45 protein-coding genes and 27 tRNA genes are annotated in these 56,833 nt (G+C 63.0%); 59 read left to right on the top strand and 13 right to left on the bottom strand.

The window, feature by feature from the left end; genetic code table 11:
• The first annotated feature begins 627 nt into the window (after nt 1-627).
• The gene (gene xerD, locus HNQ40_RS08375; RefSeq protein WP_184677426.1) at nt 628-1,725 is read left to right on the top strand and encodes a site-specific tyrosine recombinase XerD; all 1,098 of its coding nucleotides are present in this window, start codon (nt 628-630) and stop codon (nt 1,723-1,725) included.
• Between the two features lie 743 nt (nt 1,726-2,468).
• Here xerD and HNQ40_RS08380 read toward each other — a convergent pair.
• Together HNQ40_RS08380 and HNQ40_RS08385 are read right to left on the bottom strand one after the other, a co-directional pair.
• Nucleotides 2,469-4,397: a hypothetical protein gene (locus HNQ40_RS08380; RefSeq protein WP_184677427.1), complete on the bottom strand. Its 1,929-nt coding sequence runs from the start codon at nt 4,395-4,397 to the stop codon at nt 2,469-2,471.
• 258 nt (nt 4,398-4,655) lie between these two features.
• Nucleotides 4,656-5,414: a diguanylate cyclase gene (locus HNQ40_RS08385; RefSeq protein WP_184677428.1), complete on the bottom strand. Its 759-nt coding sequence runs from the start codon at nt 5,412-5,414 to the stop codon at nt 4,656-4,658.
• A 472-nt stretch (nt 5,415-5,886) separates the two neighbouring features.
• On the opposite strand from HNQ40_RS08385, the gene HNQ40_RS08390 reads away from it, so the two are divergent.
• Genes HNQ40_RS08390 through HNQ40_RS08410 form a run of 5 tightly spaced genes read left to right on the top strand, consistent with a single transcriptional unit; the run spans nt 5,887 to nt 12,974 of the window.
• Nucleotides 5,887-7,239 carry an ABC transporter substrate-binding protein gene (locus HNQ40_RS08390; protein ID WP_184677429.1) on the top strand — a complete coding sequence of 451 codons (1,353 nt, stop codon included), beginning with the start codon at nt 5,887-5,889 and terminating at the stop codon, nt 7,237-7,239.
• A complete protein-coding gene (locus HNQ40_RS08395; protein WP_184677430.1) occupies nt 7,236-8,162 on the top strand; it encodes a carbohydrate ABC transporter permease in 927 nt (308 codons plus the stop codon). The genes HNQ40_RS08390 and HNQ40_RS08395 overlap by 4 nt, the downstream gene beginning before the upstream one ends.
• Entirely contained in the window at nt 8,162-9,034 is an 873-nt protein-coding gene (locus HNQ40_RS08400) for a carbohydrate ABC transporter permease (RefSeq protein ID WP_184677431.1), read from the top strand. Before HNQ40_RS08395 ends, HNQ40_RS08400 begins: the two co-directional genes overlap by 1 nt.
• Before the next feature lie 4 nt (nt 9,035-9,038).
• Nucleotides 9,039-12,545: a hypothetical protein gene (locus HNQ40_RS08405; RefSeq protein WP_184677432.1), complete on the top strand. Its 3,507-nt coding sequence runs from the start codon at nt 9,039-9,041 to the stop codon at nt 12,543-12,545.
• Nucleotides 12,546-12,575: 30 nt separating this feature from the next.
• Nucleotides 12,576-12,974 (top strand): DUF423 domain-containing protein, encoded by a 399-nt coding sequence (locus HNQ40_RS08410; RefSeq protein ID WP_221435432.1) that lies wholly within the window; start codon nt 12,576-12,578, stop codon nt 12,972-12,974.
• Nucleotides 12,975-13,017: 43 nt separating this feature from the next.
• Here the strand turns inward: HNQ40_RS08410 and HNQ40_RS08415 are convergent, their stop codons facing one another.
• From HNQ40_RS08415 to HNQ40_RS18610, 7 genes are all read right to left on the bottom strand, one after another.
• Nucleotides 13,018-13,392, bottom strand: a complete 375-nt coding sequence (locus HNQ40_RS08415; protein ID WP_184677433.1) for an iron-sulfur cluster assembly protein — start codon at nt 13,390-13,392, stop codon at nt 13,018-13,020.
• A gap of 146 nt (nt 13,393-13,538) precedes the next feature.
• Nucleotides 13,539-13,964 carry a SufE family protein gene (locus HNQ40_RS08420; RefSeq protein ID WP_184677434.1) on the bottom strand — a complete coding sequence of 142 codons (426 nt, stop codon included), beginning with the start codon at nt 13,962-13,964 and terminating at the stop codon, nt 13,539-13,541.
• Nucleotides 13,961-15,223, bottom strand: a complete 1,263-nt coding sequence (locus HNQ40_RS08425) for an aminotransferase class V-fold PLP-dependent enzyme (RefSeq protein WP_184677435.1) — start codon at nt 15,221-15,223, stop codon at nt 13,961-13,963. Before HNQ40_RS08425 ends, HNQ40_RS08420 begins: the two co-directional genes overlap by 4 nt.
• A 19-nt stretch (nt 15,224-15,242) precedes the next feature.
• Nucleotides 15,243-16,562 (bottom strand): Fe-S cluster assembly protein SufD, encoded by a 1,320-nt coding sequence (gene sufD / locus HNQ40_RS08430; protein WP_184677436.1) that lies wholly within the window; start codon nt 16,560-16,562, stop codon nt 15,243-15,245.
• Between the two features lie 82 nt (nt 16,563-16,644).
• Entirely contained in the window at nt 16,645-17,415 is a 771-nt protein-coding gene (gene sufC, locus HNQ40_RS08435) for a Fe-S cluster assembly ATPase SufC (protein ID WP_184679208.1), read from the bottom strand.
• Nucleotides 17,416-17,481: 66 nt separating this feature from the next.
• The gene (sufB, locus tag HNQ40_RS08440) at nt 17,482-18,990 is read right to left on the bottom strand and encodes a Fe-S cluster assembly protein SufB (RefSeq protein ID WP_184677437.1); all 1,509 of its coding nucleotides are present in this window, start codon (nt 18,988-18,990) and stop codon (nt 17,482-17,484) included.
• 298 nt (nt 18,991-19,288) lie between these two features.
• Nucleotides 19,289-20,302, bottom strand: a complete 1,014-nt coding sequence (locus HNQ40_RS18610) for a 3'-5' exoribonuclease YhaM family protein (protein WP_184677438.1) — start codon at nt 20,300-20,302, stop codon at nt 19,289-19,291.
• 137 nt (nt 20,303-20,439) lie between these two features.
• Between HNQ40_RS18610 and HNQ40_RS08450 the strand changes: the two genes are divergently transcribed.
• The 3 genes from HNQ40_RS08450 to HNQ40_RS08460 are packed head-to-tail and all read left to right on the top strand — an operon-like array spanning nt 20,440 to nt 25,143.
• A complete protein-coding gene (locus HNQ40_RS08450; protein WP_184677439.1) occupies nt 20,440-21,828 on the top strand; it encodes a sulfatase-like hydrolase/transferase in 1,389 nt (462 codons plus the stop codon).
• Between the two features lie 20 nt (nt 21,829-21,848).
• Nucleotides 21,849-23,708 carry a beta-agarase gene (locus tag HNQ40_RS08455; protein ID WP_184677440.1) on the top strand — a complete coding sequence of 620 codons (1,860 nt, stop codon included), beginning with the start codon at nt 21,849-21,851 and terminating at the stop codon, nt 23,706-23,708.
• 31 nt (nt 23,709-23,739) lie between these two features.
• Nucleotides 23,740-25,143, top strand: coding sequence for a sulfatase-like hydrolase/transferase (locus HNQ40_RS08460; RefSeq protein ID WP_184677441.1), 1,404 nt, complete (start codon nt 23,740-23,742; stop codon nt 25,141-25,143).
• A 116-nt stretch (nt 25,144-25,259) separates the two neighbouring features.
• On the opposite strand, the gene HNQ40_RS08465 is transcribed toward HNQ40_RS08460, so the two are convergent.
• Both HNQ40_RS08465 and HNQ40_RS08470 read right to left on the bottom strand, forming a co-directional pair.
• Entirely contained in the window at nt 25,260-25,850 is a 591-nt protein-coding gene (locus tag HNQ40_RS08465) for a paraquat-inducible protein A (RefSeq protein ID WP_184677442.1), read from the bottom strand.
• Entirely contained in the window at nt 25,847-26,593 is a 747-nt protein-coding gene (locus HNQ40_RS08470) for a hypothetical protein (protein ID WP_184677443.1), read from the bottom strand. Before HNQ40_RS08470 ends, HNQ40_RS08465 begins: the two co-directional genes overlap by 4 nt.
• Nucleotides 26,594-26,737: 144 nt before the next feature.
• Between HNQ40_RS08470 and HNQ40_RS08475 the strand changes: the two genes are divergently transcribed.
• From HNQ40_RS08475 to HNQ40_RS08700, 46 genes are all read left to right on the top strand, one after another.
• Complete coding sequence (locus HNQ40_RS08475; RefSeq protein ID WP_184677444.1) at nt 26,738-27,124, top strand: Fur family transcriptional regulator; 387 nt, start codon at nt 26,738-26,740, stop codon at nt 27,122-27,124.
• Between the two features lie 42 nt (nt 27,125-27,166).
• A complete protein-coding gene (locus HNQ40_RS18300) occupies nt 27,167-27,943 on the top strand; it encodes a type II secretion system protein (protein WP_315852769.1) in 777 nt (258 codons plus the stop codon).
• 41 nt (nt 27,944-27,984) lie between these two features.
• Entirely contained in the window at nt 27,985-28,782 is a 798-nt protein-coding gene (locus tag HNQ40_RS08485) for a PEP-CTERM sorting domain-containing protein (protein WP_184677445.1), read from the top strand.
• 82 nt (nt 28,783-28,864) lie between these two features.
• Nucleotides 28,865-29,899 (top strand): PEP-CTERM sorting domain-containing protein, encoded by a 1,035-nt coding sequence (locus HNQ40_RS08490; protein WP_184677446.1) that lies wholly within the window; start codon nt 28,865-28,867, stop codon nt 29,897-29,899.
• A 139-nt stretch (nt 29,900-30,038) separates the two neighbouring features.
• On the top strand, nt 30,039-30,644 hold the full coding sequence (locus HNQ40_RS08495; RefSeq protein WP_184677447.1) for a hypothetical protein: 606 nt from the start codon (nt 30,039-30,041) through the stop codon (nt 30,642-30,644).
• Nucleotides 30,645-30,677: 33 nt separating this feature from the next.
• The gene (locus tag HNQ40_RS08500; RefSeq protein ID WP_184677448.1) at nt 30,678-31,058 is read left to right on the top strand and encodes a Fur family transcriptional regulator; all 381 of its coding nucleotides are present in this window, start codon (nt 30,678-30,680) and stop codon (nt 31,056-31,058) included.
• Between the two features lie 250 nt (nt 31,059-31,308).
• On the top strand, nt 31,309-32,979 hold the full coding sequence (locus HNQ40_RS08505) for a GspE/PulE family protein (protein ID WP_246402818.1): 1,671 nt from the start codon (nt 31,309-31,311) through the stop codon (nt 32,977-32,979).
• A gap of 28 nt (nt 32,980-33,007) precedes the next feature.
• On the top strand, nt 33,008-34,270 hold the full coding sequence (locus HNQ40_RS08510) for a type II secretion system F family protein (protein WP_184677449.1): 1,263 nt from the start codon (nt 33,008-33,010) through the stop codon (nt 34,268-34,270).
• A 64-nt stretch (nt 34,271-34,334) separates the two neighbouring features.
• Entirely contained in the window at nt 34,335-34,742 is a 408-nt protein-coding gene (gene gspG, locus HNQ40_RS08515; RefSeq protein WP_184677450.1) for a type II secretion system major pseudopilin GspG, read from the top strand.
• A 69-nt stretch (nt 34,743-34,811) separates the two neighbouring features.
• Nucleotides 34,812-35,369 (top strand): pilus assembly FimT family protein, encoded by a 558-nt coding sequence (locus HNQ40_RS08520; protein ID WP_184677451.1) that lies wholly within the window; start codon nt 34,812-34,814, stop codon nt 35,367-35,369.
• Nucleotides 35,362-35,784: a prepilin-type N-terminal cleavage/methylation domain-containing protein gene (locus HNQ40_RS08525; RefSeq protein WP_184677452.1), complete on the top strand. Its 423-nt coding sequence runs from the start codon at nt 35,362-35,364 to the stop codon at nt 35,782-35,784. Before HNQ40_RS08520 ends, HNQ40_RS08525 begins: the two co-directional genes overlap by 8 nt.
• Nucleotides 35,784-36,494, top strand: coding sequence for a prepilin-type N-terminal cleavage/methylation domain-containing protein (locus tag HNQ40_RS08530; protein ID WP_184677453.1), 711 nt, complete (start codon nt 35,784-35,786; stop codon nt 36,492-36,494). The genes HNQ40_RS08525 and HNQ40_RS08530 overlap by 1 nt, the downstream gene beginning before the upstream one ends.
• On the top strand, nt 36,491-37,804 hold the full coding sequence (locus tag HNQ40_RS08535; protein WP_184677454.1) for a type II secretion system minor pseudopilin: 1,314 nt from the start codon (nt 36,491-36,493) through the stop codon (nt 37,802-37,804). Before HNQ40_RS08530 ends, HNQ40_RS08535 begins: the two co-directional genes overlap by 4 nt.
• A complete protein-coding gene (locus tag HNQ40_RS08540; RefSeq protein WP_221435434.1) occupies nt 37,801-39,210 on the top strand; it encodes a hypothetical protein in 1,410 nt (469 codons plus the stop codon). The genes HNQ40_RS08535 and HNQ40_RS08540 overlap by 4 nt, the downstream gene beginning before the upstream one ends.
• Nucleotides 39,207-39,758, top strand: coding sequence for a type II secretion system protein GspM (gene gspM / locus HNQ40_RS08545; RefSeq protein WP_184677456.1), 552 nt, complete (start codon nt 39,207-39,209; stop codon nt 39,756-39,758). Before HNQ40_RS08540 ends, gspM begins: the two co-directional genes overlap by 4 nt.
• A complete protein-coding gene (locus HNQ40_RS08550) occupies nt 39,755-40,438 on the top strand; it encodes a hypothetical protein (RefSeq protein ID WP_184677457.1) in 684 nt (227 codons plus the stop codon). The genes gspM and HNQ40_RS08550 overlap by 4 nt, the downstream gene beginning before the upstream one ends.
• 115 nt (nt 40,439-40,553) lie before the next feature.
• Nucleotides 40,554-43,766, top strand: a complete 3,213-nt coding sequence (locus tag HNQ40_RS08555) for a secretin N-terminal domain-containing protein (RefSeq protein WP_184677458.1) — start codon at nt 40,554-40,556, stop codon at nt 43,764-43,766.
• Between the two features lie 23 nt (nt 43,767-43,789).
• Nucleotides 43,790-45,022 (top strand): PD40 domain-containing protein, encoded by a 1,233-nt coding sequence (locus tag HNQ40_RS08560; protein ID WP_184677459.1) that lies wholly within the window; start codon nt 43,790-43,792, stop codon nt 45,020-45,022.
• 582 nt (nt 45,023-45,604) lie between these two features.
• Nucleotides 45,605-45,676: transfer RNA gene (locus HNQ40_RS08565), tRNA-Ile, on the top strand.
• Nucleotides 45,677-45,685: 9 nt separating this feature from the next.
• Nucleotides 45,686-45,758, top strand: a tRNA-Met gene (locus HNQ40_RS08570).
• A 78-nt stretch (nt 45,759-45,836) separates the two neighbouring features.
• Nucleotides 45,837-45,909: transfer RNA gene (locus HNQ40_RS08575), tRNA-Val, on the top strand.
• Nucleotides 45,910-45,989: 80 nt separating this feature from the next.
• Nucleotides 45,990-46,061, top strand: a tRNA-Phe gene (locus HNQ40_RS08580).
• A 145-nt stretch (nt 46,062-46,206) separates the two neighbouring features.
• Nucleotides 46,207-46,278 (top strand) — tRNA-Ile (locus HNQ40_RS08585).
• A 94-nt stretch (nt 46,279-46,372) separates the two neighbouring features.
• Nucleotides 46,373-46,446, top strand: a tRNA-Asp gene (locus HNQ40_RS08590).
• Between the two features lie 91 nt (nt 46,447-46,537).
• A tRNA-Thr gene (locus tag HNQ40_RS08595) sits at nt 46,538-46,610 on the top strand.
• 10 nt (nt 46,611-46,620) lie between these two features.
• Nucleotides 46,621-46,693 (top strand) — tRNA-Arg (locus HNQ40_RS08600).
• A gap of 91 nt (nt 46,694-46,784) precedes the next feature.
• A tRNA-Gln gene (locus tag HNQ40_RS08605) sits at nt 46,785-46,857 on the top strand.
• A gap of 18 nt (nt 46,858-46,875) precedes the next feature.
• A tRNA-Arg gene (locus tag HNQ40_RS08610) sits at nt 46,876-46,947 on the top strand.
• Nucleotides 46,948-47,041: 94 nt separating this feature from the next.
• Nucleotides 47,042-47,115: transfer RNA gene (locus HNQ40_RS08615), tRNA-Leu, on the top strand.
• 81 nt (nt 47,116-47,196) lie between these two features.
• Nucleotides 47,197-47,271 (top strand) — tRNA-Leu (locus HNQ40_RS08620).
• Between the two features lie 10 nt (nt 47,272-47,281).
• Nucleotides 47,282-47,355 (top strand) — tRNA-Leu (locus HNQ40_RS08625).
• A 77-nt stretch (nt 47,356-47,432) separates the two neighbouring features.
• Nucleotides 47,433-47,504 (top strand) — tRNA-Ala (locus HNQ40_RS08630).
• Nucleotides 47,505-47,627: 123 nt separating this feature from the next.
• The gene (locus tag HNQ40_RS08635) at nt 47,628-48,239 is read left to right on the top strand and encodes an HNH endonuclease (RefSeq protein ID WP_184677460.1); all 612 of its coding nucleotides are present in this window, start codon (nt 47,628-47,630) and stop codon (nt 48,237-48,239) included.
• A gap of 60 nt (nt 48,240-48,299) precedes the next feature.
• Nucleotides 48,300-48,373: transfer RNA gene (locus HNQ40_RS08640), tRNA-Pro, on the top strand.
• 82 nt (nt 48,374-48,455) lie between these two features.
• A tRNA-His gene (locus HNQ40_RS08645) sits at nt 48,456-48,529 on the top strand.
• A gap of 33 nt (nt 48,530-48,562) precedes the next feature.
• On the top strand, nt 48,563-48,793 hold the full coding sequence (locus HNQ40_RS08650) for a hypothetical protein (protein WP_184677461.1): 231 nt from the start codon (nt 48,563-48,565) through the stop codon (nt 48,791-48,793).
• A 10-nt stretch (nt 48,794-48,803) separates the two neighbouring features.
• Nucleotides 48,804-48,877, top strand: a tRNA-Pro gene (locus HNQ40_RS08655).
• Between the two features lie 13 nt (nt 48,878-48,890).
• Nucleotides 48,891-48,964, top strand: a tRNA-Gly gene (locus tag HNQ40_RS08660).
• 19 nt (nt 48,965-48,983) lie between these two features.
• Nucleotides 48,984-50,258, top strand: a complete 1,275-nt coding sequence (locus HNQ40_RS08665) for an RtcB family protein (RefSeq protein WP_221435435.1) — start codon at nt 48,984-48,986, stop codon at nt 50,256-50,258.
• A 76-nt stretch (nt 50,259-50,334) separates the two neighbouring features.
• Nucleotides 50,335-50,407, top strand: a tRNA-Lys gene (locus HNQ40_RS08670).
• A 72-nt stretch (nt 50,408-50,479) separates the two neighbouring features.
• Complete coding sequence (locus tag HNQ40_RS08675) at nt 50,480-52,921, top strand: hypothetical protein (protein ID WP_184677462.1); 2,442 nt, start codon at nt 50,480-50,482, stop codon at nt 52,919-52,921.
• Nucleotides 52,922-53,040: 119 nt separating this feature from the next.
• Nucleotides 53,041-53,112, top strand: a tRNA-Arg gene (locus HNQ40_RS08680).
• Nucleotides 53,113-53,132: 20 nt separating this feature from the next.
• Nucleotides 53,133-53,204, top strand: a tRNA-Asn gene (locus tag HNQ40_RS08685).
• Between the two features lie 9 nt (nt 53,205-53,213).
• Nucleotides 53,214-53,286: transfer RNA gene (locus HNQ40_RS08690), tRNA-Trp, on the top strand.
• 4 nt (nt 53,287-53,290) lie between these two features.
• A tRNA-Gly gene (locus HNQ40_RS08695) sits at nt 53,291-53,361 on the top strand.
• A 32-nt stretch (nt 53,362-53,393) separates the two neighbouring features.
• Nucleotides 53,394-53,468, top strand: a tRNA-Cys gene (locus tag HNQ40_RS08700).
• Between the two features lie 239 nt (nt 53,469-53,707).
• Here HNQ40_RS08700 and HNQ40_RS08705 read toward each other — a convergent pair.
• Nucleotides 53,708-53,935, bottom strand: a complete 228-nt coding sequence (locus tag HNQ40_RS08705; protein WP_184677463.1) for a hypothetical protein — start codon at nt 53,933-53,935, stop codon at nt 53,708-53,710.
• Here HNQ40_RS08705 and HNQ40_RS08710 point away from each other — a divergent pair.
• The 4 genes from HNQ40_RS08710 to HNQ40_RS08725 all read left to right on the top strand — a co-directional run bounded on the left by HNQ40_RS08710 (nt 53,921) and on the right by HNQ40_RS08725 (nt 54,473).
• Nucleotides 53,921-54,002: transfer RNA gene (locus HNQ40_RS08710), tRNA-Tyr, on the top strand. The two genes, HNQ40_RS08705 and HNQ40_RS08710, sit on opposite strands and share 15 nt — an antisense overlap.
• Before the next feature lie 14 nt (nt 54,003-54,016).
• Nucleotides 54,017-54,089, top strand: a tRNA-Glu gene (locus HNQ40_RS08715).
• A 28-nt stretch (nt 54,090-54,117) separates the two neighbouring features.
• A tRNA-Gln gene (locus HNQ40_RS08720) sits at nt 54,118-54,188 on the top strand.
• A 45-nt stretch (nt 54,189-54,233) separates the two neighbouring features.
• Nucleotides 54,234-54,473 carry a helix-turn-helix domain-containing protein gene (locus HNQ40_RS08725; RefSeq protein WP_221435436.1) on the top strand — a complete coding sequence of 80 codons (240 nt, stop codon included), beginning with the start codon at nt 54,234-54,236 and terminating at the stop codon, nt 54,471-54,473.
• A gap of 84 nt (nt 54,474-54,557) precedes the next feature.
• Here HNQ40_RS08725 and HNQ40_RS08730 read toward each other — a convergent pair whose 3' ends face one another.
• On the bottom strand, nt 54,558-56,411 hold the full coding sequence (locus tag HNQ40_RS08730) for a carbon starvation CstA family protein (RefSeq protein WP_184677464.1): 1,854 nt from the start codon (nt 56,409-56,411) through the stop codon (nt 54,558-54,560).
• Nucleotides 56,412-56,833: the final 422 nt, after the last annotated feature.

Here is a 56,833-nt window from a genome sequence, read left to right on the forward strand (position 1 = left end):
ACATTGCACCGTGAAAAACAGCTTCGCAGCCAGCAATCAATGACTATGTTCCACGTGAAACATAAAAAGTTTAACATTGCAAAATATTGTTAAATATATAAATATAAAAATAATGCAAGTTCACGAACGTGCACGCGAACCTCTTGGAACAGCCAGCGTATTAACAATGACGTTGGGCCTCCTCCTCCCAATTGATCATGTTTTCTCCTCCACCCCGCCCGCTGGATAGGATCCAACGGGCGGGGTTTTTTAATCCGATCGAATTAAACAGCCTGTCATTCTGACGGTTCTTGTCACGTCGTTACCGGACTTTGGGTGAGAGGCGTTCAATGTGGTTGGGTGTCGATCGATGGGGCCTGGCGGGGCGGTAGCGGCCGTTGCCTCCGGTGAACCGCGTATTGAACCCAGGTCACCCCGTCATTTCTTCACGATCCGTCTTTTCGCTGGTCGATGTCGTGAAGGCTGCAGGGACGCGGCATTGATCCGGCTGGCATTCGCCGGCGGTCAGGTTGGTGAGGAGCACCGAGGGTTCACGCGATCCAGCGTGGGCCGAGCGCTACACGAACGCCCCATGGGGCGGCCACTATCGCCTGCCGGTTTCACCCTCGGCGTGGGAGCAGCAACACCTTGAACCCCTCCACCCTTTCTTCCGATCAGTCCCCCAAGCCCCGAGCCAAAGCCAAGGCCCGCAACCGCGCCGCCGGCAGCACGCCCAATGTGGCCGCCGTCAAAACCTCGGCCACGCCGTTGCAGGTCGCCGCGTCATCCGCTCCCGACATGCGCCGGAGAAAGGCCGTGACCACGCCCGCCACTGAATCATCGAAGAAGCAGTCGCGTTTCGAGCCGCCGGTCACCGCGTTCCTCGCCTACATCCGCATCGAGTGCGGCTTCTCGCCCGCCACCCTCGCCGCCTACGGCGGTGACCTGCGCGACCTCTGGGTGTGGATGGTCAAGCAGAAACAACACAGCTGGAATGACCTGACCCCCGAACGGATTGCCGAGCACCTCAAGTCGCTCGAAGCCAAGGGCCACGCGGTCTCCACCATCGCGCGTCACGTCGCGACGATCCGCGTGTTCTGCCGTTTCCTCAAAGCCAACGAACACACCGACGCCGACCCTGCCGAGCAGCTAACACAGCCGCAGACCTGGTCGCGCCTGCCCACCGTGCTCGGCGACGAACAGATCGAGAAGCTGCTCTCGGCCCCCGACCCCGATGCGCTTCTTTATCTGCGCGACGTGGCGTTGATGGAGATGCTCTACGCCGGCGGACTCCGCGCCAGCGAGATCGCCGACCTGTTGACCACCGGCATCCACTACGACTTGGGTGTGATCCGCGTGATGGGCAAGGGATCGAAAGAACGTGTGGTCCCGCTCGGTCAGCCGGCACTCAAGGCGCTGCGCCGTTATACCGACGAGCTGCGCGAAGACCTGGTCCGCGAGAACGCGCCGACCGATCGCGTGTTCCTTTCGCGCACCGGCCAACCCATCACCCGCATCGTCGTTTGGCAGATCGTCAAGCGTCACGCCGAGAAGGCGGGCTTGTCGCACGTCCACCCGCACACGCTGCGTCACTCGTTCGCAACGCACCTGCTCGCCGGCGGGGCGGACCTGCGTGTGGTGCAGGAACTACTCGGCCACTCCAACATTAAGACGACGCAGATCTACACCCACGTCGATCGCTCGCGCTTGAAAGAAGTGCTGACCAAGTTCCATCCCCGGCCGTGACGTCGTTCGACATTTGATGTGTACCCAAAGCCCGGGAGTAGCCACCCCCGGGCTTTACTGTGCGCTGAAGGTTTTGGCTTGCCCCCTCTCCCTCCGGGAGAGGGCCGGGGTGAGGGTGGGTTGAAGTTCTTGTGCGTTGGGTCTGGCACGGATTCATGGTGAGCGCCCTCACCCCAACCCTCTCCCGGGGGGAGAGGGGGCCAAGGCAGCGTCATTCGCATGCGCACGGTGGGGCGCGCCCGAACGCAGAAAAACATCAACGCAGAAAAATTCTTACTCCTTGTCAGTACTCACTTCCGTGAAACGGGCGACTTTCTCGTGCGCACGTCTGATCCGTCCCACCCCCTAATGTCGGACCACGGTGGCATTCCAGGCGTGAAGGCCGTACAGGCAAGGCACCAAGCACGCCCATATCCGTGGAACCGAGCTAGCGCACACGACGGGTGCGTGGCGACACTTGAGCTCACCACCTTGCCGGGATCGCTCAAGGTCGGAACCCGTCGTCGTTGGTCGAGGGTCCGTGTTCGAGGGGACTCGTTTCGGGCCGATCGCGGAGCTTTGGAGACGCAAAGGCGCGGAGAAGAAAAACGGAAATTGGTTTTAAATCCAATGCTTCCTGCCTTGCTCCGCGTCTCCGCGCCTCTGAAGCTCCGCGATCGGATCGAAACGACAACCCAACCCACTCACCCCAAGCCGGCCACGGCAGCGGGTGTGGCGGGGAACACGGGTTCGCTCTTTGGAAACTAGTCCACCTGTGGCGGTTCAACGGGTTCGAAAGCGGTTTGGGGATCGCTTTGGAAGCCGAGGAAGGTTGCGCCAACCAGGGGCAGCAGGCCGGAGGAGGTGCCGAGTGCCGAGCTCTGCGGCGCTAACAGGGTGGCGCCCGGGAACGGCATGCGGCTCTCGTAGTGCCAGCCGGTGTCGTCCACCCAACCGATCGCGTGTGCCGGCTCGAGCAGGGGCTTGAGCCGCCCCAAGGGCGGCAGCACCATCGGCATGGGCTGGCCGGTTAGCATCGATCCACTGCCGGTCAATAGTGACTCGATGTAGATAAAAGTTTGGTAGCTGCCGGGCGCGGTGCGGCGGAGGTCAACCCAAGTCAGTGATGTCAGTCGGCGGGTGCCGACGGCTTCACGCAAGGCGGCGAAATCGTCTTGCTGGTTGAGCGAATTGGGCTGGTCGATGTTGTCGATCGCAGCGAGCACGGTGTGGGGCGACAGCCCGGCGATGAGCTTGCCGTCGACGATCGCCCAGGTCGGCGAAAGCAGGGGGGTGCCAAGCGTGTGCAGGTCGTGGCCGTCGTAGGTCTGGGTGTGGACCTGGACCTTGATGTCTTCGCCGGCCATGCCCTGGAGCATCGCCAGGTTCGCAAACATCTGCAGCGAGCGCAGCCCGCGTTCGACTCCTTCCGGGTCCGCGAGTTGGTTGACCAGGGTCAGGCTGAGCATCGATGTGCCCACCGCATCGCCGTCGAGGTAGAGCGACCACGTCGGGCCCAGCCCGCGGATGAGCTGGTTCTCGACATCGACCCCGATGAGGCTCGAGGCGTCGACCAGGCCTTGCTCGAAAGAGTCGGCGGCGTCGGGTCCCATCGCGGCGGCGGTGTTGCGGAGCAGGTCCATGAGCAGGCCGGTGTCGAAGGCCATGGAAGTGATCCAGGGCGCATCGATCGGCGCCCATCCAAAACCATCAGCGGTCAGCGCGGGGGCGTCGAGCAGAGACGCAATGCCCTTGCGGGGCGAAGGCGCCGCGAGATACATCTGGGTGCGCCATTGCCGGCCATCGAAGCCCGCGGTGATGACGGCGGGGCCGAGCGTGTCCAGACCGAGCGGTTCGATGAGCGCAATGGCGGGGTGGCCAGATCCGACGCTCGTGGTGGAGCCGTCGTGCTCGAGTACCGTGCTGGTGTTGGACAGGTTGGCTTGAGCCTCGGCGAAGAGCGCGGGGAGGTCCACGTAGCCAACGAGGGGGCCGGGCTCTTCGAGTTGCTCCATGGCCTGGGTGAAGCGGGGGATCTCGGCCAGGCTGGCCAGCGCGTCGGGGTCGATCAAAGCCTCGGCGTCGAGTGCGGCGGGCGCGTGATTGATCCGCAGCGACACGACCGGGCCGTCGACCACGAGTTCGGAGTCACGGCTCGATTTGGATTGGTAGTACTTGAGTCCTTCGAGCAGGTCCTTGCGGTCGTCGCCGGTGACAGGCTGCCAGAGCAAGACGATGCCCGGCGTGTTGTCGGGCAAATCGAGGGGCAGGTCGCCGAGCAGCTCGTCGATTGGGTTGTCGTCAATCAGCGGCGCTGCTTCCGCGGCAGCGTGAGCGGGTGGGGCGGTGACATACACCGCCATCGCGCCGCGGGCGCTCGCGCCCCAGAGGTTGGTCAGGTGTTTGAACTCGTCCTGGAACGCGGGGTCGTCCACGGCTTGGCGGAGCGTGGGCATGGCGCTGCGCCAAGCGGCCTTGAGCTTGTCGGTTTCGATGAGTTCGACCACGTCTTGCAGGGCCGATTGAGCGTATTGGTCGGTGATGGAGTCCGTACCCGCCCAACCGAAGTAGGCGATCGCATCGGCGGGGACATGCTCGGCCAGCGGCTGCGAGAGCGCGGGCGCGGCCCACCACGCGGCCAACAGCGGGGCGGCGCATCGAGCGAGGCGTGGAAGTGGACGGATACAACGCATAACGAACTCCCGAATCAGAGGGCGGCGGAGGCTGTGATGGGCTGAATCCAAGCATAGCCACCTACTGCGTATCAACGGCGAATTCCGGTGGTCGCATCAATGGAATTATCGGATGAGAGGGAGGAACCTCTGGAGGCGTGTCGGCTGAGTCGGCTGGATAAGACAGGCAAGGCGTGGGTGGTGAAACGCGATCGGGCGATCACCTTAAGGCCACGCGCGGCGTGTCTTTGGCGGGGATCGGGATGAGATGGAATGGGGTCAGGCGGCGATGACGCGGTCGCGTCCAGCGCTCTTGGCCTGATACAGCATGCGGTCGGCGGCGAGCACAACGGACGAGCCGTTCTCGTTGGAACAGCCTTCCTGCCCGGCGGTGGCCAGGCCGAGGCTGATGGTGACGACCGGGGCCACGCCGCTGGCGGGGTGGTCGATGTTGAGGTTGCGGACCGCTTGGCGGAGGCGCTCGGCCAGGTTGGCGGCGGCGGCGGTGTCGAGCCCGGGGCAGAGCACGATGAGTTCTTCGCCGCCGTAACGCCCAACGAAATCGGTGCGACGGACGGCGGCCTGCACCGCTTGGGCGACGGCGACCAGGCATCGATCGCCCTCGGGGTGGCCCTTGGCGTCGTTGAAGGACTTGAAGTGATCGACATCGATCATGATCACGCTGTAGGGCCGAACCTGTCCCATGGCCAGGGCGGACGCGGTCATCGCGTGTTCCTGGGCGAGGCAGGCCTCGAAGGCGGCGCGGTTGAGCAGTCCGGTCATCGGGTCGAGCCGGCTGACCTGCGAGAGGTCGAGGTTGAAACGCATGAGCTCGGCCGAGAGGCGTTCAACCGCTTCGTTGCGTTCCGCCAGGGCGAGATTGTCGGTGCTCAGTTGGTGGAGTTGGCGACGCAGCTGGTGCACTTCCTGGTGCAGCTTTCGTCGGCGATTCAGTCCCGAAAAATAGCGTCGCCAAAGCCCGCGGAGCCGAATAGCCGGTCCCGAATGGTGGCGGTGTGTGGACAAACCTTTGGACATCGTAGAGCGCAACCCCTCGTGAACCCCGTTCTTTCGTACAACTACGCGTTACATCGACGCGATCCGGCTTGCACCTTAGTTTGGCTTCCTGCCGCCCCTGCGAGACATGTTTGGAACAATCTGGAACATGTTCCATAAAATTTTGATCCAAATTAATGTGATTATATCTAGACAAAAGCGTTTTGATCGTCATAATTGAACTTCGGTCGATTCTAATTTGTTACACATTGTTTCACTTTTGTGTCATTACTTGCGGCAGCCCATCCGCCGACATCGCTGAGAAGGCATTTCTAAATCTGGGTTCATCACCAGAAGCCCGGTCGCTGCCGATCCGTTTCACATCCCTGTGCAGGAATCCTTGGTTTTGTCTCAGAGTCCTCCTCCACATCAGCAATCTTCGCCCCCGCCCGGCTCGGGTTGGAACCCCCTGGACACACTCTCTCTGGGGAGTTGGATCATCCTGGGGATAGCGGTGATTTCGAGTGTGGTGGTGCTGGCGTTGCCCATCCAGGAGCGTGAGGGGCTCGAGTTCTGGACGTTCGCTCGGCCGCACCAGCTCATGTACGAGCCGGTGTCGGACCGCTGGACTCAGGAGGGTCAGGACCTGCCGGACGTGAATATCTTTCTGTTGGACGGGATGGCGCTCGAGCGGCGGACGATCAATGGGTTTTGGGCGGGGACGCCGTTGGCGGACCTGATCGAGATCGAAGGGGGGACGTTTTACAAATACGTCACCGGGCCGATCGAGGACGTGGGGTTTGTGGACCTGACCGATCGGCTGCACGACGAGGGCATCTACGACATCATCAACCCGCCTTCGTTCTCGCCGTGGACCAGCCGGGGGCGGATCTTCGGGATCCCCCACGATGTGCACCCGGTGCTGCTGGCCTACCGGGCGGACATCGTCGAGGACGAGCTGGGGATCGATGTCAGCGACATCGAGACGTGGGACGACTTCGCCCGCATCATGGGCAAGGCGATCAAGGACCTTGACGGCGACGGCAAGCCCGACCGCTATCCGATTAACTTCTGGTTCAACGACGGCGACGCGTTGGAGGTCCTGATGCTCCAGGCCGGCGGGGGCACGTTCGACAGCGAGGACAACATCATCATTAGCTCCGAAGCCAACGCGAAGGTGCTGGCCACCGCGGTACACTGGTGCTTCGGCGAAGGGCGGATCGCGATCGACGCGCCCGACTTCGACGCGGGGGGCAACCAGCTCAAGATCGAGGGCAAGGTCGTGTGTGCGATCATGCCCGACTGGCTGGCAGGCATCTGGAAGAGCGACCTGCCCCAGCTCTCGGGCAAGGTCAAGCTGATGCCGCTGCCCGCGTGGGAGCCGGGCGGGCGACGCACCAGCGTCCGCGGCGGGACGATGCTGGGCTTCCCCAAGGCCGCGGTCGAGAAGGGCACGTTCGACGACGCGTGGGAGTACGGCAAGTACCTGTACCTCTCCGAAGAGGTGGCGCGCAAGCTCTTCGAGGCCAGCACGATCATCTCCCCGGTGACCAAGTACTGGGACCGGCCGTTCTACCACCAACCCGACCCGTTCTTCATGGGCCAGCCCAGCGGCTCGCTGTTCATCGAGCAGGCCCCGCACGTGCCGCTGCGTCCGAGCCACCCGTTCCGCGTGATCGCCCGTTCGGAGATCGGCCAGGTGGCCAACGAGCTGCGTGACTACGCCGACCGGAACAACGACTACACGGTCGAGGGCCTGCTGCCCGAGGCCCGCCGCCTGCTCGCCGAGGCCCAGCAGCGTCTGATCAAGCAGATGCAGCGCAACGTCTTCCTGCGGCCCGCCGAAGAAGCGGAGGTAACGCCATGAGCAAGAAGTTCCGCTCCACGGCGTTGATGCCGTACCTGTTCGTCGCGCCGTTCGTGGTCTCGTTCGTGGTGTTCGTGGTGTACCCGCTGGGCCAGTCGGTGGTGCTGGCGTTCATGCAGACCAACGGCCCGAAGACGCGTCAGTTCGTGGGCCTGGACAACTTCAGCTGGCTGTTCACCCAGGACCCGGACTTCTGGAAGTCGGTGCTGAACATCATCCTCTACACCGCGGGGTCGATGCTGATCCAGCTGCCCGCGTCGCTGGGGCTGGCGCTCCTGCTCAACCGCAAGGACATCAAGGCCCGGGGCTTCTGGCGGATGATCTTCTTCGCGCCGATCCTGGTGGGGCTGGTGTTCGTGGCGATCATCTTCGGGCTGCTGTTCGCGCCCAACAACGGGCTGATCAACGACGCGTTGTATCAGGCCACGCTGATGTTCGACCGGGTGATCCCGTTCTACCCCGACGGGTGGGTGTTCGACCGCGAGTTCCGCTGGACGGCGGAGTACGCGATGCCGGCGATGATCATCGCGTCGTTCTGGATGTACGTGGGGTTCAACATGATCTACTTCCTGGCGGCGTTGCAGAACGTGAGCAAGGACCTGATGGAGGCGGCCGAGGTCGACGGGGCGGGGCCGTGGCAGCGGTTCCTGAACGTGACGGTGCCGGCGATCCGTCCGGTGGGAACGTTCGTGGTGCTGCTGTCGTTCATCGGCAGCGTGCAGCTGTTCGAGCTGCCGTACCTGCTGGTGGGCCCCGACGGCGGGCCGGGCAAGAAGGGGCTGACGCCGGTGATGCACCTGTTCAGCAAGGGCTTCGACGCGGGGGACCTGGGGTACGCCAGCGCGATCGGTTGGCTGATCGCGGTGGTGCTGTTCGGCGTGGCGCTGCTCCAGAAGAAACTCTCTAACCCGGGGACCGACTGATGCGTAAGAAATGGTGGACCCCGGTTGCGATCTACGTCCCGCTCGCCGCGTTCGCGTTGGTGACGCTAGTGCCGTTCGCGTACCTGATGTTCTCGGCGTTCAAGACCAAGGAGGCGTTCTTCAGCGGGCCGTTCTGGCCGGTGGAAGAAGACGGCGGTTGGTGGGCGGTGGACTGGTCGGGCTTCACGTTCACGAACTTCACCCGGCTGTGGAGCGAGGTGAAGATCGGCGAGGCGTCGTTCATGCGGGCGGTCCTGAACTCGTTCTTCTTCGCCTCGGTCATGAGCGTGGTCGGCACACTGGGCGCGGCGATGGGGGGCTACGGCCTGGCGATGTTCAAGTTCAAGGGCCGGGAGTTCATCACGACGGTCGTGCTCGGCGCGTTGGTCATCCCCGGCGCTTTGCTGATCGCGCCGGGCTACTTCCTCTTGTTCCAGCTGGGCTTGCTCGACAGCTACGCGGGCCTGATCCTTCCGGGGGTGGCCCCGGCGTTCGGGGTGTACCTGTTCCGCCAGGCGTTCATCTCGTCGCTGCCGCACGAGATGATGGAAGCGGGGCGGATCGACGGCTGCGGCGAGTGGCGGATGTTCTTCCAGATGGGCCTGCCGATGGTCAAGCCGATGGTGGGGGCATTCGTGCTGATCACTTATCTCGGCACGTGGACCAACTTCATCGGCCCGCAGATCATCATCCAGACCCCCGAGAAGTACCCGCTGGCGGTTGCGGTCGCCCAACTCCGCGGCCCGTTCAGCATCGAGTACGGCATGATCATGGCCGGCACCCTCGTCGCCATCGGCCCGGTCCTGGCCCTGTTCCTCTTACTCCAAAAAGACTTCATCGCCGGACTCACCGCCGGCGCCGTTAAAGGATAGAAACATGTCTGTTGCGCCAAACCCTACCGTTGCTTCGTCGATCCGTCCGCAAACCGCCTCGGGCTCGCTGCCCGAAGGCTTCGTCACCATCGATGGCGTCGAGATGTACCGCATCACCGACAGCGATCAGATGCCCGCGTTTCTGATGAGTGTCGTCAGTGATAGCGACTTGTGGATGTTCCTATCCAGTCGAGGTGGACTGACGGCCGGCCGGGTCGATCCCGACCACGCGCTGTTCCCCTACGAGACCGACGACATCCTGCACAAGTGCCACCCGTACACCGGCTCGGCCACGCTGATCTGGGTGTCACGCGACGGCGAGGAAGATGTGCTTTGGGAGCCGTTTAACAACCACGGCTCCCGGCCGAACGTGACCCGCAACCTGTACAAATCGGTGGCGGGCAACCGCGTGATCTTCGAAGAGGTTCAGCACGACCTGGGCCTGACCTTCCGGTACCAGTGGGCGGGCTGCGACCGGTTTGGCTTTGTGCGTAGCGCCCGTCTCACCGCCCACGACAGCACCGGCGTAACGCGGGTCGAGCTGCTCGACGGGGTGTTGAACCTGATCCCGTCGGGGCTGACGCTTGCGGTGATGCAGCAGTTCAGCTGCCTGACCAATGCGTATTCGCGTGTAGAGATCGATGTGGACAGCCGGTTGACGGTGTACGCGATGTCGTCGTTGCTGGTGGACAAGGCCGAGCCCGCCGAGGCGTTGCGGGCGAACGTGGCCTGGTGTCGTGGCCTGCCCGAGGCGAAGGTGGTGATCGATGACGATTCGGTGGAGCAGTTCCGTGAAGGCCAACCGCTGACGATGAACCAGGACCTCAAGGGACGCCGCGGCGCGTACCTGTTGCACACGCCGTTGGCGTTGAAGCCCGGCGAATCGGTGGATTGGGATATCGTGGCCGATGTGGACCGCAGCCAGGCACAGGCCGAGGCGTTGCGTCAGGAGGTGTTGGGCACGGCCGAACTCAAACAGGTGATCCAGCGTGAACTCGCCGGGGCGGATGCAAACCTCGTGGCGAACGTCGCGTCGTCCGACGGGCTGCAGTGCACCGGCGACCGCTCGACCACCGCGCACCACTTCGCCAACGTGCTGTTCAACAACATGCGCGGCGGCGTGTTTGCCGACGGCTACAGCCTGCCCGGCGAAGACTTCGTGGACTTTGTCGAGAGCCGTAACACCAAGGTGGCCAAGCGCCACGCGGCGATACTCGGTGAGATGACCGGCTCGATCGATTACCAGGACCTCCTGGCCAAGGCCGAGGCCACCGGCGACGGCGACCTGTCACGCCTGGCGATGGAATACCTGCCCATCACGTTTAGCCGACGCCACGGCGACCCGTCGCGCCCGTGGAACAAGTTTGCGATCCACCTGCAGAACCCCGACGGCAGCCGGATCCTCAACTACCAGGGCAACTGGCGCGACATCTTTCAGAACTGGGAATCGATGTGCGTGAGCTTCCCGGGCTACTTCGAGAGCATCGTGGCGAAGTTCGTCAACGCGTCGACCGCCGACGGCTTCAACCCCTACCGCGTGATGCGCAGCGGCATCGACTGGGAAGCCCCCGAGCCCGACAACCCCTGGGCGAGCATCGGCTACTGGGGCGACCACCAGATCATTTACCTGCTGAAGCTGCTCGAGCACTCCAAGGCCTTCCACCCCGGCAAGCTGGAAACGATGCTGGGGCAGCGCCAATTCACCTACGCGGATGTGCCGTACCGGATCGCGTCGTATGCCGAGCTGTGCCGAGACCCGCACAACACGATCGCGTTTGATCACGCGTTGGAGAACGCCATCGGCGAACGCGTTGAGGCCCTCGGTGCGGACGGCAAGCTTTTGCATGACGCGCACGGCAAGCTCGTGAAGGTGAGCCTGGCGGAGAAGCTGTTGGTGCCCGCGTTGTCGAAGCTGTCGAACCTCGTGGTCGACGGCGGCATCTGGATGAACACGCAACGGCCGGAGTGGAACGACGCGAACAACGCGTTGGTGGGACACGGCATCTCGATGGTCACGCTGTGCTATCTGCGTCGGTACGCGGCGTTCATGGCGGACCTACTGGAGCAGGGCGAAGTATCGGTCGAGTTGTCGGCCGCGGTGGACGCGTGGCTGGCGGGGCTTTCCGAAGTGCTGTCGAATCACGCCGGTGTGCTGGACGCCCCGGCGCTGTCGGACATCGAACGCCGAACGATTCTCGACGAGCTGGGGATGGCGTTCGAGGCGTATCGCACCAAGGTCTATCACGGCAGCCTGGGCTCGCCGGTGTCGCGGTCGTCTGCGGACATCGTGGAACTGCTCAAGCTGACGCTGCGTTACCTGGATCACTCCATCGACGCGAACCGCCGCGAGGAAGACGGGCTGTACCACTCGTACAACCTGCTCAAGCTCGACGGCGATGTCGGGTCGCGGCAGGGGACGGCCGGGGTGGACACGCTCTACCCGATGCTCGAGGGCCAGGTCGCGGTGCTCAGCACCGGCCGGCTCGACGCGGCGACCTCGGCGTCGCTCATCGAATCGATGTACCAGAGTTCGCTGTATCGCGCGGATCAGAACACCTTCCTGCTCTACCCCGACCGGCCGCAGCCCGGCTACTTCGCGAAGAACGATGTCCCGGCCGCGTCCGCCGAAGCGATCGCGCTGCTCAAGGCGATGCTTGATGCGGGCGACACGCGCATCGTCGAACGCGACGTGACCGGACGCGTGCGATTCCACAGCGACTTCGCCAAGGCGGGCGACATGGTGGAGGTGCTTGACGGCATGGCCGAGGACCCGCAGTTCGGCGGGCTCGTTGAATCGAGTCGTCAGGCGGTGCTCGATTTGTACGAGCAGGTGTTCAACCACCGCGCGTTCACCGGGCGGTCGGGCGCGATGTACGCCTACGAAGGCCTGGGCTCGATCTACTGGCACATGGTGTCCAAGCTTTTGCTGGCGGCACAGGAGTCGTACCAGCGAGCGATCGCGGAGGGGGCGTCTGCGGAAGAGGTCCAGCGATTGGCTGAGGCGTACTACGGTGTCCGCGGCGGCCTGAGTGCGAACAAGACGGCCCGCGAATACGGCGCGTTCCCCACCGATCCCTACTCGCACACCCCCGGCCACCGCGGCGCACAGCAGCCTGGCATGACCGGGCAAGTCAAGGAAGAAGTCCTGACTCGACTGGGTGAGTTGGGCGTGCGGATCGATGCAGGCCAAGTGACGTTCAGCCCGAGTCTTCTGCGGGGACGCGAGTTCCTCGGCAAAGAAACATCCTGGGACATGGTCGGCCTTAACGGCGAGACGCAGCAGGTCACCCTGCCCAAGGGTTCGCTCGGCTTCACCTACGCCCAGGTGCCCGTGGTGATGCACCGCGGCAACGGCGACGCGTTGATCCGTCTGCAGATGGCCGACGGCACGCGGGTGGACCTGCCGGGCAACGCGCTGGGCAGCGAACACAGCGCCGAGTTGTTCGACCGGCGTGGCACGATCTCGCAGATCGATGTGGTGTTGTCGGCCGATCAGATCACGCTGGATTGATTTACGGCGTCGGCGGTGAATAATGCCGACATGAAGGTTTCATCCTGGATGTTGGCCGCGGCGGGTGTGCTGGGTTTCAGCGCGATCGTGGCGGGTACGTTTGCGGCGCACTACCTGCCGTGGGAATCGCTGGATGCGAAGGCCCCGGAGTGGTGGGCGACTGGCTCGAAGTATCACCTCGCCCACGCGCCGGTGGTGCTGGGCTTGGCGTTGCTGGCGGGTGTTCGGCCGGGCAAGCTGGTGACGGCGTCGGCGGTGTGCTTCTGCGTGGGCGTGCTGATCTTTGCGGGGTCGTTGTACGTGATGTCGCTGACGGGGGTGCGCTGGTTGGGCGCGATCACGCCGATCGGCGGGGTGAGTCTGTTGGTGGGGTGGGCGTTGTTGTTTGTAGCGGGGGTGAAGGGCGCAAAGACCACGCCGAGCGGGTGACGCGACGATTAGAGAAAACGCTACGGATGGAATAAGGAATGCGCTAGAGCAGCCCAAGTTCGAGCTGGGCTTCGTCGCACATCATGTCCTTGGACCAACGGGGTTCCCAGACGAGTTCGACGTTGGCCGAGTCGATCGCGTCGACGGTCTCGGCGGCGCCCTGAACCAGGCGCGGCAGGGTCCCGGCCTCGGGGCAGGCGGGGCTGGTGAGGGTCATGCGGATTTCTGCGTGACGTTCGGTGATGTCGATCGAGTAGATGAGGCCGAGGTCGTAGAGGTTGACCGGGATTTCGGGGTCGTAGACCTGCTTGATCGCTTCGATGATCTGGCCCTCGACGGTGTCGGCGTTGGGCGTCTCGGTCGCGGCGACGCGGGGGCGTCCGCCGCCGCTGGAGTCGAATACGCGAATGGATTCCATGGGGTGGCTTTCGGTGTGGATGGACAAGGTGCAACGATTCGGATCGGACGCGAATTTTTTCCGTTAGCCCCCGGCTCTGCCGGGGGGCGGCGACGGATACATTGTGGCTTGCCCCCGGGCAAAGCCCGGGGCTAAGGGGGGTGCTGTTACGCGTTGGCGGTGAGCGCGTTGATGCGTTCGATCATGGCCCAGAGCCCGTTGCGGCGGGTGGGGCTGAGGTGTTGGTGGAGGCCGAGCTTTTCGACCACGGCCTTGGCGTCGGTCGCGCGGGCCTCGGCGGGTGAGACGCCGTCGAACAGGCTAAGCATGATGGCGATCAGTCCGTTGACGATGTGCGCATCACTCGCAGCGCGGATGGCCAGGCGCTTATCCTCGGCGAGGTCGAGTTTGAGCCAGACCGACGCCTGGCAGCCGTGCACGCGGTTGGCCTCGTTGCGGTCGGCCTCGGGCATGTCGGGGAGCTTCTTGCCCAGGTCGATCAGGTAGCTGAAACGCTCTTCCCAATCGTCGAGAAATTCAAAGGTCTCTTCGATCTCGTCGATGGGCGGGATGGCTGAAGAAGAGGCGGTCATGCGAGCAGTTCCTTGGCCCGGCCGAGGGCTTCGACCAGGGCGCCAATCTCTTGGTGGGTCGTATAGGCGGCGCACGAAGCCCGGACGGTCGCGGGCACGCCGAAGCGGTCCATGAGCGGCTCGGTGCAGTGGTGGCCGGTGCGCACCGCGATGCCGCGGTGGTCGAGCACGGGCCCGACGTCGTAGGCGTGGGCCCAGTCGAGCACGAAGCTGAAGATCGGGATCTTGGTCGGCGACGTGCCGATCATGCGGAGGCCTTCGACTTCGGCGAGTTTGGCTTGGCCGTACTCGGCGAGGCTGTGCTCGTGGGCCCAGATCGCTTGGCGGTCCTGCGCGGTGAACCATTCGATGGCGACACCGAGCCCGATCGCCCCGGCGATGTTGGGCGTGCCCGCCTCGAAGCGCATCGGCGGCGCGGCGTAGGTGCTGCCGGTGAACTTGACCGAGTCGATCATCTCGCCGCCGCCGCGGTAGGGCGGCATGGCTTCGAGCATTTCCATCCGACCCCAGAACACGCCGATGCCCGTTGGGCCGTAGAGCTTGTGCCCGGTGAAGGCGAGGAAGTCGCAGCCGAGTTCGTGGACGTCGATCGTTTGAGCGGTGACCGCCTGGGTCGCGTCGACGACCGTGGCCGCGCCGACTTCCTTGGCGAGCCGGACCATCTCGGCGACGGGGTTGACCGTGCCCAGCGTGTTAGACACCGCGACCATCGCCACGACCTTGCCCCGTTCGTCGAGCAGCGATCGGTAGGCGTCGAGGTCGATCTCGCCGTCGTCCGTGACCGGGATCGGAACGACCTCGGCCCCGCATCGCTCGGCAACGAGTTGCCAGGGCACGATGTTGGAGTGGTGCTCCATCTCGGTGACGAACACGCGGTCGCCGGGCTTGAGGGTCGCGCCGCCGTAGCTGTGGGCGACGAGGTTCAGCGCGTCGGTCGCGCCGCCGGTGAAGACGATCTCGCGGGGGTTGTCGCTGCCGATGAACCGGGCGCAGATCGCGCGGGCCTGTTCGTACTGCGCGGTCGCCTCTTCGCTGAGGGTGTGCAGGCCGCGGTGGACGTTGGAATTGGTCTGGGTGTAATAGGTCTCGAGCGCGTCGAGAACGGCCTGCGGTTTTTGCTTGGTCGCGGCGTTGTCGAGATAGACCAGCGGCTTGCCGTGGACCTCGCGCTGGAGGATGGGGAACTCCGAGCGCAACGCTTGCACGTCAAAGGGACCCGTGGACGGGGTGGCGTTGGTGGGGGTTGCTAAGTCGCTCATGCCGTTTCCTGACCGAGGATTATACCTCGATGCTCAGGTCGTAGGCCTTGGGCAGCTTGGCGATCATCTCGCGGGCCAGCAGCCGACGCACGGGCACCAGCTCCATACGATCGAAGCCCTCGGCGGCAAACGCGTAGATCAGCATCGCACGGGACACGTCTTCGGACAGGCCACGCGACATGAAGTAGAACACGCTTTCGGGGTCGACGGCACCGGTGGTGCAGCCGTGGGTGCACTGGACGTCATCCGCGTAGATCTCGAGCTGCGGCCGGGCGTTCACGCGGGCCTCTTCGCTGAGCAGCATGTTGCGGTTGGATTGCACAGCGTCGGTCAGCTGGGCGACTTGGTCGACGATGATCCGACCGGTGAACACGCCGCGGGACTTGCCGTTGAGGATGCCCTTGTAGAACTGACGGGATTCGCAGTCGGGCGCGGCGTGGTGGACACGCATCGCGTTGTCGAGGTGTTGCTCGTTGTGGCCGACATACAGGCCGTTGATCAGGCAGTGGGCGTTCTTACCCGCCAGCGTGGGCAGCACGTTGTTTCGCACCAGCTTGCCGCCGAGCAGCACGGTGTGCGAGCGGATGTCGGCTTCTTCTTCGAGGTGGGCATATAGCGACGAGACGTTGTACGCCGACTCGGATTCCTTCTCGAGCAGGTAGTGGTGGACCTTCGCACGCTCGGCGGCGAAGACCTCGGTGATGGCGTTGTTGAGGTACACCGCGTCGTCCGAGAGCGTGACGTAATGCTCGATGACGGTCAGCTCGGCGTTTTGCTCGGCGACCACGACGTTGCGCGGGTGGGTGGCGATGGGCTCGGCCGTCCCCCCGGAACCAGCCGTGGCGATGCTGAGGATGTGCAGCGGCTTGTTGGCGGCTTGGCCTTTGGGCACGTGGACGAAAACGCCGCCTTCGATGCTGGCGTTGGACAGCGCGGTGAACGGGTCGTCGGTGTCACGGGTTAGCTGGCCGATGTACGGCTCGAGCATCGCGCGGTGCTCGCACGCGGCTTTGCGCAGCGTGCAGCAGGTGATGCCGTCGCCCAGCCCGGCGGGGTCGTCCGACAGGTGGGCCTGGTAACGACCGTTGACGAACACCAGCGTCACGTCTTCGAGTTCGGGGATCGCAAATTGCTGGGCTTGTTCAAGCGACAGCACTTCGTCCTCGACGGCCGACACAAAGTTGTGGGCCTTGAGTTCGCTGAGGTCGGTGAAGCGCCACGACTCGTTTTTACGGCCGGGCCAACCGATTTTGTTGAAGGCGATGCGTCCGGCTTCGCGGAGAGGGTTAAGCCAGGACTGGCATTCAGGTATCGGACGGTTGGGGGTCACATCGATCACGTGGTCAATTGTACGGGGTGTTTCGAGGGTGCTCATGGGTTCACCTACGGAGGGTCGTTAAGAAAGTCTAGGCAGCGGCGGATCAACCGACGGCGAACGCTTCGTTCACCCCGTAAGGTGCGTAACCGGTCTTCTCGAGTTCGGTGGCGAGTTCCTTGCCGCCGGACTTGATGATCTGGCCCTTGACCAGGATGTGCACGTGGTCGGGCTCGATGTAGTCGAGCAGGCGCTGGTAGTGGGTGATGAGCAGGAAGCTGCGGTTGCCGTCGCGCATCGAATTCACGCCGTCGCTGACGATCCGCAGGGCGTCGATGTCCAGGCCCGAGTCCGACTCGTCGAGGATGCCCAGCACCGAGTCGAGCACGGCCATCTGGAAGATCTCGAAACGCTTCTTCTCGCCGCCGGAGAAGCCTTCGTTGACGTTGCGCTTGAGCATCTCGAACGGCACGTTGATCTGCTCGGCCTTCGCACGGAAGTGCTTGAGCAGCGAGCCGGCGTCGAGTTCTTCTTTGCCTTCGAAATCACGCTTGGCGTTGACCGCGGCCTTGAGGAACTGCATCGAGCTCACGCCGGGGATTTCGACGGGGTATTGGAAGGCGAGGAAGACGCCGGCGTTTGCCCGTTCGTCTGCGCCCATCTCCGAGAGGTCTTCGCCGTTGAACAGGATCTCGCCTTCGGTGATCTCGTAGTCTTCCTTGCCCGCGAGGACCTGCGAGAGGGTCGACTTGCCCGAGCCGTTGGGGCCCATGATGGAGTGGACTTCGCCGGGCATGATCTTGAGGTCGACGCCGTGAAGGATCTCGACGTCGGGGTCGTCTTCGAGGCGGACGTGGAGGTTTTTGATTTCGAGCAGGGGGGTGGTCATGGTGCGTTCTCTTGCGCGGGTGTGTTTAAGTTGGGTGTCGTGTGGTTCGGGGACTTAGCCGACGCTGCCTTCGAGGCTCACGGCCAGGAGTTTGTTCGCTTCCACGGCGAACTCCATGGGCAGCTCGCTGAAGACTTCTTTGCAGAAGCCGTTGACGAGCAGGCTCAGCGCGTCTTCCTCGCTAATGCCGCGGGCGGTGCAGTAGAACATTTGGTCCTCGGCGACCTTGGTCGTACTCGCTTCGTGTTCCGCGGTGGCGGTGGGGTTGCGGATGTCGACGTAGGGGAACGTGTGGGCCCCGCACTGGTCGCCGATGAGGATCGAGTCGCACTGCGTGAAGTTGTGGGCGTTCTTGGCCTTGGGGTTCATCTGCACCAGGCCGCGATAGGTGTTGTGGCCCTGGCCGGCGGAGATGCCCTTGGAGATGATCGTGCTCTTGGTGTCTTTGCCGATGTGGATCATCTTCGTGCCGGTGTCGGCCTGCTGACGGAGGTTGGTCAACGCGACCGAGTAGAACTCGGCCTTGGCGCGGTCGCCACGCAGGACGACCGAGGGGTACTTCCAGGTGATGGCGCTGCCGGTCTCGACCTGGGTCCAGGAGATGTGGCTGTCGTCGCCTTTGCAGACGCCGCGTTTGGTGACGAAGTTGTAGATGCCGCCCTTGCCGTTTTCGTCGCCGGGGTACCAGTTCTGGATGGTCGAGTACTTGATCTTGGCATTCTTGTGCGCGACCAGCTCGACGCACGCGGCGTGGAGCTGGTTCTCGTCGCGCTGCGGGGCGGTGCATCCCTCGAGGTAGCTGACCTCGGCGTCTTCATCGACGATGATGAGCGTCCGCTCGAACTGCCCGGTGTTGCGGGCGTTGATACGGAAGTAGGAACTCAGCTCCATCGGGCACTTCACGCCCTTGGGCACGTACACGAAGCTGCCGTCGCTGAAGACGGCGCTGTTGAGCGCCGCGAAGAAGTTGTCGGAGTAGGGGATCACCGTGCCGAGGTACTGCTTGACCAGCTCGGGGTGTTCCTTCACTGCTTCGGAGAACGAGCAGAAAATCACGCCCGCCTCGGCGAGCTCGTCTTGATACGTCGTCTTGACCGACACCGAGTCGAACACCGCGTCGACCGCGACCTTACGGCCTTCGCCTTGCCCCTCACCCGCCAAGGCCTCGGCGGGGGAGACGTCGTCGATGCCCAGCAAGGCTTTCTGTTCGCTCAGGGGGATGCCGAGCTTGTTGTAGGTTTCGAGGATGGCCGGGTCGATCTCGTCGAGGCTGCCGGGGCCCTTTTTGGGGGCGGCGTAGTAGCTCAGGGCCTGGTAATCGACCGGCGGGTAGCCGTAGGGCAGGAACACCCACTCGGGCTCTTCCATCTTTTCCCAGTGGCGCAGGGCCTTGAGCCGCCAATCCAGCAGCCACTGGGGCTCGTCCTTTTTGGCGGAGATGAAGCGGATGATGTCTTCATTGAGGCCAGGCGGGGCGAATTCCTGCTCGATGTCGGTCACGAAGCCGGCGGTGTACTCGCGGCGCGACTCGGCAATTTCGGCAACTTCTGCGTTGGTAGTCATTTAAAACTCTCCGAAGAGATAATCGGGCTGCATGGGGAGCAACCAAGTGTAGCCAGCGTTGGCCGGCCGAGCTATGTCGGGTACTAATAGGACTCTTTTTGTACTATAGCACCACTAAACCAAGATTTCGAGTCGCCAGGGCCATCTGCCCGGGACTAACCCACGGTTTTCGATACAGATTCCACGGTTTACGACAAATCTGCTTGAAAACCACTCTGGCCGGGCTTTTGTGGGTCTGTGAGCCGTGCGGGAGCAATCGGCTCGCAGGTGTGATCCGGGTTCACTTAAGCCGTGCGGATCAGGCCGAGCCGTCGGGGACGGTGGTGGGGTCGGGCTTGAACAGCTTGGTGTCCAGGGCCCAGATCTTCTCGGTGAACAGGCCGTTGGCATTGGGCTTGGGCGTGGTCGGGCGAGTCTCCGCTATCGACATGTTCATCTTGGCGTCGAGGTTGTCGAGGTTGCTGATGAAGATGGCTTCGGGGGTCGCGGGGACCTTGAGGGCGCCGTATTCGGGGATGCCGTGGTGGCTGAAGATGATGTGGGTGAGGACCTGGAGGATGGCATCGGGGACTTTCAGTGCCGCTTCGCCGAGCTCTTCGTCTTCACAGGCCTTGGCTTTGGCGTCGAGCAGGATCGCGCCCCGGCCGATGTGGCCGACGAGTTGGCCGTCTTGCGAGTAGCCGAAACCCTGGAGCCAGGTCAATTCCTGGCACTTGCCCAAATCGTGCAGGAACAGGCCCATGAGCACAATGTCGCGGTTGAGCTGGGGGTACAGCGGCAGCAGTGCGTCCGCCCCCTTCATCAGGCTCAGCGTGTGCTCGAGCAGCCCGCCGAGGTAGGCGTGGTGCATGGTCATCGCGGCGGGGGCCTGGCAGAACTTGCCCATCAGATCGCCGTCTTCGAGGTAGCGGTCGGCCAGCGACTTGATCGCCGGGTGTTCGAGGCTCTGTAGCAGGCTGAGTACCTCGCTGAACATCTGATCGATGTCGTTTTCGGTGCAGGGGAGCAGGTCCTTGAGCTCGTTGTCGGTGGGTTCGTGGGCACGGATGTCCTGCACGATGATCTGCATCTCGCCCTGGTAGGGTTGGGTGGAGCCCGCGGCCCAGACGAAGCCATCGGTGGGCAGGGTGGCGAAGTGGTCTTCGGTGATCGACCACATCCGGGCGGGGGTACGGCCGGTTTTGTCGGCGAGCAGACATTTAAGGAACGGCTTGCCGTTCTTGGTCATCCCGAGCTGGGCGTTCTGGATGGCGAACACGCCGTCGAGGTTCTGGTTGGCTTGGAGATCACGGATGTAGGCACGGGTGGACACAGATCAAATTCCTTGTCGGTGGGGCGGACGGGCCATCGTAGCCGGGGACGCCGCAGCCCGCTATGCGGGAAAGTGTTGACGTATTTTCAACTTTCATGTTATATTTTTGCATCACCTCCTCCCTCGGAATCACCGTCATGAAATCTGTGTGCTTGTTCCTGGTCGGTTTGTTCCTGTCGCTGTCCGCCTCGGCTGTGGTCGCGGAGAAGCCCAACATCATCATGATCTACGCCGACGACATGGGCTACGGCTGCGCCGGTTCCTACGGCGACACCAACCTCGTGCCGATGCCCCATGTCGACCGCCTCGCCGCCGAGGGCGCGCGCTTCACCGACGGCTACGTCACCGCGCCCGGCTGCGGGCCCAGCCGATACGGCCTGCTGCTTGGTGCGTACCAACAGCGCTTCGGCGTCCAGCACAACCGCGATACCTGGGAGAAGATCCCCAGCTGGCCCACCGAAACCGCCGAGAGCAACCGCATCCCCTCGGGCCACCTCTGGATGAACCAGGCCCTGAGCACCGCGGGCTACACGACCGCGCTCGTGGGCAAGTCCAACCTCCCGCTCTATCCCAACACCACGTTCGACGAGACCTGGTCGCCCATGACCTTCGGCGGCGACTACTTCCCCGACGAAACCGGCTACTACGACGGCGTCGGCGAAGTGCGCCACTACCGCGGCTACAAGCGCATCATCTGGGGCCCCGAACGCGTCGGCGATGAATACCTCACCGACCGACTCGGCCGACAAGCTGTGGACTTTATTGAACGCAACGCGCACCAGCCGTTCTTTCTTTATCTCGCCTTCAACGCGCCGCACAGCCCGATGCAGGCCAAGGCCGCGTACAAGCCGCGCGTTGCTCACCTCGAAACCGAGGCCACGAAGCTCTACGGCGCCATGATGATCTCGATGGATGAAAACATCGGCCGGGTGCTCGACGCCCTCGAACGCATGGGCATCGACGACAACACCATCGTGGCCTTCTCCAGCGACAACGGCCCGTCCTTCGCCTACCGCGTGGACTGGCCCGAGGATTGGCCGCGAGAACTGCTCGGCAGCGCCGGCCCTTTGCGTGCCTACAAAGGCTCGTTCTACGAGGGCGGCATCCGTGTGCCCTACATCATCCGTTGGCCGGGCAAGATCAAAGCCGGGCAGGTGTTTGAAGACCCCGTGAGCACGATGGACCTGTATCCCACCTTCGCCGCCGCCGCGGGTGCCCAGGTGCCGGAGACGACGCAGCTCGATGGCGTGGATCTCTTGCCGTATCTCGACGGCGACAAGACGGGCCTCGCCGACCGCACGCTGTACTGGTGGTGGTACGACCAGGGCTCGATGCGCCGCGGCCCGTGGAAGATGGTGTCCTACGGCGAGCAACGCGAGCTCTTCAACCTCCACGACGACATCGGCGAAACCACCGACCTGTCCAAGAAGCACCCCGACATCTTCAAAGAAATGACGAGCGACTACGACGCGTTCCGTGCCAGCATGCCGCCGGTGCTGCACCCGCACCCGCAACTGATGAAATAACCCTCTTCGGAAATCCAAACATGAAATCGATCCTGTCCGGCCTTTTGCTGTCGGCGTGTTTCGCCACCCCAGCCTCGACTGAGCCCGTCACGCTCACCGTCGACCCCGCCACGGTGCGGTCCATCGGCGGCATCACCACGCTCGAGCGCGAGAAGTACATCACGATCCACGCCACGCCCGGCGAGATCGACATGTCCGACGAGATGCTCCGCTACATCGAAGACGAGCTCGAGGCCCACTACGGCCGCGACGGCGGATCACAATCGCAGTACATCAAGTCCACCCCGGCGGATCCCGACAACCCGCTCATGCCCGACGTCGAGCACATCCGTCAGGCGGGCGAGGCCCACCGCGCCGAATACGCCGCCAACCCCGAGCGTTACCGCCCCGAGTCGATGCGCGAGGTCGTGTTCTGCACCCACCCCAAGTGGGTGATGGGTCGGCCTGGCAACGACTATGCCCCGTTCGGCCCGACCACCGCCGAGGCCACGGCCGAGTTTTGTGCGCAGTTCCTCAAATACTTCTTCACCGACGAAACCCGTCCGAATTACTACGAGGTCTTCAACGAGCCGTTCGTCAAAGCCAAGCAGATGAACACCACCGCCGAAGAGATCTCGCGTCACCACGTCGTGACCGCTCGGCGGATCCGCGAACTGCTGCCCAACGACGACATCCTCATCGGCGGTTACTCCGCCGCGTGGGCCGAGGTCGAGGGCCGCAACTTCGAGCACTGGAACAGCTGGCAGAAGACCTTCATGGATATTGCGGGCGAAGAGATGGACTTCTTCTCCACCCACCTCTACGACGGGGTCAACGTCAAGGGCACCCACGCCGAGCGCACCGGCAGCAACGTCGTGGCGATCATGGACCTCATCGACAGCTACAGCTACATCAAGTGGGGCGTCGCCAAACCGCAGACGATCACCGAGTACGGCCGGCTGATTCAGAACGACGTGGACAAGGCCTGGCCCGACCGTCTTCGGCGTGAGCTTGCGCTGCAGGGCTCGTTCAATGGCATGCTCATGATGTACCTCGAGCACCCCGACCGGCTGCTCAAGACCGTGCCGTTCATCCTCGGCGTGGGGTCGTGGAAATACGGCGATGCCGAGCGTGGCCCGGTCGATCCGCCGTCGGACTTCTTGCTGTGGCGTTGGACGGGCGACAACTATGTCACCACCGGGATCGATCTGTTCTACCGCTTCTGGAAGGGCGTCGAGGGCGAGCGGCGGGTGGCCTTTGCCGACGACCCCGACATCCGCACGCACTACTTTGCGGACGGCCTGCGGCACACGCTCATGATCCACAACATGGACAGCGAGCCGCGGACCGTGAAAATTCAGGGCTTGGGCGACCTGGACATCGCCAAGGTCAGCCTGCGCTCACTTGGCTCGCGTGACGATGCGCCCATGCTCACGGAACAAGTGCTCTTCGGCCTGCCGGAAGAAGTCACCATCAGCGCCACCGAGGCGGCCGCGGTCATCATCGATCTGCGTGAGACGTTCCCCGCGACACAGACCGTCGAAGAAACGCGGGTGTACGCCGAGAACTACCTCGAAGAGATCGAAGCCGATCAACCCCTCGAGTTCACTTACAAGAACGTGCCGACCGGCGAGGGCACCGCGGCGCTCCGCCTGAGCATCGGCCGAGTCCCCGGTGCCTCGCTGCAACCCAAGGCTTGGGTCAACGGCACCGAAGTCCAAGTTCCCACCGACTGGGCCGGCAGCGTGCAGGAAGGTCGGCCGCGCTTCTTCGGCATGATCGAAGTGCCCGTGCCCGTCGAAGCCCTCGCCGAGAACACCACCGTGAAACTCGTCTTTCCCGACAGCGGCGGCAAGGTCGCCAGCGCGGTGCTGCAGACGAATCTGATTGCGAACGATTAATCGCTGCCTCAAACCGTACCAAGGATCCCCCATGCTGACTCGCTTCTTGTTCACACTCACGGCTTGCTTGGCCACGCTGACGCCGAGCGTCTCGGCTGTGGCGGGCGATACGTCCAAGCCCAACATCATCCTCATCTTCGTCGACGACATGGGCTACGGCTGCTCGGGTGCTTACGGCGACACGAATCTTGTGCCCGTCCCCAACATCGACCGCATCGCCCACGAAGGCATCCGCTTTACCGAGGGCTACGTCACCGCGCCCGGCTGCGGTCCGAGCCGATACGGCTTGTTGTATGGCGCTTACCAACAACGCTTCGGGGTCCAGTTCAACACCGATGCCTACAGCAAGCTCCCGCAGTTCCCCAACGAAACGCTCGACAACAACCGCGTCCCCGACACGCAGCCCATGATGCCGATCCCGCTGAGCGAGGCGGGCTACACCACCGGGCTGATCGGCAAGTACAACCTGCCGTGCTACCCCAACACGCCGTTCGACGAGACGATGTCGGTCGTACACTTCAGCAACGACTTTTGGCCGGATGAGAACGGGCACTACGACGGCGTCGACGAACCCAAAGCGGTGGGCGGACACAAAGACATCTACTGGGGCCCGAAGCGTGTGGGTGACGAATACGTGACCGACCGCATGGGCCGGCAGGCGGTGGACTTCATCGAGCGTCACGCCGACAAGCCGTTCTTCCTGTACCTCGCGTTCAACGCGGTGCACAGCCCGATGCAGGCGAAGGAAGCGTACAAGCCGCGCGTCGCTCACCTCGAAGGCGAAGCCCGTCAGCTCTACGGCGCGATGATGATCTCGATGGACGAGAACGTCGGCCGGGTGCTTGATGCGCTGGATCGCATGGAGATTGCCGACAACACGCTGGTGGTGTTCAGCAGCGACAACGGCGCTTCGTTTGCCTACCGCGTGAAGTGGCCCGAAGACTGGCCCGAGGTGTTGTTGGGTAGCTCGGGCCCGCTGCGTGCCCACAAGGGATCGTTCTACGAAGGCGGCATCCGCGTGCCGTTCATGATGCGCTGGCCCGCGAAGTTCGAAGCGGGGCGGGTGTTCGAGGAGCCGGTCAGCACCCTGGACCTGTACCCGACGTTCTGCTCGATCGCCGGGGCAGAGCTGCCCAAAGAAGCCATGATCGAAGGCAAGAATCTCATGCCTTACCTCGACGGTGAAAAGACCGGCCTTTCCGACCGCACCCTGCAATGGTTCTGGAACGACACCGGCTCGATGCGTAAGGGCGATTGGAAGCTCGTTGCCTACGGCGACCGCCGAGAGCTTTACAACCTTAAAGAAGACATCGCCGAGAAAAATAACCTCGCCAAGAAGCATCCCGAGCTCTTCCAGGAACTCAACGCCGAGCACGACGCGTTCCGCGCCGAGATGCCCCCGCGGCTGCACCCGATCGAACTCAAGTTGAAGTAAACGCCAGAGCTTACGCGCGACGGCCGCAGCTGTGATGCATCGCAGCTACGGCCGTTTTCATGCGCCCGAAGCTTTCCGCGACGCGTGGCGTCGCAGTTATTTTGACTCATCACTGTTCACTGATCACTCATCACTTCCGCCCGATACGGGCGGACCTTATGCAGCGCGATCGACGCGGCCATGCTCAGCAGGATCGACACGGCAAACGCCCAGATCGCCCAGCGCAGGTGCAGTTCCGTGTCGCCGGGCAGGCCCTTGATCGCCAATACGAGCAGGCCCAGCACCATGACGTCGAGCATGGAGAACTTGCCGAGGTGAGACGTCAGTTTCACTGCGACGTGCGGGCGGACGCCGAGGCGCAGGGCCGCGGCGCCCCACGCCATGACAGCCAGCTTGAGGGCGGGGAAGACCACCGAGAAGGCGAAGAGCAGTGCGGCGACAAGCGTGCTGCCGCGCTCGGAGGAGTGGCGCATCGTGTCGATGCCGCCGAGGATCGAGTAGGTGCGCGGCTCGAGGTCGTCGGGCTCGAACAGACGCACCCACACATCCAGGTCTTCGCCCGCGCTCGGAATGATCGTCATGCACGGCCCGATCAGCCCGAGACCCAACCCGATCGCGCTGAGCATCAGCAGATTCGCCACGATCGCCAGACGCGTCGCGGTCATGCGTTTGCCCTTGGGTTTGACAGGGGTGTCTGCGGTACTCATGGGCTGTTGGGACTGGATAACGCTTCGATCAAACTCTGCAGCGGCTGGGCGGTGTCGGTGGTGCCGATGACGATGCGCTTGATCGCGTTGGTTTCGGTTTCTTCAAAGGTCAGGGTCTGGTCGCCCTGCAGGAGGTCGGCGACGTTGATGACGACCTGGCCCGCCTCGTCTTTGCCCAGGCCGGTGGGGTCTTCGTCCCAGACGTCGATGGTGAGGGTCTGGTCGTCGGTGGCGTTGATGATCGCGCCCTGGTTGAGGGTGGAGCGGAGCTCGAGCTTGCCTTCGCCGAGCATGGGCAGGGCCTCGGCGACGTCGATGGTGATGGGGTCCCACAGGCCGATGAGGGTGTTCTCGCGGGTGTCGCTGGTGTAGCCGGTGTGGCCGTTCCAGGTAAGGCTGTAGCGGATGTCGGGGGCCGACTTGTCGAGCTTGTCCCAGGTCTTGTTGCCGGGCTGGCGGGGGTAGAGCTCGATGGTCTTCACAAAGACGTAGTAGTCCCGTCCGATCTGCAGGGTGAGCGGGGCGGGCGAGGCGGTGGGATCGCTGCCCGAGCCGTTCGGGTCGGCCCGGGTCGGATCGTCCGGGCCCCACGCGAGGTAGCCCGCGATGACGCCGACGACCAGCGCGATCGGCAGGAGGCCGAACAACCAGGCCCAGGTGCGCCGTCCGCGGTTGGCGGGGGCGGGGGGCGTCGAGGCCGGGGGGGAGGGGGTGCCGGAAGTGGGGGGTGGGCTTTGGGCCATGCTTCAACCTTAGTCGGGCGACGGAGTTGCGCCAACGTGTATACGCGGGCAATCTCGGGCCTGTTTCCGCGGAATCGAGAGGTTCAGAGGGCAAGGGGAACCACCCCTTGAATTGCGAATCGATTATCAATAACTTGTGACTAGATGTGTCCCCGTACCGCCAACCAGCGTCATGTTGTTCGTCAGGTCATTGAAACGGCCGACCGTCCGCTGAGCCCGCAGGAAATCCTCAAGCTGGCCCACGTCAAGCAGCCAACCCTCGGCATCGCCACGGTTTACCGTGCGGTCAAGGCGGGCACGGAGCAGGGCTGGCTGGTCCCGGTCGAGATGCCTCACGGCCCGACCCGCTACGAACCCGCGGGCAAGGCCCACCACCACCATTTCGAGTGCACCGACTGCCACGCCGTGTTCGGCGTCGAGGGCTGCCCCGGCCCGATGAACAGCCTCGTGCCGAAAGGCGCCGAGCTGACCGACCACGAAATCTTCCTTTACGGCCGGTGTGCGGACTGCCGCGAGCCCTCCAGTGGTTGAGCCGTCTTGATTGATAGTGATAACTTGTTATCATGACGGGTTGTGCCGGATTTTAAGTCGCGACAACCCGGTTTCACGCTCATCGAGTTGCTGGTTGTGATCTCAATCATCGCATTGATGGTGGGTATCCTCCTGCCCGCCCTCGGCAGCGCCCGGCGTACCGCGAAAACGATGAAATGCCTGGTCAACGTCAGGAACATGCAGGTCGCCCACTGGACCTACATGACCGACAACGACGGCTACTTCATTCAGGCGAATCTCTCGCACAGCGGCATCGTCCACTACAACCCGGACGGAACCCCGATCGTGCCGTGGCTCGAGACGCTTGAGGATTATTACGGGTCAGCATTGCTCCACCGTTCGCCGGTGGACGAGAGCCCGCACTGGGGCCCTGCGCCCGACGGCCAGCCGATCACGGGCGCTCCGATTAACCAGCGGCGGGTCACCAGCTACGGCATCAACAACTATTTGGTGGACATCGGCTCGGGTTTCAATCCCAACGGCACCGGGCCGCCCTATAAGCGCCTCATCCAGGTGCCCAATCCTTCGGCCAACGTTCACTTTTTGATCATGGCTTACGAAGGGGCGTACGCGGGAGCAGACCACCCGCACGTCGAGAGCTGGGGGTTCTTCGGCGCGGCCGGGGCGCCGCAGCTCGCGGCACAACAGGTCCAGATCGACGCTCACGGCGGGCCGCCCGCGGCGGCGGAGTCCAAGTCCAACTGGGGCTTTCTCGACGGCCACGCGGTGACCGCCGAGTTCAGCGAAGTGTATTTCGACGCGACGGAAAACAACTTTGATCCAGAGGTTGCCAACTAAGTGGGGGCAGCGAAATTTAGTTCTTACAGGAGATTGGAAGCATGTTCAGTAAAAAACAACTCATCGTGTCATTGACGGCCGGACTGGCCACGGCGGGGCTGTTCGCGGGCAGCGCGAACGCCGAAGAAGAAGCGCACTCGGACATCATGCCCTACGTGGACAACGGCGTGCTGCTCACCGGCGGCTACGTTTTTGCCGAAGGCACCGCTGAGGCGGGGCCGTTCACCGTCTATGAGGGCGAGCTGGGAGCCAACTACGAAGCCGAAGGCATGCCCGGCGGCGACGAGCCCGGTTTCGCGACCGATGGATCGAGCACCATCGTTTCCGATGGCACCATCGATTTCGCCTTCCCGGCCAACACCGCGCTGAACTTCAATTCCCTCCTGCTGCCCGGCCTCAACCTCGACGCCGCGTACTGGGACGGCACGCTGGGCGGCAACTTCGTCGCGACGCCCGACACCGTCATCCTGACCAACGAGTTGATCTCGGTCGATCTCAACGGCGACAGCACCCTGCCCGGCACCACCGGCTTCACCATCTGGACCAGCGACTCCAACGGTGTTGGTCACGGCCACTTCGACGTCTTCATCGATGAGCCCGATGCCACCGCTCAAGCCGGTATCTACCTCATCAGCCTGGAGCTCGAAGCCGGCTCCGGCGGCCCGACTTCGGACCCGCTCTTTTTCGTGCTGAACTACGGCCTCGACGAAGAACTGCACGAAGTGGCTGCGGACTTTGTCAGCGCAGGCGACCTCACCGCCGCGGTACCCGAGCCCGCCTCGCTGGCGCTGGTTCTGGGTGGCGGCCTGGTGGCACTCGGCCGTCGCCGTCGCGCCTGAGGCTTGAGCTTTGAATAACCCGCCTCCGGCCGCGGAAACGTGGCCGGAGGCTTTACCTGGAACTTCGCCCCGGAGTGATGTGATGAACCGTTTGTTTTCCTGGCCCGCCCTCGTGTTGCTCGGTGTGACCACCGCAGCGTCGGCCCAAGTGCCTCACGTTGACATCCTCATCTACGAGCAAGACGGCAAGCTCGCCACCGGCGGGTCGGACTTCGATGCCGGCGGCACTCCCGACGGCGGCGTCGAGAGCCCGGACACGCGCGTTTTCTCTCGTGAATTGGACCTGGACGGTTTCACCAACCTCCGCGCGGGCGACGACCCGGGTTTCAACTCGACGCCGGACTTCAGCCTGCCCGCCAACGAAGACCTGTACTACCGCACCGTGCCGTTCACGCTCCCCACGGGTGCGTCCAGCCGGAACCTGTGGTACTGGGATGGGCTGGACGACGGCTCGAACGGGAACTATCTCGACGATGTCGATTTCGGTGCCCCGCCCAGCGGCGTGGAGTTCGCCCGTTTCAACAACGGCAACCGGGAAGAAATCGCCGACGGCTCGGATACCACGCTGCCCTACGTGTTCATCCAGACCTCGAATTCGCTGGGCGTCGTGCACAAGCACCTGGCCTGGGGCGTCACGGGTGACGGCTACCAATCGATCAACGTCGGCGGCGGTGCCCCGCCCGAGGGCTTGTATCTGGTGAGCTTCGAGTTCTCCATCGGCGGTGACAGCCACGACCCGCTGACCGACCCCGAGAATGCCGAGCCGATCTACATCGTGTTCAACAACGACGCCGACCCGCTCGCCGAGGCCGCCGCGGTCGACTGGCTCACCAGTGAGTTGATCGGGGGAGACGTCCTGCTGGGCGACTACAACGGCAACGGCGTCGTCGACGCCGCCGACTACACCGTCTGGCAGGACAGCTTCGGGTCGACCACTCTGCTCGACGCCGACGGCAACGGCAACGGCGTGGTCGATGCGGCGGACTACACCGTCTGGCAGGACAATTTCGGGGCCTCGGCCGCACTCAGCCAGGGGCTGATGATCGTTCCCGAACCCAACAGCTTGTTGATCGTCGCGGGCCTCGGAGGGGTGGCCCTGCGTCGACGCAAGCGTTGATTTCCATCAGAGTGCCGAGGGCTCGCTGCCCTCGGCGCTTTTTTTATGCGCCTCCCCAGCCGACCGCGAGCCCGCCAATCCCGGGGCGGTATTCACCAAAGCGGTCGGCTCGTTTACGATAGGTGAAAGGAGTTTCCGCATGTTTCACCGCGTCCCCCGTTTTTCGGCGTCCCGATCCGCTTCCCTGGCTGTGCTCGTTCTGGCGGCTATGCTGCTGCCCGGCGTCGCGCTAGCCAAAGACTTCCTCCCGGCAGACGGCAACCTCAAGATCCGAGAGGGCAACAGCAAGCGTTCGCCCGTCGTGATCTTCATCGACAAGGGCCTGATCTACAAAGGGGAACGCAAAGCGGAGGACGCGATTCTCTACAACTTCCGCAGCGGCCTGGTCCGCAAGGGGCGCGAGCGGAGCGGCGATTTTGTGGTGCGTATCCGGGAGAACGCGGTGGTGGACGCGGACAACAACCGGATCTTCACCGTGAGCAACGGCAAGATCTTCGGCCCGGACGACCGACGCAAGGTGCTCTACACCATCGGCGGGAGCCAGCTCTACAGGGGCGACAACCGCCAAACCCCGGCGTTGTATAACTGGTCGGGCAGCAATTGGGACAACCAGCAGACGGCGCTGCTCATGGCGGTGCTCATCCATCTGGAGGTGTTGCCCGTCGAGACCAAGCAGAAGCCCGAGGCGGGTGAGGGTGAAGAAAGCGGAGAAAATGAAGAAAGCGATGAAACCCAGGGGGGTTGATCGTGGGCTTGAATACGTCTAGCGTGATACGACATGCCTCCTCGTCAAACCAACCAACGCGCTGCTGTCCGTGAAGCCATCGAAGCCGCCGACCGGCCGCTGACTCCGCAGGAGATCCTCGACCTGGCCCAGGCCGATCTGCCCGGGCTGGGGATCGCGACGGTCTACCGCGCGGTCAAGGTGGGGGCCGAGGAAGGTTGGCTGACGCCGGTCGAGCTGCCCAACGGGCCGACCCGCTACGAGCCCGCGGGCAAGAAACACCACCACCACTTCGAATGTACGGAATGTAACGCGGTGTTTGAGATCGACGGCTGCCCCACCCCGCCCTCGAAGCTGCGGCCGATGGTTCCCGAGGGCTGCGAATTAACGGGACACGAAGTGATTTTGTACGGGCGCTGTGCCGACTGCCGGTGACCCGTGAGCCCGGGCTGCCCCGGATTTGATCATCTCGCCCATTTTCTTCGGGATTCGCAAATCTGAGATTCCCGGGGGTGAAACTTTTTTTGCTTACAAACGTCTTATCCGGGGGCAATGAATCCGTTACCCTTTGTTGGCTGACTTTTCGTTTTCAAGCAGTGTCTTCTCACATACAAGCGTGGTCATTTTGCTTCACTCTCTCTCCGAGCCCCGGCGATCCGGTCCCCTGGCGCACAAGCTGGGGGAATTGCTGATCGAAGCCGGAGTGATCACCCCCCAACAACTCGACGCCGCACTCGAGGCCCAGACGCGCTCCGGCGGGCGACTGGGCGAACTGTTGATCGCATCGGGGCAGGCCACGGCCGAGGCGGTGTGCTCGGCGCTCTGTCGGCAACAGGGCATCGCGCCGATCGACCTGGCCGAGGCGGTGCCCGAGGCCGAGGCGTTGGAGTTGTTGCCCGCCGAGGTGGCGTTGAAGCACCGCGTGTTGCCGTTGGGGTTCACCGACGGGCGTTTGCACGTGGCGATGGCCGACCCGTTCGACGGCACCGCCTGCGATGTCGTCAAGATGTTCACCGGCGGAGCGGTCGAGCGCCTGTTTGCCCCGGCCGACGCGGTGGGGGACGCGATCGGCAAGCACTACGGCTCGAACGTCAGCCGGATGATCGCCGACCTCAACGGCGAGTCCGAAGCCGCCAGTGAGATCGACCTCGAAGACGAATCGCCCGTCGACCTCGCGTCGCACCTCCAGGCCCTGGCCCGCGAGCCCACCGTGGTCAACCTGGTGAACCTCATGATCCACGAGGCTGTGGAAGCTCGCGCCAGCGACATCCACATCGAGCCCTTCGAGAAGACGCTCAAGGTCAAGTACCGCATCGACGGCATGCTCCACGAGATGAGCCCGCCGCCCAAACACCTGCAGCCCGCGATCACCTCCCGCATCAAGATCATGGGCGGGATGAATATCGCCGAGCGCTTCGTCCCGCAGGACGGCCACATCGATCTGCCCACCGCGCGCGGCCCGGTCGATCTTCGTGTCGCCACCGTGCCGACGGTCTACGGCGAGTCGGTCGTGCTACGGATCCTCGACCGCGCGACCGCGCTCATCGGCCTGGACAACCTGGGCATGCCCGAGCCGCAGCTGTCCGACTTCAAGAAAGAACTCGAATCGCCCCACGGCATCGTCCTAGTCACCGGTCCGACCGGCAGCGGTAAATCGACCACGCTCTACGCGGCGCTGACGCACCTCTTCCGACCCGAGTTGAAAATCCTGACCATCGAAGACCCGGTCGAGTACCGCCTCGACGGCGTTAATCAGATCCCGGTCAATCCGAAACGCGGGCTGACGTTTGCCGACGGCCTGCGAGCGATCCTTCGGCAAGACCCCGACGTCATCATGGTCGGCGAGATCCGCGACGCCGAGACCGCCGACATCGCCATCCGCTCGGCCCTCACCGGCCACCTGGTTTTCTCCACGCTCCACACCAACGACGCGGTGGGTGCCGTCGCTCGCCTCATGGACATGGGCATCGAGCCTTTCCTGATCGCCTCGTCGCTGCGCGGCGTGATGGCGCAGCGCCTGGTCCGCCGGGTCTGTCAGCACTGCAAACAACCAGCCCAACCCAGCGAAACCATCGTGCGTCGCCTCGGCCACCGCCTGGAAGAGCACGCGACGTTCTACGAAGGCGCGGGCTGCCGGGAATGTCGCAACACGGGCTTCGCGGGGCGGATGGGCATCTTTGAGGTGGTCACGGTGGACGACGAGTTGCGCGACGCGATCGCGGGCCGGGCGACGACGTCGAAGTTGATTCAGGTGCTGGGCGAGCGTCACGTCCCGATGTGGGAAGACGGCTACCGCAAGGCCGCGGCGGGCCAGACGACGTTGGCGGAAGTGTTACGTGTCACCCAGGATGTTTAACCCGTCGCACGGGGAAAGTGGTTTAGGGTTGCCGGATTTCGCATACAAAGCGTTGGATCGCACGGGCAAGTCGGTCGCCGGAGTGGTCTCCGCCGCCGACCGCGCGGCCGCCGTTGCGCTCTTGGGCGAGCGCGACACGTTTGTCACCGACATGGAGGAAAGCGCTGGACGGGCCAAACGCCGCGGTGCTTCGCCTGCTTCGCGTGATTCCGCCGAGGACCAAGGCGCTTCCATCCGTTGGAATGCCCGTAAAGTGTCGCCTCGCCAACGTCTCACGTTGCTGCGTCAACTTTCCGTTGGGTTGTCCGCGGGGCTGACGCTGGTCAACGCGCTCGAAGTCGTTGCCGACCAGGCCGACAGCCCGGCGGTGAAAGCTTTGGTGGCGGACCTGATCGAGCGGGTCACGTCGGGCGATTCGTTGTCCGATGCCGAGGCGAGTCACCCCGAAGCGTTTTCGACGATGCAGGTGAGCATGACCCGAGCCGGCGAAGCAGCCGGGGCGTTGGACACCGTGATGACTTCGCTCACCGCGTTCGCTGAGCGCGACCTCGAGTTGCGTGAGAAGCTGCGGTCGGCGGCGATCTATCCGCTGATGGTCTTGGGGCTCGGGTTTATCTCCATCCTGGTGATCATGCTGTTCATCCTGCCGCGGATCATGACGGTGGTGGGTGAATCCGGGAGCGACCTGCCGCTGCCGACGGTGATCCTGATGGGTATGACCGATTGGGTCCGTTCGCCGATGGGGATCGGCGCGATGGTGATCATGGCCGTGGCGCTGGGCTTGTGGTGGCGTTGGAGCCGGACGCCGGACGGTGTTTTGGCGATGGACCGTTTCAAGCTCAAGCTGCCGTTCATCGGGACCGCGATCCGGCGGGTTTCCGTGTCGCGGTTCGCCCGGACGCTGGGCACCCTCGCGGCGGCGAACATCCCGATCGTCGAATCGATGCGGATCGTCCGCGACACGTTGGGGAACGAAGCCCTGGCCCGCGATATCGACACCGCCGCCGACGGCATCGTGCGCGGCTCGTCGATCGCCGACGAGCTGCGCGACACCGGACAGTTCCCCTCGCTGCTGATTCAAGTCATCGCGATGGGCGAACGCACCGGCCGGCTCGATGAGTTGTTGATGGACACAGCCGACACGTACGACAAAGAAACCAACGCGGCTTTGCAGCGCGTCATGACCATCGTGCCGGTGTTGTTCATCCTGGTGTTGGCGGTGTTTGTTGCCTTCATCCTTGCCGCGGCCCTGCTGCCCATCATGGGCATGGACCTGGGCGAGGCGCCTTGATTCATTTGTACCTTTTTTGCACGGCCTCACGCCGTGGTGTTTGGAGTCTTTGAAAGTGCAATCCATGAAACGTATTTCTCGAACTTCCGGCTTCACCCTTATCGAAATCATGGTGGTGGTGATCGTCATCGGCGTCATCGCCGCGCTCATCGTGCCTAACCTCTTCGACCGCGCGGGCAAGGCCAAGCGCTCGGTCGCCAAGCAGCAGGTCGGCTCGCTTGAAACCGCCATCCAACTCTTCCAGCAGGACTACGGCCGCTTCCCCGACACCCTGGAGGAACTCGCCAGCCCACCCGCGGATGTCGAGGGTGCTTCGCCGCCGTCGATCAAGCAGAAAGACCTCATCGACCCGTGGGGCAACCCGTTCCTCTACCGCTACCCCGGCAACAACTGGACGTTCGACCTGCTCAGCACCGGGGCCGACGGCCAAGAGGGCGGCGAGGGCGAGAACGCGGATATTACGAACTATTAATCGGGCCAACGTTTTTCTTTCCGCCCCGGCGTGTCGCCGGTGGGCGGGTTTTCTGGTGTGACGATTTCTATGCATCGCCGAGCCTTCACCCTCATCGAGATCATGGTCGCTGTGGCGATCATCGCGGTCCTCTCCGCGATGATGCTGCCGTCGCTCATGGGCTCGCGTGACAAGGCGACGCTGCGTTCGGAGACCCAGCGGCTCTACGACACCGCGCGGTATGTGCAGCGCATGGCGGTGGTGAAGCAGCGCACGCTCCGGCTGGTGATGTTGCCCGAAGACCCCGAGCACGACGGCCGATCGAGCTACCACCTCGAACTCGCCACGACCGACCTCGACGAGCCGGAGACCTACAGCCGTGTCGAGGGCGGGGCGGTGAAGCCCGTGGTGTTGCCCGAAGGCGTGAAGCTGCTGGATGTGCTGCGCGACGTCGGTGAGTTTGAAGTGTTCACCGGCGAGATTGCGCTGAGCTTCTACGCCGACGGCTCGGCGGACGGGGCGGTGATCCACATCGGCGACGAGCAGTCGGTGCGGTCCATCATCATTGAGCCGATGACCGGGCGTATCGAATCGGTCCCCGAACGCGTCGAAACCATGCCCAGCCTGCGGGAGGACCTCGATGCGTAAGCACGCGACATCCCGCAGCCGCGGTTTCACCATCGTCGAGAGCCTGATCGCCGGGGTGATCCTGGCGCTCTTCGCCGCCGCGCTTGCGGGGACCACGGCCCAGAGCAGCCGCGCCGCGTTGCGAGCTCAGGACCACCGCAAGGCCGCCGAGTGGCTCGACACCGTCTTCAACCGCATCGACATGATCGGCCCGGCCCGGCTCGCCTCGGAAGGCCCGGTGCAGGGCGCCCTCGACGACCGTTTCAACTGGTCGCTCTCGCTCGACAACGACGCGTTGTACCCCGACCTCTATCTCGTCTCGGTCGTGATCAGCTACACCGGTGCCGACGGCCGGCCAGCCCGCGTCGAGGGACACACACAGATCCACGACCCGGTGGGCCGACGTCTTGTGGTCGCCCGATGGGAGGACCTCTGATGCGTTCTCCCGCTTTTCATCGATCGTCTGGTTTCACGCTCATCGAGCTGCTGGTTGCGGCGAGTCTGGTGGGCATCGTGCTCGCGGCGGGCGCGACGCTGACGTATCAGGTCAGCCAGGCCCGGGGCAAGGTAGACCAACTCGCCCGGCACCACGCCGAGGCCGACGCAGCGATCCGCACGATCGCCACCGCCCTGACCCAGCAGTTCCGCAACACGGGGGACGACGACCGGGTCTTTGTCGGCATCGACGACGAGGTTGACGGCCGACCCGCCGACAGCATCCGGTTCTTTGCGGTGAGCAACCGCGTGATCCGGCCGGGCGAGCCGGAGTCGGACGTGCACGAGATCGAGTTTTACCTGGAGCCGCAGGACGGCGAACCCTACCCGGCACTGCTGCGACGCACCGACCCGACGCGAAACGAAGAGCCGGACGAGGGCGGCGTGATCGAACTGGTTGCCCGCGGCATCGGCGGACTGGACTTCGAGTACTTCGACGGCCAGCAGTGGCTTCCGGACTGGCCAGAATTCCTCGGCAGCTCGCCGATGGCGCTTCGGGTGACGGTGGGGGTCACGCTCAACGACGAGGCGGGCACGATGCGGCCGTACCGCCGGCTGATCTATTTCCCGATGATGCCGCAGCCCGGGCAGGGCGGCGGGGCAAACGGCGGCGGCTCGGGTTCGGGCAATGGGAACGGAGGGTTCCGATGAAGCGAACCCCAGCGCATGTTCAAGTCCGGCCGGGTGCGATCCTCGTGTTGGTTCTGTGGCTGCTAATGATCGTCGGCCTGCTGGTGCTGGGCTTGTCGCGCTCCGCACGCGTCTCGGCGTCGCTGGGTTATGGCGAGGTCGAGCGGGTGCAGGCGGAGTGGATGGCCCGGGCCGGGGTCGAGCAGGCGCTTGCGGTGTTGGCGGATGACGCGATCGCGTACGACGGGCAGATCGACGTGTGGTACGACGACCCGGGCTTGTTCGACAGCGTTTCGCTGGCCGCCGGCTTCTCGTTCACCGTGACCGGGCCCGCCTTCGAGAACACCGAGGACGCCGCGGCCCCACGCTTTGGCCTGGACGACGAGTCGTCTCGCGTTTCAATCAACGCCGAGCGTCCCCGGCAGCTCCGCCGCCTGCCCGAGATCGAGTTCGCCCAGGCCGACGCTATCCTCGACTGGCTCGACAACAACGAGGCCGCGCGCCCCGGCGGAGCGGAACGCGGGTACTACAGCCAGCTCGATTTCCCGTACCTCATCCGCAACGGCGCCTTCCGCACGCACCGCGAAATGCTGCTGGTCAAAGGCATCGATCCCGAGCACTTCTTCGGCGAAGACGGCGACCTCGACGGCGTGCTCGACCGCGCCGAGAACGACGCCGACCAGTCCTGGCCGGAGGACACACCTGACCGTCAACTCGAGCTCGGCCTGGCGGGCTATACGTCCGCCTATTCCTACGAGCTCAACGTCAACCCGCTGGGCACGCCGCGGATCGACCTGAAAAACACCAACCCCGCGGAACTGATCGAAGAGCTGAACTTCACCCGTGAACTCGCCCAAGAGGTCGTGGACAGCGCACGCAACGCCGACAGCTTGTTCGACATCGTGGGGACGCGCGGGGAAGGCAGCATCGAAGACGAGCGGCAGATCGACGAGGTCACCATCGAATGGTTGGCCGACAACTGGGAGTACCTCACGCTCGAAGAAGACGAGCGCCTGCCAGGCAAGATCAACGTAAACACCGCGTCGCGTGAGGTGCTCGAGACCATCCCGGGCATGAACCCGAGCATGGCCGAGGCGATTGTTGATTTCCGCACCGCCCAGGGGACGCTCACCGGCATCGGCCAGCTCTACCGCAACAACGTGCTTCGGCGGCGGCAGTTCGAACGCGTTGCCGATTTCGTCACCGTGCGATCCAACGTTTTCCGCATCGTCAGCGAGGGGCGCGCCCCTTCGGGCACCTCGCACACCGTCGCGGTCATTGTCGACCGCGGCGGGAACCAACCCGTGATTCTTGATTGGCGTCAACCTTGAAATTCCGACGACCCCCTAAATCTCTCGCTGGCCTCGGTGTCTATCGAACCCCTGCGGGATCGACCGCCGCCCACGTGAAGCGGGAAGACGAACACCTGCAGGTCATCGCTTGCGGCACCGACGTGGATGCCGACGATAAGTTGCTCCGCCAAGGCGTAGCCCTAGAGGGTGTGTTGGGCGTGTTGCATCGGTTGGACCTCCCGCCGGCCGACGACGCGACGACCGAAAAACTCATCGCGTCCCAACTTGAGGTCATGATCCCCGGGCAGGCCGACCACGTGCGCTGGGGCTGGCAGCGCACCGCCGAGGCAGAGCCCGCGCTGGTGTACACCGTGGCCCGGCGTCGTTTGGAAGCTCACGACCATTCGGATGACGAGCCAGACCTTGGCCTGATCACCACGCCAGAGCTGGCTTTGCATGAGTTGTTCTCCAGTGCTGCGGGTGACCGTGACCGGCAATCGCTTTCGGTGGTCGCGTGGAACGCCCGACATGTCCACCTGATCCGCTACCGGGATGGTCATCTCATCGGGCTCGACACGGCGGAGCTCGAACGCGACAGCTCTGTGGAACAGGTCGCTGAACTGATCGCCCGCTCTTTCGATAACGATTCGGGAGAATCGTCCGCAGCGACGAGTACGTTCACGCTGATCGGCCCCGGCGTGGTTTCTTCGGAGGTCGTTTCGGTGTTCGAGTCGAAGATCGAGGTGACCTACCGCCGGGTGGACGGGTTGTTGGACCTTCAAGGCCTCGGCGAAGCGACGTTCGATCGCCTCGTTGCGGTGGGCACGGCGATCGCGGCGTTGCACCCCGAGCAGGCGATTAATCTCGCCGAGGATCAGGGCCGGGGCGATACCCATGCCGGCGACCGTCCCACACCCCGCCGCTGGGCGGTGGCGATCGTCGCGTTGCTGGCGGCGGTGACGCTGCTGGTGGTGTCCGATTTCAAGCGGGCCGAGCGGATCACGCGGGCGGTGGACGAGGCGGAGCTTGATGCCAGCAAATTGAAAGAACTCAACACGGACCTGAGCGTGGCCCGCTTCCTGGAAACCACGGGCCCGAGCTTCCTGGCGATCCTAGACGAGTTCAGCCATCAGACCGAGGGGTTCATGATCGACGAGATGCGTTACGAGCGCAACGGGCTGTTCACCGTGCAGGCGACGGGGCGTTCGTCGGATCAGGTCAACCAGTTGGCCGCGAAACTCTCGGAGATGAAGACGTTGTCGTCGGTGCGCATCCGCAGCCAGGCGGCGAAGGACCGCGACAAGGTCGAATACACGCTGGTCGCAGTACCTGCCGAACAGTATGCCGCCCCGTTCGCGCCGCCCCGGCACAAACCCAAAGACTCCGCCGAGGCTTCGGCCGAGTCCAAGGGCGGCAAGGCAAACCAGAAGGGGGGTGGCGCTTGAGCGAACGAGATCGACGAGCGTTGATCTGGGGCGCGGTCCTGATCGGGATCGCGGTGCTGTATCGGTTCGGGTTGTCGCCGGTCGTTGGCCAGTGGCAAGAGGCACGCAGTACCGTCGCGTCGCAGTCGGGGATGTTAGCGCAGTACGAAGACAAGCTGGAGAAACGCAGCAACATCCGCGAGCGCCTCGAGCAGCGTTACGGCCCGGGCGTCAATCGATCGCTTCCCACCCCCGACGAAGCCCAGGTGGCTTTCCCCCGCAGCGTTCAGCAAGCGGTCGGCCGGGGTGGCGCTCAGGCCAAGCAGGTCGAGGTCCAGGGCACACGGCGAATGCGCGACTTTCCCGACATCGAGCTGCTGTCGCTGCGGGTTCAGATTATGTGCGAGCCCCACGCGATCCCGGGCATGTTGGCGGAGCTCACCCGGGCAGACATGCCGGTGGTGGTGGAGTCGGTCAACCTCAGCATGCCGCAACGCGGTCAACGTCAGCAGTGGGAGGCGACGCTCGTGGTCTCCACTCCCACACTGAAAGGGGGCAAGCGGTCATGATCCAGCAGTACTGGTCACAACAAGGCCCGCGCACACTCTGGCTCGTCACGCTGGGCGTGGCGGCCATCATCGGGGCCAGCGCGTTACTCACCCTGACCGATACCCACGCCGCCGACGAACGCGTGGACGACATCGCCAAGAAGCTGCGCGTCCGTCCCGCTATCGAGCAGCCCAACAACGCCCAAGCGCAACGCGGCGGTCACGGCCGAGGCTGGCACGGCGGCGGACAAGCCCAGGCAACGCCGAGCGACCCCGCGGGCCAGGCGACCCAACGCATCCGTGACCGTTTTCTGTTCATGCCCCCGCCCCCCCAGGGCTTCCGCAACGTGCAGGGCGTGCTCGGCGACCGCGTGCTCTACCCCGGCGGGCAATCATTCGGCTTGGGCGAAAACGCCATGGGCGCGACCGTCGTCGCCATCGGAACGAATTGGGTCGAGCTGCTCCACGAAGAGCAGACCATCACCATCGATATTTTCCGCGGCGTCGAACGCGGCCCCGAGCTTATGCGTTGGGACGGCGAAGCCGCGGACTCGTCTGCTTCTTCGGGTAACCAAGCTCAGGGCCAGATGAATGGCAACAACAGCGGCCGCCCCGATCGTTCATGGCGCCAACGCGACCGCGGCGAACGGGGTGAGCGTGGTAGCCGGGGCGATCGCAGCGGCCGCCCACGAGAACGCTGACCTCATCGACCCCGACCCCGCAAAACAGAAATTCCAAACGGCCAATCCTTTTTTGAAACTGAGCACCATGCCCCGACCCATCCCCGCAGTATCTCTTCCGCAGAAGGCTCGAACCATGCCACACCATCTTTTGTCCACTCTTTACGTCTGGTCTGCCCGGTCCGTCAGGGCCGTGCTCGTGATCGGCGCCTATCTGCTGTGCCTCTCGTTGATGAATCCTGCCGCCGTTGCACAGGACGCCGTTGAAGCGGTTGAGGTGGTCGAAGCTGAAGCGGTCGAGCAAGCCGAACCGGTTGCTGAGGACGGCGGCGAAGTGGAGAACGCGGTCGCAGAACCGGGCGATGAAGCCGAAGGGGATTCGGAAGAAGCCGAAGAAGAAGAGCCCAAGCCTAAGACGGTTTCGGTTTCCTTCCGCGACACCGAGCTGTCCCAGATCGCTGGCTTCTATGGCCGGGAACTCGATAAGCCCGTGTTGGTGGACCAGAGCGTCGCCAACAACCGGTTGACCATCATGTCCAACAAGGAGATCCCGCTCAATGAAGCGTTCGAGCTCATCGGGAATGCGCTCCGCCAGCGCGGCGTCATCGTGGTCGAGGGGCCTCGGCAGATCGAGCTTCTGCCCATCGCCCAGATACGCCGGATCAACCGCCCGGTTGTTCCCGCCGAGCAGTCGGTGACGGAGCTGGATGACCAGTCGACCATCGTCGACAAGATTTTCCGGATCGAGCATTACGACGTGACTCGGCTCAAGGACCTCGTGGTGCCGATGCTGCCCGAATACGCCTTCCTGGTCGCCGACCCGAATCTGGACCGCCTGGTCGTCACCGCCGCGGCGGGCGACCTGATCCACATCGAGCGTCTGGTCGCCAGCCTCGATGTCCCCCGGGCCAACGACACGATCGAAAAAATCTTCACGGTGAAGAACGGCGACGCCAGCGAGATCGCCACCATGGTCCGCACCATCCTCGCCGGCACGCTTGGCGATGAGAGCCTGGCCGTCTTCACCACGCCTTCCCCGCAGGGCAACAACAACCGCAACCGCGGCGGCCGTAACCGGGGCGGAGGAAACCGTAGCAACAACGACGCCGGGTCGAACACGCTTTTTGTCGAGCGTAACGAAGCCCCGATCATGCTCCAGGCCGACCTCTCGCGCAACTGGATCATCGCCGCCGCGCCCCCGGCGGTGATGGACCAGATCGAGAAATGGATCATCGAACTCGACAAGCCCAAGGAGCGCAACGAGCCCTATCAGCTCTTCGACATCGAACACGCCGACGTCGATGAGCTCGCGGGCCAGATCAATGAGGCGATCAACGCGATGCCGGACGCCGACATCCGCGCAAGCGTGCGGGTGATCCCGTTCGTCAAGTCGCGGCAGATCTTGGTCTACGGCTCTCAGCGCGGCCGTTCGCTGGTCCGCTCGCTGCTCGACCAGCTCGATATCGAGTCGTCGCAGTTCCAGCTGATCAAGGAAATCGCGATCAAGCACGACTCGGCCGAGAACGTGAAGGCGAAGATCGAAGAGCTCTTCAATAACGAGCAGAGCAGCGGCAGCCGCTACACCTACTACTTCGGCAACAGTCGGCCGCAGCAAAAAGACCTGACCGTGACCGCCGACACCCAGCGCAATACGGTGACGATCATGACCGACCCGGTCCGGATGCGTCGTATCGAAGAGATCATCAAGGAGCAATGGGACCTGCCGGTCGACCTGGACGACGTGAAACCCAAGGTCTACGACCTTCAGTACAGCGACCCGGTCCAAGTGCAGGAACTGCTGGAGGAGATGTTCACCAAGTCGAGTTCCACCAGTTCGTTCAGCTGGTTCAGCGGTACGCGCACCACCGAGACGAGCAACCCGGTGGGCCGGCTGTTTGGTGAGTTCAGCTTCAACGCGATGCAGGACTCCAACAAGTTGATCGTGTCGACCAAGAACCCCGCCAACTACGTGGTGATCGACGAACTGCTCAAAGAGATCGACCAGCCACAGGACGCGGGCGTGCCCATCATCATCGAGTTGAAACACGCCAACGCCGAGGACGTTGCCGAGCAGCTCAACGCTATGTTCTCCGAGCCCGGCACCCCCGCCGCGATTACCCGCACCGAGCGTGGTTTGAGCGATTCGATCCGGCAGACCTCGACCGCCAGCGACCGCGGCAACAACGGCAACAACAACCAGAACAATAACAACCAGAACCGCAACAACCAGGGCGGCGGAGAGAACGACCCCTCGCAGATGAATTTCTGGTGGAGCCAGTCTCGCCCCAATATCAACGAGCAGCCCACCAGCAACCTGATCGGCAAGCCCCGCATCGTGCCGGTTAATCGCCGTAACGCGATCATGGTGATGGCGCCCCGTGCCCATGTCGCGCCGCTGCGTGACCTGGTGGCCGAGCTCGACAAGCCGGGGTCCCAAGTCGTGATCCATGCGATCATCACCGAGGTCCAGCACGACGACGAATCGACGCTCGGCGTCCGCTTCGCTTCGGACCCCGGGATCTTCAACGACTCGCGTCTGGCTGATCAAGCCTTCGGCGGCGGGATCAACGCGGACTACTCCCAGGGCATCTTCAGCGGCGACGGCATCCTCAACGCCGACGTGAACCTCAACTTCCTGATTCAGCTCCTGGTGAACAACCTGAACCTGAGCGTGATCAATGAGCCACGACTGATGACCGCCGACAACCAGGAAGCCCACTTCTTCGACGGCCAGGACGTGCCCGTGGTCGTGAGCGACCTCACCGGCAGCGGCAACGACGGCGACATCACCCGGACCTTCGACTACGAAGCTGTCGGCACCCGCCTCCACGCCCGCCCCCACATCACACAGGACGGCGAGATCGACCTCCGCGTCAACCTCGAACTCTCGCGCATCGTCAACGGCACCACCGTCTTCGGCAACTTCATCTTCGACCGCCGAACGACGACGACCCACGTCACACTCAAAGACGGCCAGACCATCGTCATCAGCGGCATCATCGAACAGGAAGACTTCGCCGAGGTCCGCAAGTTCCCGCTGTTCGGCGACATCCCGCTCGTCGGCGGTTTGTTCCGCAGCACCGACACCGGCGTCCGTAACCGCGAAGTGATCGCGTTTATCACGCCGCACATCGTGAAGGACGGCCGCGCCGCTGACGAAAAGACCCAATCCAACCGCGAATGGCTCGAACGGGTGCGCGGCGCGATGGCGGTGCCCAAGGATGTCAACAATAAAGAGCAGGAAGACGACCGCTTCACCACGCCCGAGCAACGGGGCATCGCTTCGGATGCCGCGATCGAGGCGGCGGAAGAAGCAGAAGCTGCCGAGGCCGCGGAAGAGTCCGAGTAAACTCTGTGGATATGCTTCGCGTGATGAAAACCAAGCTGTTGCGGTCGTTGGCCATCGCATGCTTAGGCGCAGGCTTGGGTGCGTGGGGAGGTTGTGCCTCGCCGCCCGAGTGGGAACGGGCCAACGCCCAGCGGTTGGAAGCCGCAGAAAGTGAGGGGCTCAACGCCATCGCCCCCGAGCGGAAGGCTCGGCGGTGGACCGGCGGCGTCACGGCGGTGGCGAGCGATCGGCCGGGTATCCCGAACATGGGCTTGCAACTGCCGCGGGTTTCGCCGGACGGCCGATGGATCGCGTTTCTTGATGCTGACTCAGAATCGCCGCGGGTCTTGCCTGACGCGTTGGTGAGCGGTCGTGGATTAGGCGGGGTATCGCTGTGGGTGCGGGGTGTCGAGGAGGAAGGTCTCGCACAGAATGTTGCGGTCGCCCACGCGGCTTGGCCGGCGTGGTCAAGTGATGCGAGCACGTTGGTCTTCATCAGCCACGACCCGCGCACCGGCTGCGCCCTCGGGTTGCACGAGGTCGCCACCGGGCAGACCGACCGGCTTGCGGTGGGGCTACGCAAGATGCTGACGCCCGCGGTGTCCCCCGACAACCAGCGTGTCGCGGTGTCGGGCTACGGCCAGATCGCGGACCAGGCACTGCTCTTCATCATCGACCGTGACTCCGGCGAAACCACGCCCGGCCCGCAACCCACGCTGGGCGGCGCACAGCTGATGCCCCACTGGCTCGACCGAGAGACCTTGATCTTTGTGGAGCTCGACGACAACGGCGGCGGCCTGATGCGTTGGACCGTCGGCAGCCCGCAGGCCGAGCCGATCGCGCCGCTGCAACTTCCCGAGTCGGTCTTCGATGCGATCCACCTCCACGCCGGCGTGCCGAGCCCCGTTTCTGCCGACGGGCGTTATTTCACCTACTACGCGGTCGGCTCGGATCAGATGATCTGGATCGATATGGACACCGGCGATGCGCTGGCCCTGAACCCCGGCGACCGGGCGGGCACGTGGTGGAACGAGCAGTGGTTCCTGGTCGCCAACGACCAGCAGCTGGAGCTGACCGCCGCGCCCCAACCCTTGGGCGCGACGGGTGAGCCGTCAGCAGAACAAGAACCCGAGCAAGAGCGTCCTCGTATGAATCTATTGCCGGGCCGATGGGTACCGCTTTGGGCCGACGCCACGCAGCAATCGATGCTTCTGGTTGGGCAAAGCGATCGGCCCGACCGTTTCAGGCTTCTACAACTCTGGGTGATCACTCAGTAACGCGTTAGGTGTCCGACGTACTACGGATCAGGCAAGTTTCGTCGAAGAATTTTTCTTCCAGAATCTCAAAACGCAAGACTTAGAAACGCCGAATTAAAAAACTTCGGGTTTTATCGATAAAAACTGTTGCATCCCATGCAAGCTGTCGATATGTTTCTCGCGTAACCCTTCCTCTTTGTCGAGGCGAGTGACTTCCATGAACACCGAGCAACACAATTTGAAATCTGCCGAACCCACGCAAGTGGTGTCCCGGTGGCTCGGTTTCGGGAGACTCGATCTTGCGTCTCATCCAGAGACCGTGGCACAGGCCGCCGAGAGTATTGCGTATCCCCCCGCCGACCGATGCGTCGTCACGGATACGCAAGGCTCAGAACGCGGTATACAGCGGCCAGGCTTTATGGCGAATTGCGCCGATTGCCTACGCCTCGCCTGAGCCGCACCCCTCGACCCCACACATCCGTGAACACCCGCGCCGGTCTTAGGCGTCGTCGTATTTGCTTGTTTTGCAGGTGAATTCTGCAGTTTCAGTTTGTCTGTTTCGATTTTCCGAGGATGCAATCAGATGGTTTGAATACCCACGCCCACGATGTAGCTCAACGGCGGAGCAGGCCCCTCATAAGGGAAAGGATGCTGGTTCGAGTCCAGCCATCGTGATTACAAGTTTGCGGCGCAGAGGAGCGGAGTCCTCGCCAGAGTCATGATCTGGAGACCGCGGGTTCGAGTCCCGCCGCCGCCATTACAACCTGAACTTTGACGTACCCATGTTCGCGGGGAAGGCGGTCCTGTGCCGCCAGCGCGATCGGTGCGTCTGTTGTGCCGCGTAGCTCAATGGCTAGAGCACCTCTCTTACAAAGAGACACGTGTCGGTTCGAATCCGACCGCGGCGATTCACCCCCGGCAGTTGCGCAAGCGAAGGCGTGAAGTTTCATACGACACGCATCCAAGCTTGTGTAGCTGAAGAGGGAAACGCTGGTTCGCTTAGCCGGCAAAGCGCCCGTCTGAAAAGCGGGAGCCCCAGGTTCGAGTCCTGGACCAGCGGTTGATGCCTGTCGTGTCTTGCACGGCAAGCAGGCACGAACGGTTCGTGCCACGGATCTTTGAAAAGTGAAGAGCAGATTGATGAAGCAATCACCGTCCGCCCCCGGCGTAATCGTGCGCCGGGGGCCGGGACGAGTGGTTGCACACGACTCGTAGCTCAGTGGAAGAGCGGCCGGCTGATAACCGGCAGGACGGAGGTTCAAATCCTTCCGGGTCGATTTCAATGTTGTAAGACACAGGCTGCGGCATAGACGGCGGGGATGGCCCAGGACAACCCCCGTCGGAGCGGTGCAAGCTCTCCCGGCCTGCCTTGCTGTCGTAGCTCAGTTGGACAGAGCGCTTCCCTGTCAAGGAAGAGGTCGCGGGTTCGATCCCCGCCGATGGCGTTAGGGGCATTTTGTGATTTGGCGATTGAGCGATTTGGTGATTTTTAGCCAGATCGCTCAATCACGAAATCGCCAAATCACAAAATGAAATGTCACGGTAGCTCAGCCGGAAGAGCAGCTGTCTAGTAAACAGCAGGTTGTCGGTTCGATTCCGACTCGTGACTCTTGTTTATTCGCCCTGTAGTTCAATTGGATGAACGCCGGACTACGAATCCGGAGGCTGTAGGTTCGAATCCTACCGGGGTGATTGGAATCATTTGGCGATTGGGTGATTTGGCGATTTAGTGATTGCAAGATCGATCGCCAAATCACTCAATCACGAAATCGCCAAATGCATATGGGCCGTAGCTCAATCGGCAGAGCGGCCGGCTTTGAACCGGCAGGTTGTGGGTTCAATCCCTACCGGCCCAGTTTCGCATCGTTTGAATTCACCTCGTAGCTCAACGGAAGAGCGTCGGTCTCCGAAGCCGAAGGCTGCAAGTTCGAGTCTTGCCGGGGTGATTCGGGAGGCTTGAGGGATGAGCGGTGAGGATTTGAGGAGGTTGCATTAAAGACTCAAACCTCTTGCCTCAGGCCTCAATCCTCCTCACCCCACGCCACCGTACCCCAAAGGCAGAGGGGGCCGGCTCAGACCCGGTCAACGTGCAGGTTCGACTCCTGCCGGTGGTATTGGTTCAGGTATGAGTGATGAGGTTAGAGGTATGAGCACCCAACTCCTCACTTCTCAAACCTCAATGCTCACAACCAAACAGCCCGGTATCCCAACCGGTAGAGGAAGCGGATTCAAAACCCGTCAACGTGTGGGTTCGACTCCCACCCGGGCTACTGCTTGTTTGTCATCGTGTCCCAATCGGTAGAGGGGCCAGGCCGAGATCCTGGTGGTTGGAGGTTCGAATCCTCCCGATGACATTTGACACATTTTGCGATTTGGTGATTGGTTTGAATCAATCGCCAAATCGCTCAATCACTAAATCACTCAATGATTCGGGGTTGTAGCTCAACCGGAAGAGCACCCGGCTTGCACCCGGAAGATCGGGGTTCGATTCCCCGCGACTCCACTTGGACGGGGAATGAGGAGACAGGAGTGAGGCTTGAGTGTGAGTCACTCTTGATGTCCTGTGCTCCACCCCTCACACCTCATCCCTGACTCCTCATCCCTCAATCTCGAAAGGAGACCGGCCATGACGGCGGCATTGCAGAGCGACATGTTGGTGCTGAACAAGCACTGGCGGGCGTTGCGGATCATCACCGCCGCGGAAGCGTTGGCCGACTTGTTTGTCGGCCGGGTCGAGGCGGTGGACACCGACTACCAGTCGTACGACTTCGCGTCGTGGCACGAGCTGAGCGAATACGCCTCAGAGTTCGAGCCGGAGGATCAACACTTCGTGCAGACGGTGACCAGTGCCGTGCTGGTCCCGGTGGTGGTTCGGCTGTTGCACTTCGACCGGGTCACTCGGCCGACGCTGCGGCTGAGCCGTCGCAACGTGTACCTGCGTGACGACTACACCTGCCAGTACACCGGCAAGCGGCTGCCCAGCAGCGAACTGAACCTCGACCACATCGTCCCGACCTCGCGGGGCGGCAAGACCACCTGGGAGAACCTGGTGTGCTGCAGCGTCGGGGTGAACTCGCTCAAGGGCGACAAGACGCCCGAAGAAGCGGGGCTCAAGTTGATTCGGCTACCCCGTCGGCCGGACGCAACGGAGCTGTTGTTCAAGTCTCGCCGTGAGCGCCACGATTCGTGGAAACACTTCGTGGACGCGGCGTACTGGAACACCGAACTCCACGATTGATTCACTCACGCCTGGTGGGCGGGAAGTTCGGGGTTGATTTCGGGGGCACCAGGCTTTTTTCAGAACGGAGCTCGGTTTGGCAGAGCGCCCGGTTTGGGACCGGGGGGCCGCAGGTTCGAATCCTGTCGTTCTGATTCCCCCGGAAGGTGTTCACCGCCTTCCGGGGATTCGAACAGATTGTTTCTCGTAAGTCGATTTGCTTCGGCATGCGGGTTTGTGACGGAGGCCGAAGTGGTCGAGGCAGCTGATCGTGAGTCAGCGGGAAGCGGGTTCGAGTCCCGTCCGTCACCTTGTTTGATTGCCCCCGATGAAAGGAGACCGCCATGACACGCCAAGAGATGTACGCCCAATGTCGATTAACCCGAGGAGCCGCCGCGACGGTCGGCTTCATCCCCACCAAGGCCGCGGTGATCGGCAACCTCATCGAGCTGGTCATCAACGGCAACTACCAGCCGGGTTGGCGGGTCGAATCGGTCGGCACCCCGGTCGCCAAAGACGCGATGCGGATGTTCGAACGGCAGTACACCAGTCAACGCCAAGGCTCAGACAACTGAGCCCAAACGTCAGAGCGTAGCTCAGCTTGGCAGAGCGCCCGGTCCGGAACCGGGAGGCCGTAGGTTCAAGTCCTACCGTTCTGATTTCTGGGGAGTCGCGTCGTGAGCTCACGTTGGCCGAGCGCCTGCCTTCCAAGCAGGAGGCCGTCGGTTCGATTCCGATACGACGCATTGAAATAGAACTGAGAGAATGGATTCACGCACCCACGAAGACAAGAAAGGAAGGTGTGAGATGGGATATGAAATGATTGAAGGCGTCCCGGTCTGGGGCGCACCGGACCAGGGCGCGGTGGCGCAGATCAAGACCTGCCTGGGCGATGAACAGGCCGCGGCGGGCGCGTTGATGGGCGACCACCACGTCGGCTACTCGATGCCGATCGGCGGTGTGGTGGCGTATCGCGGCATGGTCTCGCCGTCGGGTGTCGGCTACGACATCGCTTGCGGCAACAAGGCCGTGCGTCTGGACGCGAACGCGGAAGACGTGAAGCGGGACATCGGCAAGATCATGGACATGATCTTCTCGGAGATCTCGTTCGGTGTCGGCCGGGCTAACCGCGAAGATGTCGATCACGCGTTGTTCGACGACGACGCCTGGGACCTGGTTAACGGCCTGAAGATCGGCGGCAAGGGCGGCGACCACCTGCGGCAGGCCGCACGGAAGCAGCTCGGCACCGTCGGCTCGGGCAACCACTACGTGGATATGTTCGTCGACGAGAACGATCAGGTCTGGTGCGGCGTGCACTTCGGATCGCGTGGCCTGGGTCACAAGATCGCGACGCACTTCGTGCTGGTGGGCGGCGGCTCGAACGATATGAACGCCAAGGCGCTGATCCTCGCAGAGGACTCGGACCTGGGCGCGTCGTATCTCGAGTGCATGCAGCTCGCGGGCCGGTACGCGTATGCGGGCCGCGACTGGGTGTGCCAGAAGGTCGCCGACCTGATCGACGCGGAGATTGTGGAGGAGGTTCACAACCATCACAACTTCGCGTGGAAAGAATCGCACGTCATCGATGGCCAGGCGGAAGACCTCTGGGTCGTCCGCAAGGGCGCGACGCCCGCCTTCCCCGGCCAGCGGGGATTCGTGGGCGGCTCGATGGGTGATATCTCGGTGATTCTGGAAGGCGTCGAGAGCGAAGACAGCGCAGCCTCGCTGCATTCGACCGTTCACGGCGCCGGCCGGGTAATGAGCCGGACCAAGGCGGCGGGCAAGAAGCGTTGGGACCGAAAGGCCAAGGCGTTTGTCCGCAAGACCGAGGGCATGATCACCCAGTCGATGATGAACGCCTGGGTCAAGAAGGCCGGGGTGGAGCTTCGTGGCGCGGGGACCGACGAGTCGCCGCACTGCTACAAGCGTCTGCCCGAGGTCCTCGAGGCCCACGGCAACACCGTACGCATCGTCCACACGCTCACGCCCATCGGCGTGGCGATGGCGGGCGAGGACGAGTTCGATCCGTACAAGGATTGAGCCCGCCCGGCGTGCCGTTTTCTTTTAAATACTCCTACCCGTTTCGCTGCGTGAGGTGCGCGGCGGGGCGGTTTTCGAAACGGTAGCTCAATCGGCAGAGCACCCGGCTTTTAACCGGGGGGTTGTGGGATCGTGGCCCACCCGTTTCATTGGCTACATGTGCAAAGACGACGCGGTAAACTATTTCAGCTTCTTATCCATTCCCCTCCATGGAGCTGATCATGGCCCGCCTGCTTGCCGTTCTGATTGCGTGTTCGTTCATTGCTGCGTGTACCTCGACCCTCCAACCCGAGGCACCCGAAACCGCAGAAGCCCCCAGCGAAGTCAAACTCCCCGATTACGCCCAGGCTCAGAAAGACAAGCTCGCGGAGCTGTTCGTGGTGGCCGAAAACTACGACCCGCAGTTCCGCACTCAGGTCAACAGCCGTGAAGAAAAACTCACGGCTCTACTCCTGGCCAAAGACGTCGGTGAGATCGACGGCGAACAGCGCTTCGAAGTACCCGCCGAACTCATCTCCGTGTGGAGCTACTTCCGTCAGCTCCAGCTTGTCGGCGACGCGGCCAACCTCAAAGCGATCTGGGAAGGTAGCGACGGCTCAGGCAAAGCACACGAGCACTGGTACAAGACCGACACGATGAATGTCTTCCAGGCCAATAGCATCCCGGCGCGGGAGAGCGTGAACTACACGATGATCATCAAGGGCAAGGGCCGGCTGGACGCGATCCGCCTGGACATCAGCGAAGACGGTATCAGCCGCGTGTTCGACGACTCGCCCTGGTCGGTGCTCGGTGCCGACAAGCCGATCCTGCCGGTGACGCTGGATGCCGACCTCGATGCGACGCTCTCGATCGGCGGGATCACCGAGTTTGAAACGGATAAGTACTTCCGTGTGTACGCCGCGCCGTGGGGCGGGCCTTGGGGCGTGCACGACTATTTTCTAGACCACGGCTTCACCCCGGGTCGGCAGATCTACAAGATCTACCCCGCCCTGGAACTCGGCTACGACGACGAGTATCCCAACAAGCCGCCGTTCACCGAAGACCCCAACCGTCCGCATCACGCCGATCCGGCATTCTTCGACTCGGGATGGACCTGGCCGCAGACCATCCCGGATGGCATCGCCGAGCGTTACCCCGACCTGGATTACGTACTCTGCCTCGATGAGTGGCCGAGCTTCAACAGGCACGCCGGCGAAGGTATCGTGAACTCGCGTGGCACGCCGAAGGATTTCGTCGCTGCGGGTGAGACGGCGGGCCGAACGCTCAAGCTCATCGTCGAGCAGACCGGCATCGCCCCCAAGTGGGTTGAAGTGAAAAACGAATCCGATGTGCCCTACGAATGGAGCTACCACAGCGTGCCGGACGGGCAGAGCTGGATCAAACTCGCCGACTTCCATAACAAAGTCGCGGCGGGGGTGAAGGAGTATGTCCCCGGCACGCTCGTCGGCGGGCCGACCTCGGCCTACCCCAACTTCGCGGGTGGCGATTGGCGGCTCGCCCGCAATCAGCTGGAGTTTATGGACAACACCAAGGGCCACCTCGACTTCTACGCCCACCACTTCTACGAAAGTGAAGCGCTGCTCTTTGAGGACAGCCTCCGTGAAGGCAAGAACACCTACCTGCTCGGACGGATGACCGCCTACCTCGACGTCGTCCGCGCCCACCAGGCCAACACCGACAACGTCGTGCCGCTGGTGATCAGCGAATACGGCTCGCTCAGCGGCGGCGGCAAAGACCACCAGGTCTGGAAGAAGCTCCGCAATTACAGCGCCTTCATGGTGCAGTTCATGCAGCGTCCGGATGAACTGGATGTCACCGTGCCTTTCCTCATCCCGTTCATCTGGTGGGAGCCCGAGGCCAACGACGGCATCTTCAAATTCGAATCCATCGACGAAAACCGCGACCTGGGCAGCCTAACCGCCAACCGAGAAGGCATCGCGTCGGGCATCCCCGGCTCGCCGATGACCGGCATCAACCCCAGCAAGCCGCGCTGGTTCCTCGACCTCTGGAACGGCTACACCGGCAAGCTGGTCCCGATCAGCTCCGACACGACCCACGTGAACGTCCACGCCGCTGCAGACGGCAACACCCTGTGGGTCGCGGTCAGCAACATGAAGAGCCAGCGTCTCGCTGTCGATCTCGCCGGCATGATCGGTAAACGCAAGGTCAAGGCCGCCGAGCAACGGCGTTTGTATCTCGATAGCGGCGATCTGATCTACGAGGAGGTCGATGTCTGCAAACAACTCGCTGGCGTATCGCTTGCCGCGGAAGAAACCTCGGTGATCAAGATCACGCTCGCCGACCCGATCGTCTCCGAGAAGACGCTGACGCAGACCCGCCACTACGGCTCCCGCACGCTGATGCCCAGCGGCGAGCCGCAGTCGCTGGCCATCTCGGCCGGCGATGTCGTCGAGCCGAACTCGGCCACCCTCCGCGTCGCGGTGCAGCGCAATGATGGCTTTGCCTCGCCCCTGACGGTGACCTTCAACGGCAACGCGATCGAAGTCGATCTCTCCGATTCGCAAGGCATAGCCAAGTACGACACGGTGAAGGAAATCGACATCCCCGCCGATTGGATCAAAGCCGAGAACGACGTGACCCTGAACCAGCCCGATGAAGGCGGCATGCTCGCCGCCGCAGTCCTGCTGCTCACGTCGGAGTGAGATTCATTTAGCGATTGGGTGATTTAGCGATTGAGCGATTGGTGGAGCCCACCACCCTAGATATCGCTTCCGCCTTTCCAATCGCCAAATCACAAAATCACCCGATCGCTAAATGCTTCTGCCCTGTAGCTCAACGGAAGAGCATCGGTCTTCTAAACCGACGCGTGCGGGTTCGAATCCCACCGGGGCGACTATCCCATTGATTTTTCTTTGCACCGTAGCACAACGGTAGTGCAGCTCCCTGTTAAGGAGACGGTTGCTGGTTCAAGCCCAGCCGGTGCAGTTTGTATTTGCGTGTGTAGCTCAATCGGAAGAGCGGCGGATTCCAAATCCCCCAGGTGGAGGTTCGAGCCCTCCCCCACGTGTTCCGCGGCCGTGGTCGAGTGGTAAGACGCTGCTATGCCAAGGCAGAAGCGCGGGTTCGATCCCCGCCGGCCGCACTTTCTTCTTCATCAATCTGCTCTTTTCCGTTGGCCGAGTGGCTCGAATGGCAATGGCGGCGCACTGCAACTGCGCACTTTCGCGGGTTTGATTCCCGCCTCGGTCTTGGGGGAGATGTGAGGGATGAGGCGTGAGGATTGAGCCCCATAAAACTAGCTACTCAACCCTCAAACCTCATGCCTCATCCCCTCATAAGGAAGGTGAACGGCGGGTCGGCCGCCGCTTCGGTTGCTAGCCGGAAGGGACGCCCCCGGAAGGGCGTCTGTGGATCGTGCCCACTGCCTTCCTCTCATTGAGGAGTGAGGTTTGAGCGGTGAGACGTGAGGTTGAATAGCAACTCAATGCTTAGCTCTCAACCCTCAAGTATCGACGGAAGGTGAAGTACGCCAATGGGGCGGCCTCTGTTTCGAAAACAGATGGAGCCGGCAACGGCTTGGGGTTCGAGTCCTCTGCCTTCCTTTTGGGATGAGGGGTGAGGTTTGAGGGATGAGGCATGAGGACGAACACGTATTCGCTTCCCTCAAGCCTCAAACCTCGCTTCTCACCCCTCCCCACCCCGAGGTGGTTGGGCATGGGCACGCCCCACTGGCTGTAACCCGGTTGCCGAAAGGCGTTGGCGGTTCGACTCCGTCCCACCTCATTGATTTTTGTTTTGGCGTTGTAGATCAATCGGAAGATCGCCGGGCTTTCAATCCGGAGGTTGCGGGTTCGAACCCCGTCGGCGTCATTGGACTTGTTTGAATTTCCGAATTTAAGCCCCGAGGTGTAACAGGCTGCACATCTGACTCTGGATCAGAAGGTACCGGGTTCGAGACCCGGCGGGGCGGCTTAGCCAACACGGGGACGGTCCCCGGACTCATGAATGGAAACCATGATGAACACTCAACTCAACATCCTGCGTATCGGCCCGCTGGCCGACCGATTCGGCGTCTCGCCCGAATCGCTGCGCGTGTGGGAACGCCAGGGCCTGATCCCCCCGGCCCACCGCACGCCCGGAGGCCACCGTCGCTACGGCCGGGAGCACGTGGTCGCGCTCGCCAAGCTGTTGGCCGAGCCGATCCCCGCGGCGATCGGTGTCGGGGCCGACGAACTCGATCCCGTCTACGTTTAGCGGGTGACGCGCAGCGTCCCGTGGTGGTTCACGAAATACCCCACGGGCGTCTGCGCCGCGCCCGCTAAACGCTTTGCAGTGTGCTCAGGCCGTGGTCTCGGGGCTAAGCTCGCCCGACTCGGCGATGCCCTTCACCTTCGGGAAAAGCAACACCGCTTCGACGATCATCCAAAGCTCCAGCGCGATCGTCGCGACCGCGATGCCGATGAGTGCCCAGTTCTTCTGGTCCGCGTTCAGCCATTCGGGGATCTGGATCAGCATCGCCCACGCCGGCATAATCAGCATGAAGATCAACGGCAACGCCACAAACCAGATCGGCTTGCCTCGCCGCCACAGCCAGAACGTGATGACCAAAAATGCCAACCCGCCGAGGAGTTGGTTGGTCGCCCCGAACATCGGCCAGAGGATGAGCCCTCCCTTGCCCGCGTTCGCCCACGCCCACTCGCTCCCCGGCACCGGCATCGCCGCCATCGCCGCCGCGATGACGATCGCAAACACCGTCGCGCCTTGTTTATTGGTCAGGATTCGCAATGGGTTGAACGAGTCTGACTCGCTTCTGTCGCTACTAGTTCCACCCACAAAAGTTCCCGCCAATTCCTGCACGACATAACGCTGTAATCGGCAGGCGGTATCCAATGTTGTCCCGGCAAAAGATGCGACAAGCACGCCCATCAAAGCAACTGCAACCGATGCAGGTAAGCCAAGGACTTGTAGAAAATTCGCTGCTCCATCTACAAACGCCCCGACCTTGGCTCCTAAACCAGATGCTGACGCCCAAGACGCATAGCGGGAAGTAAATGCTTCGGTCCCTTGCAACAACTTGCCATCGACATTCGATCCAAGTCCGAGGCCAGCTACACATGCAAGAATCACCAACGTCGCCAAGAACCCTTCGGTGACCATGCTGCCATAGCCCACGAACTGGGCATCCGTTTCTTTCTTGAGTTGCTTCGAACTCGTACCGCTGCTCACCAAACAGTGGAACCCGCTGATCGCGCCGCAGGCGATGGTGATGAAGAGGAAGGGGTAGATCATCGGAGCCCCCTCCGGGCTCGGGTTCAACATCGGGGCGACGATCTCGAGCGGTTGGCGGTCGGCCCCCTCGACCGGCGGAGCGCCACCGATGAACGCGGCGGCGAATAAACCCACGACGATCAGGCCCAGCGCCGTGAGCAGTTGCAAACTGTTGATGTAGTCGCGCGGCTGGAGCAGGCTCCACACCGGCAGGACGCTGGCGATGTAGCTGTACACTAGCAGGATGCCGACCCAGGTGATGATCGACAGGCTGGCGAGGTATTGGTTGAAGTCGTGCAGGAAGCCGGTGTCGCCGTAGATCACCGTGAGGTACATCACGCCTAGCGCGATGAGCGAGGGGATCAAGAGGTTTTTGCCCTTGCGGTGCAGGTACACGCCGATGGCCACCGCGATGGGGATCTGGATGAGACACGGCGTGATCGCGGCGGGGTACTGCTTGAACACCGCTGCGATCACCAGGCCGAAGATCGCGAGCACGATCGTGAGCGCCATGAACAACACGAGGAGGAACAGCAGGCGGACCCGTTTGTTGAGCACTCGACCGGCGATATCGCCCACGGTCTGGCCGTTGTTGCGCAGGCTGACCACGAGCGCCCCGAAGTCGTGGACCGCGCCGATGAAGATGCTGCCCAGCACCACCCACAGCAGGGCCGGCAGCCAGCCCCACATCACCGCGATCGCCGGCCCCACGATCGGCCCGGTCCCGGCGATGCTCGTGAAGTGGTGCCCGAACACGATGCCCTTGGACGTGGGCACGTAGTCCTGGTCGTCCCGCAGCCGTTCGGACGGGCAGACCGCGTCGGCGGCGAGGTTGAAGACTTTTCGTCCTAACCATCGGCCGTAGGTGTGGTAGGCAACGAGGAAGGCGAGCCCGGCGCCCAGAGCGATCAGAAGGGTGGCCATGAACGGGATCCATCGGAGGGGGATGCACAAGCCCGGCGGTGGGGGAGCGGACCAGCAAAGGTAAGCGATGCCCGTGCCGTGGGAAAGGGCCACTTTACGAACGCCGTCCTGCGAACCCGGTTCAAAAACTTGACGACAGCTTTGATATCGCGATCGAGTTTTTGTAGCTTTTATCCCGTTGGACGGCGGCGACGCCCATCCAGCGGAACAAAAATGGCCGCCCGACGTAAACGCCAGCTAATCAATCATTTAATACATGCGGGTTTAGCTTAACGGTAGAGCGTTAACTTGCCAACTCGATTCGTGGCCAAACACATATTATTTATCTGAAGAGGCTTATAACTCCAAGCTCTTGTTTTGTATGGGCTTGTTGCATGGAATTTGTCATTTCTGTGGCACCTATCGATCACCTACCGATCAAC

Origin of the sequence: Algisphaera agarilytica (assembly GCF_014207595.1) — a bacterium.
Classification (GTDB): Bacteria; Planctomycetota; Phycisphaerae; order Phycisphaerales; family Phycisphaeraceae; genus Algisphaera; species Algisphaera agarilytica.

What these genes read in the sequence shown, in the direction of transcription:
- HNQ40_RS08380 (WP_184677427.1), bottom strand. Translation starts at nt 4,397, where the DNA reads ATGCGTTGTATCCGTCCACTTCCACGCCTCGCTCGATGCGCCGCCCCG.
- HNQ40_RS08385 (WP_184677428.1), bottom strand. Translation starts at nt 5,414, where the DNA reads ATGTCCAAAGGTTTGTCCACACACCGCCACCATTCGGGACCGGCTATT.
- HNQ40_RS08395 (WP_184677430.1), top strand. Translation starts at nt 7,236, where the DNA reads ATGAGCAAGAAGTTCCGCTCCACGGCGTTGATGCCGTACCTGTTCGTC.
- HNQ40_RS08400 (WP_184677431.1), top strand. Translation starts at nt 8,162, where the DNA reads ATGCGTAAGAAATGGTGGACCCCGGTTGCGATCTACGTCCCGCTCGCC.
- HNQ40_RS08405 (WP_184677432.1), top strand. Translation starts at nt 9,039, where the DNA reads ATGTCTGTTGCGCCAAACCCTACCGTTGCTTCGTCGATCCGTCCGCAA.
- HNQ40_RS08410 (WP_221435432.1), top strand. Translation starts at nt 12,576, where the DNA reads ATGAAGGTTTCATCCTGGATGTTGGCCGCGGCGGGTGTGCTGGGTTTC.
- HNQ40_RS08415 (WP_184677433.1), bottom strand. Translation starts at nt 13,392, where the DNA reads ATGGAATCCATTCGCGTATTCGACTCCAGCGGCGGCGGACGCCCCCGC.
- HNQ40_RS08420 (WP_184677434.1), bottom strand. Translation starts at nt 13,964, where the DNA reads ATGACCGCCTCTTCTTCAGCCATCCCGCCCATCGACGAGATCGAAGAG.
- HNQ40_RS08425 (WP_184677435.1), bottom strand. Translation starts at nt 15,223, where the DNA reads ATGAGCGACTTAGCAACCCCCACCAACGCCACCCCGTCCACGGGTCCC.
- sufB (WP_184677437.1), bottom strand. Translation starts at nt 18,990, where the DNA reads ATGACTACCAACGCAGAAGTTGCCGAAATTGCCGAGTCGCGCCGCGAG.
- HNQ40_RS08450 (WP_184677439.1), top strand. Translation starts at nt 20,440, where the DNA reads ATGAAATCTGTGTGCTTGTTCCTGGTCGGTTTGTTCCTGTCGCTGTCC.
- HNQ40_RS08455 (WP_184677440.1), top strand. Translation starts at nt 21,849, where the DNA reads ATGAAATCGATCCTGTCCGGCCTTTTGCTGTCGGCGTGTTTCGCCACC.
- HNQ40_RS08460 (WP_184677441.1), top strand. Translation starts at nt 23,740, where the DNA reads ATGCTGACTCGCTTCTTGTTCACACTCACGGCTTGCTTGGCCACGCTG.
- HNQ40_RS08465 (WP_184677442.1), bottom strand. Translation starts at nt 25,850, where the DNA reads ATGAGTACCGCAGACACCCCTGTCAAACCCAAGGGCAAACGCATGACC.
- HNQ40_RS08470 (WP_184677443.1), bottom strand. Translation starts at nt 26,593, where the DNA reads ATGGCCCAAAGCCCACCCCCCACTTCCGGCACCCCCTCCCCCCCGGCC.
- HNQ40_RS08475 (WP_184677444.1), top strand. Translation starts at nt 26,738, where the DNA reads ATGTGTCCCCGTACCGCCAACCAGCGTCATGTTGTTCGTCAGGTCATT.
- HNQ40_RS08485 (WP_184677445.1), top strand. Translation starts at nt 27,985, where the DNA reads ATGTTCAGTAAAAAACAACTCATCGTGTCATTGACGGCCGGACTGGCC.
- HNQ40_RS08490 (WP_184677446.1), top strand. Translation starts at nt 28,865, where the DNA reads ATGAACCGTTTGTTTTCCTGGCCCGCCCTCGTGTTGCTCGGTGTGACC.
- HNQ40_RS08495 (WP_184677447.1), top strand. Translation starts at nt 30,039, where the DNA reads ATGTTTCACCGCGTCCCCCGTTTTTCGGCGTCCCGATCCGCTTCCCTG.
- HNQ40_RS08500 (WP_184677448.1), top strand. Translation starts at nt 30,678, where the DNA reads ATGCCTCCTCGTCAAACCAACCAACGCGCTGCTGTCCGTGAAGCCATC.
- gspG (WP_184677450.1), top strand. Translation starts at nt 34,335, where the DNA reads ATGAAACGTATTTCTCGAACTTCCGGCTTCACCCTTATCGAAATCATG.
- HNQ40_RS08520 (WP_184677451.1), top strand. Translation starts at nt 34,812, where the DNA reads ATGCATCGCCGAGCCTTCACCCTCATCGAGATCATGGTCGCTGTGGCG.
- HNQ40_RS08525 (WP_184677452.1), top strand. Translation starts at nt 35,362, where the DNA reads ATGCGTAAGCACGCGACATCCCGCAGCCGCGGTTTCACCATCGTCGAG.
- HNQ40_RS08530 (WP_184677453.1), top strand. Translation starts at nt 35,784, where the DNA reads ATGCGTTCTCCCGCTTTTCATCGATCGTCTGGTTTCACGCTCATCGAG.
- HNQ40_RS08535 (WP_184677454.1), top strand. Translation starts at nt 36,491, where the DNA reads ATGAAGCGAACCCCAGCGCATGTTCAAGTCCGGCCGGGTGCGATCCTC.
- HNQ40_RS08550 (WP_184677457.1), top strand. Translation starts at nt 39,755, where the DNA reads ATGATCCAGCAGTACTGGTCACAACAAGGCCCGCGCACACTCTGGCTC.
- HNQ40_RS08555 (WP_184677458.1), top strand. Translation starts at nt 40,554, where the DNA reads ATGCCACACCATCTTTTGTCCACTCTTTACGTCTGGTCTGCCCGGTCC.
- HNQ40_RS08560 (WP_184677459.1), top strand. Translation starts at nt 43,790, where the DNA reads ATGAAAACCAAGCTGTTGCGGTCGTTGGCCATCGCATGCTTAGGCGCA.
- HNQ40_RS08635 (WP_184677460.1), top strand. Translation starts at nt 47,628, where the DNA reads ATGACGGCGGCATTGCAGAGCGACATGTTGGTGCTGAACAAGCACTGG.
- HNQ40_RS08650 (WP_184677461.1), top strand. Translation starts at nt 48,563, where the DNA reads ATGACACGCCAAGAGATGTACGCCCAATGTCGATTAACCCGAGGAGCC.
- HNQ40_RS08665 (WP_221435435.1), top strand. Translation starts at nt 48,984, where the DNA reads ATGGATTCACGCACCCACGAAGACAAGAAAGGAAGGTGTGAGATGGGA.
- HNQ40_RS08675 (WP_184677462.1), top strand. Translation starts at nt 50,480, where the DNA reads ATGGCCCGCCTGCTTGCCGTTCTGATTGCGTGTTCGTTCATTGCTGCG.
- HNQ40_RS08705 (WP_184677463.1), bottom strand. Translation starts at nt 53,935, where the DNA reads ATGCCCAACCACCTCGGGGTGGGGAGGGGTGAGAAGCGAGGTTTGAGG.
- HNQ40_RS08725 (WP_221435436.1), top strand. Translation starts at nt 54,234, where the DNA reads ATGATGAACACTCAACTCAACATCCTGCGTATCGGCCCGCTGGCCGAC.
- HNQ40_RS08730 (WP_184677464.1), bottom strand. Translation starts at nt 56,411, where the DNA reads ATGGCCACCCTTCTGATCGCTCTGGGCGCCGGGCTCGCCTTCCTCGTT.